A 57,208-nucleotide genomic window follows, 5' to 3' on the forward strand; every position below is an offset into this window, starting at 1 on the left:
TATGGATACGTGAAGGACCTGTGAGAACAGCTTAGTGCTTACGACACATCCGACGCCTTGATAACGCCAGACATCCCGCAGGCCGCCGCCCACATGTCCCTTCATCTAAATCAACAATGTCAAAGAATCGACAACAATACCCGGCACGCCAACTCCCTCCGTTTCCGGATCAAGCCAACATCCCGTCGCTGTCGAAACCGCCAAACCAACCTTCCAGCCAGCCCCTGCGGTGACACCCCTCTACGGCCATGACAGTTTGACGTCAACAGGGTTTTTCGGCGCCGCGATGAAAAAGTTCCGGCGGACGCCTTGCGCGACAACGCTTTTCCGAACGGCCCGGCGCGCGTAGGCGGACCCATGCAGTACGGCCATCGCCCATCATGACCGCCCGCTACGATGCGATCATCCTGGGTGCCGGCGCAGCCGGAATGATGTGCGCCGCCGTCGCCGGCCAGCGGGGGCGGCGTATCCTGCTGGTCGATCATGCCGCCGAGCCCGGCGCGAAGATCGTCATCTCGGGTGGCGGACGGTGCAACTTCACCAATACCGGCACCGCGCCCGATCGCTTCCTGTCTGCCAACCCTCATTTCGCGAAATCCGCGCTCGGCCGCTACACCCCCGCCGATTTCATCGAACTGGTCGAGCGGCATGGCATCGCCTGGCACGAGAAGACGCTGGGCCAGTTGTTCTGTGACGGATCGGCGCGCCAGATCGTCGCGATGCTGATGGGCGAATGCGAACTGGGCGGCGTGGAGCGCGCCTTCGGGCAACCGGCCATGGTCGAGCATGACGGCACCGGTTTCCGGGTCGCGATCGGCGGCCGCACCGTCACCGCCCCCGCCTTCGTCGTCGCGACCGGCGGCCCCTCGATCCCCAAGATCGGCGCCACCGATGTCTCCTACCGGCTCGCCAAGCAGTTCGGCCTGAAGCTGGTCGAGCCCCGCCCCGCGCTGGTGCCGCTGACGCTGGGGCCGGACGAGGCCTTGTTCCGCGAACTGGCCGGCGTTTCCGCCACCGTCGTCGCGCAGGCGGGCAAGGCCGCGTTCCGGGAAGCCGCGCTGTTCACCCATCGCGGCCTGTCCGGCCCCGCGATCCTGCAGGCGTCGTCCTATTGGCGGCACGGCGAGACGGTCGCGATCGACTTCACCCCCGATCGGGACGCCGACTGGCTGGTGGACCTGAAGCGCGCCCAGCCCCGCGCCTCGTTGCGCCGCGCCCTTGGCCTGCCCGACCGGCTGGCCGACGCGCTGGCGGGGCGGTTGCAGATCGCGGACCGGCTGGCCGATATCCCCGACAAGGCGCTGCGCGCCGCCAGCACGCGACTCGGCCATTGGCCGTTCCGCCCCGATGGTAGCGAGGGCTATGCCAAGGCGGAGGTGACGGTGGGGGGAATCAGCACCGCCGAACTATCGTCCCGCACGATGGAAGCACGCCGTGTTCCAGGGCTTTACGCGATCGGCGAGGCGGTCGACGTTACGGGCTGGCTGGGCGGTTACAATTTTCAATGGGCATGGGCGAGCGGATCGGCTACAGGCAACGCGCTTTAGGGCTATACGCCAACGACCACGATACGCGCTGGTCCGGCGGGCGAAAGCCCCCATATTGGAATTCGATGCTTCCCGATAATCTCCCCGCGTCTCTTGCCGAGGCGCTTTCCGCCCGTGGTTACGACCAGCTCACCCCCGTGCAGTCGTCCGTCATCGCCCCGGAGGCCAGCGGCCGCGATTTGCTCGTGTCCGCCCAGACCGGCTCCGGCAAGACTGTTGCCTTCGGCCTCGCCATGGCGACCGAATTGCTGGTCGAAGGCAGCTTCCCGCCTGCCGGCCCGCCGCTGGCGCTGGTGATCGCCCCGACGCGCGAACTGGCGTTGCAGGTCAGCCGCGAACTGGAATGGCTCTATGCCGGCGCGCGCATCGCCACCTGCGTCGGGGGCATGGACGCCAGCCGCGAACGCCGCGCGCTCAGCCATGGTACGCATGTCGTGGTCGGCACGCCCGGCCGCCTGCGCGACCATCTGGAACGCGGCGCGCTGCGCCTGTCCTCCCTGCGCGTCGCCGTGCTCGACGAGGCGGACGAGATGCTCGACATGGGCTTCCGCGAGGATCTGGAACAGATTCTCGACGCGACCCCGACCGAGCGTCGGACGATGATGTTCTCCGCCACGCTGCCGCGCCCGATCGTCGCGCTGGCCAAGACCTATCAGCGCGATGCCGTCCGCATCTCGACGGTGGGCGAGGATCGCGGCCACGGCGATATCGAGTATCAGGCGGTCGCGGTTGCGCCGTCCGATATCGAACATGCCGTCGTCAACCTGCTGCGCTTCCACGAGGCGGAGACGGCGATGCTGTTCTGCGCCACGCGCGACAATGTCCGCCACCTGCACGCCAGCCTGGTCGAGCGCGGGTTCGCGGCGGTCGCGCTGTCGGGCGAGCATTCGCAGAACGAGCGCAACGCCGCGCTTCAGGCGCTGCGCGACGGGCGAGCCCGCGTCTGCGTCGCCACCGACGTGGCGGCGCGCGGCATCGATCTGCCCGGCCTCAGCCTGGTCGTCCATGTCGAGCTGCCGCGCGATGCGGAGACGTTGCAGCACCGCTCGGGTCGCACCGGCCGCGCCGGGCGCAAGGGCACCGCGATGCTGATCGTCCCCTATCCGAAGCGCCGCCGCGTCGACATGATGTTGCGCGGCGCGCGGATCGCGGCCAACTGGGTGCCGGTCCCCTCCGCCGACGACATTCGCGGCGCCGATCGCGAGCGGTTGCTGACCAAGCTGGCCGAACCGGTCGAGCTGGACGACGAGGATCGCGCCCTCGGCCAGCGGCTGCTGGAGACGAAGTCGCCCGAGGACGTCGCCGCGATGCTGGTCCGCGCGCTGCGTGCCAGCATGCCCAACCCGGAAGAGATGGCGGATGGCGCCAACGAGCCGCAGCGGCGCGAGGACGGGCATCGCCCCGGCTTCGACGATACCGTCTGGTTCCGGCTCGACATCGGCCGCCGTCAGAATGCCGATCCGCGCTGGCTGCTGCCGCTGCTCTGCCGCCGCGGCCATGTGACGCGCGAGGAGATCGGCGCGATCCGGATCGGCCCGTCCGAGACGTTCGTGCAGATCCCCCGCCCGATCGCCACGCGCTTCGCCGCTGCCGCCGCCAAGTCGTCACATGGTGGCGACGACGAGAGCGGGATCGCGATCACCGCGTCGGACGGTCCGCCGTCGATGCCGCGTGGCGCCCCGCGCGGTCGTCCGTCCAATGCCGGCGGATCGAATGCGGGTGGCGGTCCGCGGGGCGGCGCCGGTGGCGGCGCCCGCTACCGCGCCAAGCCGACGCCGCCGCGTCGCTGACGACACCGGGCGGGGTGTCGCTGCCCCGCCCTTTGACCGGATTGACGCCCTCCGTTATCCTGATCTGACGATCCGGGGGGACGACGATATGGCGACGCTGGCACCGACCATCGACAGGCATCCGCTGGCCGCCGATGGTTATGAGCGGATATTATCGGCCGGCGCCGTCGTCCTGCTCGTCGCCGTCACGGCCGCACTGGTGTGTGGCGCGGCGGAATGGGACTGGGTGCCGTTGCTGATCTGGCTGCATCTGGCGACGATCGTCGTCGCACTGGCGCTGACCCCGGTGATCCTGTTGGGGAAGCGCGGCGATGCCCGCCATCGTGGGCTGGGCCGGCTATGGGCTGGGGCGATGATCGCGACGGCGCTTCTGTCGCTGGGTATTCGTACCGCCGGCGGGTTCGGCATCATCCATCTCCTGTCGCTGTTCACACTGGTGCAGGTGCCATTGATCTGGTGGTCCGCGCGGCGACGCCAGGTGATCCGGCATCGTCGCGCGGTGCGTGGCATGGTGACGGGGGCGCTGCTAATCGCGGGTTTCTTCACCTTTCCCTTCGATCGGCTGCTGGGGCACTGGCTGTTCGGCTGATACCCAAGCCGCCCCGTTCGCCTACCCCCGCGCCCCGGCCCCGGCCCCGGCCCCGGCGACATAGCGATCCACCACCCGTTCCAGCAGCGTCAGCGGCACGTTGCCGGTGCCGACCACGACATCGTCGAATGCCTTCAGATCATACCGCGCGCCCAGTGCCGCCTGCGCCTTCCCGCGCAGCCGGTTGATCTCGTTATGGCCCATCTTGTACCCGCAGGCCTGCCCCGGCATCGCGGCATAGCGTTGCAGTTCGGCGGTCAGTTGCACCGCCGGCATCCCCGTCGCCGCCTGGAACCAGGCCAGCGCCTGTTCGAAGGTCCAGCGCCTGGCGTGCATCCCGGTGTCCACCACCAGCCGGCACGCGCGGAAGTTCATCGACTGGAGATAGCCGATCCGGCCCAGCGGATCGTCATCATACACGCCCAGTTCGCTGGCCAGTTGCTCGGCATAGAGCGCCCACCCTTCCGAATAGGCGTTGAACGCCAGCAGCGACCGGATCAGCGGCAGGCGATAGCTGTACTCGCCCTGCCAGATATGGCCGGGCAGTCCCTCGTGATAGCATAGGGTCGGCAGCGAATAGCGCGGCCAGGTCGCCGTGGTCTTCAGGTTGATGTAGTAAAGGCCGGGCTGCGACCCGTCCATCGATCCCGGCCCGGCATAGCCGTTGGGCGCGCCGTCCTGGATCGCGGGCGGCACCCGCTTGATCAGCAGACTGCCCTTCACCGGGCTGCCGAACGCGCGCGGCAGGCGGGTACGGATATCGGCGATCCGGCCGTTGAGATAGGCGAGCAGCTTCGCGCGCCCCGCATCGTCGTTGCTGAAGACCAGGTCGGGCCGGGTCGACAGCGCCGACAGCCGCTCGCCCACCGTCCCCCTGGTCAGGCCCTGCGCCTTCAGCAGCGTGTCGATCTCCGCGTTGATCGCGCGGTTCTGCTCCAGCCCCAGCGCGTGGATCGCCTCCGGCGTCTCGTTGGTGGTGGTCGCAGCCTTCACCAGCCAGCGATACCAGCCGCCCCCGCCGGGCCGCTGCCACAGCCCGGGGACCGCGCTGGCCCCCGGCCGCATCGCCGCGAACGCCGCGATCTGCCGGTCGAGCGCCGGCGCGATCCGCGCCGCGCACAATCGCGCCGCTTGTTCGGCATGGCGCGGCGGCAGCCCCGCCTTCGTGCATTTGGCCGCGAACGTCGCCACGATCGCCCAATCCGCCACGGGTGTCGCGCGGATGCCCTGCAACTGGCCCATCGTCAGGTCGATCACCAGCACCGGCGGGACCGCGCCCGCGGCGGCATCGGCGCGGATACGCGCCGTCTCGCCGTCCAGCGCGCGGGCATATTGGTCCAGCCGCGCCAGATAGGCTTCGGCATCGGCGGCACCCGCCACCTCGTGCTTGTTCTCCAGCAGATCGGGCACATCGGCATAGGCGCCCCCCAGTTGCGACACGAGATAGGGCGAATTGCGGAAACTGGCGGACGGGTTCAGCACCGCGACCTCGCCGACCGGCATTGTCCGCCACCCCTCGTCGGCCAGCGCATGAGCCGCCTCGGTCGTGTCGACATCCATCGCCACGGCCGGCGACAGACCGCGCCGGTCGATCCGCTTCAACGCCGTCAGATGCGTGGCACAGCGCCCGGCCCGCGCCCGGTCCGCCGCGGCGCTGCGATCGGCGAGCCGGCCGCGCAACGCGATCCGCTCGCCCTTGTCGATCCCCAGCGACAGGGCCGCTTCCGGCCAGTCCGCCAGCAAGGCGTCGGCGATGCCCGCCAGTCCCGCCGACGCCGCACGATCGCCCGGCATCGGCGTGCCCGGCGCGCCGGGACCAACCTGTGCCTCCGCCCCGGTCGGCCATGCCGCCGCCGCCACGCCGACGGCACCCGCCCCCACGATCACTTCGCGCCTGCCAATATCCACGCCGCCACTTTCCCTGCTGCCATTCCGCTCGCAGCATAACCGCGCCCGGCACCCGCACCACCACTCAAATGCCCCGCAGCGAAATCGCGCGACCGGCCCCCGTTTTCGAAAAGCGGAACGCTTGTGCCGCCCCCGCCCTTCGGTTATGCGGCATCCACGACGACCGGCCGACCGATCACACGATGTCGGCACGCCAGCGATCGTTCCCGACGAAGGCCATGCGCCTCAAGGGGTTGGCGGGTGTAGCTCAATGGTAGAGCAGAAGCTTCCCAAGCTACATGAAATGGCGGAATTCTGAGGTTTTTGCTGTAAACCGCGCAAAATTGGCCATCGCAAAATCAATAGCTTAGCGGGGCCCCTGTAAACCGCTGAAAGCAGGTTCCCGCCTTACCGGTGCGCGTGGTCACCACGCCCCTGCGAGCAATTCGGCCTGCTGAATCACGGTCTGGACGGCTGCGTCCTGAAGGTCGGGTGGATAGCCGTATTTGCGCAGGATGCGCTTCACAAGCACACGCATCCTGGCCCGGGCACTCTCCCGGTGGGACCAGTCGACGGTGGCGTTGGCGCGCAGGTTGTTGACCAGTTCTGCGGCGATCACCTTCAGGCTGTCGTTGCCCATGATGTCGACGGCGCTCTCGTTGTCGGCGAGCGCGTCGTAAAAAGCGATCTCCTCCGGGGTCAGCCCTTCCGCCTCGCCGCGGGCCTGTTCGGCACGAATCTGCTTGGCGAGGTCGATCAGCGTCTGCAGCACCTCGACCGTGCTGACCGCGTTGGTGTGGTAGCGGGCGATGGCGTCGGTCAGGCGTTCGGAATAGCGGCGGCTTTCGACCGTGTTGGTGCGGCTGCGGGAGCGGATCTGGTCGCCCAGCAGCTTCTTCAGCGCCTCCAGCGCTAAGTTCGGGCGCTCCATCGCCTTCACCTCAGCAAGGAAATCGTCGGACAGGATCGAGATGTCGGGCGTGGTCAGGCCGGCCGCGCGTAAAATGTCGACGATCTCGGTCGACACCACCGACTTGTCGATCAACTGCTGGACGGCGAAGTCGCGGTCGCTCGTCGAGCCGCTGCCGCCACCCGTCTTAGCGAGCGCGGCGCGGATCGTCTGGTAGAAGGCAATGTCGTCGCGGATCTCGCGGGCCTCGTCGCTGGCAGCGGCCAGGGCGAAGGCCTTGGTCAGAGCCAACACTGCATCCTGAAAGCGGCGGTGAGCGGCCTTGCGGGCCTCGTCGGTCGTCTCCTTGATCGCGGCCTCATGCTGGCGGGCGAGGATGAACTCGATCGCTTCGGCCAGACACTTCAGCCGCGCGACCGGCGTGCCGGATATACCGGGCGTGCAGTCGAAGCCGTGAAACATCGCCTGCACCACGTCGAACTTCTCGAGCAGCACCGCGACCGCCTGGGCCTCGTCAATGCCGGTCTCGGCCGCGTCGGATGCGGAATATTGGCCGAGCGCCTTCTTCAGGTTCTGAGCGATGCCGATGTAATCGACTACCAGCCCCGCCGGCTTGTCGCGGAACACGCGGTTCACACGCGCGATCGCCTGCATCAGGCCATGACCGCGCATCGGCTTGTCGATGTACATGGTGTGCATCGACGGCGCGTCGAAGCCGGTTAGCCACATGTCCCGCACGATCACGAGGCGAAGCGAATCGGCCGGGTCCTTGGCCCGCTTGGCCAGCAGATCGCGCCGCGCCTTGTTGCCGATGTGCGGCTGCCACGCGGGCACGTCGGCAGCGGAGCCGGTCATCACGACCTTCACCGCGCCCGTCTTGTCGTCGTCGCTGTGCCATTCGGGCCGTAGCGCAACGATCTCGTCATAGAGCGCGACGCAGATGCGGCGGCTCATGCAGACAACCATTGCCTTGCCGTCCATCGCCGCGAGCCGATCCTCCAGATGCGCGACCAGATCGGCGGCGACCATCTCCAGTCGCTTCTTCGATCCGACCAGCTTCTCCACCGCGGACCAGCGCTGTTTCAGCCGTTCCTGCTCGCTGGTCGCCTCGTCCTCGGTCAGGCCGTCGATCTCGGCATCGATGACCGGCAGTTCCTCGGGCGGCAACTCGATACGGGCCAGCCGGCTCTCGTAATAGATCGGCACGGTGGCGCCGTCCTCGACCGCGCGGCTGATATCGTAGACGTCGACATAGTCGCCGAACACGGCGGGTGTGTTGACGTCGTCCTTCTCGATCGGCGTTCCGGTGAAGCCGATGAACGAGGCGTTGGGCAGTGCGTCGCGCAGATATTTGGCGAAGCCATAGGCCACCTCGCCGGTCTTGCGATCGATCCGCGCGCGGAAGCCATATTGCGAGCGGTGTGCCTCGTCGGCAATGACGATGACGTTGCGGCGGTCGCTGATCGCGGGATAGTCGCTGGTCCCCGGCGGCGGCGCGAACTTCTGCATCGTCGTGAAGATCACCCCCCCGGATGCGCGGTCGAGCCGGTCGGTTAGGTCTTCGCGGCTGTCGATCTGGATCGGCGTCTGGCGGATCAGGTCGGCGCACATCGCGAATGTGGCGAACAGCTGGTCGTCCAGATCGTTGCGGTCGGTGATCACGACGATCGTTGGGTTCTCCAGCGCGGGTTCGCGAACCAGCAGCCCGGCATAGAAGGCCATTAGAAAGCTCTTGCCGCTGCCTTGCGTGTGCCAGATCACGCCAATCCGGCGGTCGCCATCAGGATGCGCGGCGGCGTCGGGCAGGCCGTAGCGCAATGGGCTTTCCCGCATCGCGCTGTCTGCCGCGACACCCGGCACCGCGCGCAACGTCGCGGCAACGGCGCGTTGGGCAGCGTGGAACTGGTGGTAGCCGGCGATGATCTTCACGATACCGCGCCCGCCCTCGCCGAACACGGTGAAGTCGCGGATCAGCTTCAGCAGGCGCTGCCGATCCAGTACGCCGGCGATCATCACCTCAAGCTCGGGCAGCCCTTTGGGCGCGATGTCCTCGCCGTCAACGGTGCGCCACGGCATGAAGCGTTCTTGGTCCGCGGTGAGCGACCCGATCCGCGAGGTCATGCCGTCCGACGCAATTAGCAGCGCGTTGGTGCGGAAGAGCGATCCGATCTCGCGCTTGTATGTCTGAAGCTGGTTGTAGGCGCCGGTGAAAGTGGCGTTCTCGTCGCCGGGGTTCTTCAGCTCGATCACCGCGATCGGCAGGCCGTTGAGGAACAGCACGATGTCGGGCCGGCGGGTGTGGCCGCGCTCAATGACGGTGAACTGGTTAATCGCCAGCCAGTCGTTCACGTCGAGGCCTTCGCCTGATGCGGTGAAGTCGACCAGCCGCACGCGATCGCCACGGATCGTTCCGTCCGGCGCATGATATTCGACCGGTACGCCCTCGACGATTAGCCGATGGAGGCGGCGGTTTTCCTCCACTAAGGACGGCATTTCGACCGCCATCACCTTGCGGATCGCGTCGGCACGTGCGTCGGCGGGAATATGCGGGTTAAGGCGGTCGATCGCGGCGGCGAGGCGGGCAGGCAGGATTACGTCGCTATTGGTGCCGCGCTCAGGCGCCTTGCCGTCGGGCGAGGCGTCGATACCATAGGCGACCTGCCAACCGTGTTCCGCGAGCCAAGCGAGCGCGGCTTCCTCGACAATGGACTCGGTGAGTTTAGCCATGGTTCACGTCCACGATGTCGCTGTTCCTGGTGTCAGCATCTGCCTCGCGACTGGCGATCAGCGCCGCAACGTAAGCGTCGCGGTCAAACTCGAAAAGGAGGCGAGATGCTTCAATGGTCAGCGTGATTACGTCGTCGTTCGGCAGTGAAATGGTGATGTCCACCGCTGCATCAAATTCGGATTCGAGCGCGGCAACGCCCACATTGCGGTCGATGAGGGCGTTCATGCGGGCGAAGCGTTCATATGGCTCTCGCGTTCTGACCAACTCGGGCTCATGTTCCAGATATGCCTCATGCAGGAACATGATGATGGCGTCCGCAGCAAGGAGCGCCGCCCGCCGCTGATGCACGCTGAGCTTGAGAAGAAACCCGTCTCTGCCATGACTGACCGCTCCAGACGTGTTACGGAGATCGCCCAGAGATGTCGCAAGCTTATGATACTGCGAGATCAGTTTCCGGAATGACGCGTCTCTGACCTGGTCAAGATGTAGGACGCGCACTGCCGAACTGAGCCAAGCACCGAAGTCTGGGTTCTGCTCCGGTGGGGTCAGCGGAGATGTGGGATCGTCGAGGTTTGCCAATATCACCCGGCACGCACATTCGACGATCGCCTTGGCAGCATCGATGCAGGCGTCGTTATCGGATGCGAACTCCTGCTCCAAAGTCTCGAATGTCTGCTGAAGCATCGCGGCGTCTTTCCAGTAGGAACAGAACGCTTTTATTCCAGGATACCATGTCTCGCTCACAGTGACGTGCTAGCTTGCGACCGGACGTCCGCTACACGAATCTTTCCGGACATCATCTCGGGGAGGAGCGCGTCGCGCGTTCCGGCGAGGCTGCGGGATGCAATCCGGTTCGCCAGCATCTGCTCCATCATAGGTGATGCGAAGCGCTCGAAGGCCTCGAATATTGCCGGCGCTCCGGTCAATGCATTGACAGCTCGAAGCGCCGGTGGCGAAATGCGCTGATGGCTTTTCGATGTGCCAGTGACCATACCTTCCATGATCTGCCGGAAAGTCGCATCGCGGAACATCGCGAATAGCAGGCTTCGTCCAGCTGGTGCCCTCGGTACGAAGGTAAGGAACTCGGTTGAGGCGACCTGCTTCGCGTCCTTCGCCGATGTCGGCATCCATACGCGGGAAATCTCGGGATTGAGTTTCGAAAGCAGAACCGCGTTAGCCGGGAGCAATGTCTTATTGCTCTTGATCGTGTCGCCTCGATCTAGCGATGGTGATGCGCCGTTGTCGAAGGCCGGCAGGCTATAATGTTCGAACACTTCATCGCCGCTTCTCGCTGGATTGATCGATCCGGTGTGCTGATCAGCCAGATCACCAAGCGTGTATACGCTCCACCCTTCCGGCACGCCGTCAATGCCAAGTTGTCCGGGGAAGAGGGACCAGAGGTCGGGGGCGAGATAGGCGGGGCGGCCTTCGGCCTTGGCGCGGGTGGGGCCAAAATCAACGAACCAGTCCCGGAACAACGCTCGCGCGCTCGCCTCCAACGTCTCGTTCGTCTGCCGGTTGAGTTCGATCTTTTCGTCGATTGCGGAAATCACTGCGGCGATGTGCCGCTGCACCACGATTGGCGGTAGGTCGATTGTCATGCGCTTCAGATGCGATGGACCGTAATGTTGGATCACACTTCCTGATGCAACAGCGCTCGCCTGTAGCGAGAATGGTTGAGAGCCGAGAAACAGCTTTAGGTATCCCTCGTCCAGCCTCGGCGACGATGATCGAAACCTTATGATACCTGTGTAGAAAAGCGCGCCGACGGCCTCGTCACCGACGACCGCCGGTCTACCGAACGAAGCACTCGTTGAGATCAGGATATCGCCCTTGTTTAACCTGAAGTGCTTCCACTTTGTGGTGCCCTTTTCCTCGGATACGTAGTTGCAGCCATCCAATGTGACCTCGTATCCACCAAGACCGGAAAGTCGCACCAGCGGTATTCCGGTCTCATGAAAATCCTTTGCGAGGATGCCGGGTCCTTCCTGAAAGGTGACAACCTCTGGAAGAAGACATCGAGGCCAGTTTTCCATCATGCCGCCCCATCCACAAACAACGCCACGAGCCGCTGGTTCATATAATAGTTATTCCGTCCGATCCGCTGCTTGTCCAGAAAGCCCGCCGTCGCCAGCGTGTCGAGATACTTTGTCGCGGTCGGTCGGGACACGCCAAGTTCCTTCTCGACATACTCGATTCGCGTATAGGGGTGGCGGAACAGGTTGTTGAGCAGGTCCTGCGAATAGACCTTCGGATGGTCGGCGCGGATGCGCTGCTTGTAATCGGCCATCAGCATCCGCATCCCTTCGATCAGGGCCAGCGTGTCCTTGGCGGTCTGCGCGACGCCCCGGATCATGTAGAGCAGCCATGCTTCCCAAGCGTCAGCGGACCCGCGCGTGTCGCGCACGGCCTGCAACAGCCGGTAATAGTCGCCCTTGCGCCCGGTGATCCACCGGCTGAGATACAGTACCGGCACATCCAACAGCCCGCTGTGCGTCAGATACAGCATGTTGATGATCCGCCCGACGCGGCCGTTGCCATCGCTGAACGGGTGGATGCTTTCGAACTGGTGGTGGATGATGGCCATCTTCACTAGCGGGTCAAGGTCGCTGGCGTCATCCTCGTTGATGAATCGTTCCAGCGCGCCCATTTGCGCGCGCACCGCGTCGCCCTCCTGCGGGGGGACATAGACCATCTCACCGGTCTGGTCGTTCTTCAGTGCGGTGCCCGGCGTCGTGCGGAACGTCTCGTCGGTGCGTTTCAGCATCTGGAACATGGCGACGATCATGTTGTTCGTCAGCAGGCCGCCCAGCCGCCGCTGTTCCACGAAGCCCTCGCGCAACGCCTCCGCATAGCGCGCAACCTCCTTCGCATCGGCGGACGACGGGTTTTCGGGAAAGACGCTGGCGCGGAACAGTTCGTCTTGCGTGGTGACGATGTTCTCGATCTCCGAGCTGGCCTTGGCCTCCTGCAACGCCAGCGTGTCGATCAGGATGCCTTGGTTGGGGATCGCTGCGGCACGGCCCTTCAGTTCGGCCAGATGCCGGTGCGCCTGCGCCAGCGCCCGCAGTACCGCCGCCGTTTCCTGCACGCCCGGCGGCGGCAGGTCGGGGATGACATAGCTGGCTTTGAGCATCGACGGCCTCATGAAAGAAACGTGCGATTTCTTCGCACGTCCCACACGACGTGTAAAGGAAATGGGCTTTTCTTTACACGTCTTCGGAACGTGCCAAATCTGTTGCCACATCGTCCGACACGATCACGCTTGCGAGCCGCTGACGAATGACATCGGTCAATCGCGCGCTTTCGGCGAACTGCTCCTCCAGCGTCGCCTGTAGCGCGGCGAAGCGTTCGGCAAAGGGAACGGCGTCCGCCTCTATATCCTCGGCGCCGACATAGCGGCCGGGGGTGAGGACGTAGCCGTGGCCGGCGATGACGTCGTGACTGGCCGCGCTGGCGAAGCCGGGAACGTCGGCATAGCCCTCCCCCTCGCGCCACGCATGATAGGTGCCGGCGATCTTCGCGATGTCGTCGTCGCTGAACTCGCGGCGCGTGCGGTCGACCATGTGGCCGAGTTTGCGCCCGTCGATAAACAGGATCTCGCCGCGACGGTCGCGCAGCTTCTTGTCGCGGCCGATGCCGTTCGACTTGTCCTTGGCTAGGAACCAGATGCACACCGGGATCTGGGTCGAATAGAAGAGCTGGCCCGGCATCGCGATCATGCAGTCGATGACGTCGCCGTCCACCATCGCGCGGCGGATGTCACCCTCACCATTCTGGGTCGAGGACATCGACCCGTTGGCTAGGATCACGCCCGCGGTGCCGGTGGGCGCCAGATGGTGCAGGATGTGCTGGAGCCACGCGAAGTTCGCGTTGCCGGCGGGCGGCGGACCGAACTGCCAGCGCGCATCCTGCTTGATCCGGTCGCCGCCCCAGTCCGAAATGTTGAAGGGCGGGTTGGCGAGCACATAATCGGCGCGCAGGTCGGGCAGCTCGTCCTTGTGAAAGCTCCCCTCGCTGTTCCAGCGGATGTCGGCGTCGATGCCGCGCACCGCCAGATTCATCATCGCTAGCCGCCACGTCGTGTGGTTCGATTCCTGACCATAGATGGCGATGTCGCCGATGCGGCCGCCGTGGCTCTCTACGAACTTTTCCGACTGAACGAACATGCCGCCCGAGCCGCAGCACGGATCGTAGACGCGGCCCTTATAGGGCTCGAGCATCTCGACCATCGTCCGGACGACCGAACGCGGCGTGTAGAACTCGCCGCCGCGCTTGCCCTCGCTGCCGGCGAACTGGCCGAGGAAATACTCATAGACGCGGCCGAGCAGGTCACGTGATGCGTTGCCGGCGTCCTTGAAACCGATGCCGGAGATCAGGTCGATCAACTCGCCCAGCATCACGGCGTTCAGGCCCGGGCGGGCATAATCCTTGGGCAGCACGCCCTTAAGCCCTGGATTGACCTTCTCGATCTCTAGCATGGCATCATCAATGACCTTGCCGATGCCGGGCTGCTTCGCGCTCGCTTGCAGATGCGACCAGCGCGCGCCCTTGGGCACCCAGAAGATATTGTCGGCGCGGTATTCGTCCTCGTCCTCGGCACCCTCGGGATATTCGGCGAGCAGCTGCGCGTGCTTCGCCTCAAACCCCTCGGAGATGTGCTTGAGGAAGATCAGGCCGAGCGCGACATGCTTGTAGTCCGACGGCTCCATGTTGCCGCGCAGCTTGTCGGCGGCCCGGAAGAGCTCCGCCTCGAAACCCAGATCACCGCCTACCGCCGTCTTCTTCGCCGCTCTTGCCATCATCGTCCCAATGCTGCTCGCGCGAAGCGATACCCGGCCAGGGACTGTGCCGCCAGACCGCGTTGGATGTGGCGGAGGTTTTACCGGAGGATGAGGAAATTTAGGCGCAATTCCGCGTCGCTGGGGAAGCCCCGAGCGACTCTGGTGCGCGGCCCCGATTGCCGGGTCCGGATGGCGCCCGGCGGGCGCGTTCCTCCTCACCCGCGGGCGGGTGATCCGGAAGGTGACGGCTGCCGTCACGAGGGGGGTATGGCGGTCGGTGCCGATCCATTCCACACTGATGCCGTCACGCCGTGGGCACGGCGTGCCGGAGGCGCGGGATGGTCGGCGAGCGGGCGATCAGTCAGAGGATCAAAGCGGCGAATGGCAGGTTCGCCGGGCTGCTGCGCGCGCGCGAGGAAGACGAGCAGTTGCTCCTCATTGGGCGGGTCCGGATCAAGGAGCAAGCGAAGGAAGAGGCGGCGAACCGGCCCACCAGCGGCCGAAGCGCGTGGAAGATCGCTGCCGACTTCAGCGCACCGCTGCCCCGCCCGGGTCGTCCGCGGGCGGCGGATGGGATGACGAGCAGCTTCCACTTCCATTGCTGCAGCGTCACCCGGCCGTCGCGTGTCACGACAGCGGGCGCCGTGGCGGCAAATCATGCAGCCTATGTCGAGCGGTTCGAGGCTGTGGAGGCCGGATCAGCGCTCGATCACGCCGGCTATGTCGAGCGCGGCGATGCGGTCGAGGTTGCGGATCGACCGCTCGTCGTTAGCAACATATCAGACGATCCCGGCCGGCGCCGTGCCTATTGGGAGGCGGTCGACCGCTGCGAAAGGCTGGGCCATGAGGGGCTGAGCATCGACGCCAGCGCTATTGGCAGGTGGTTGAAAAGGGTAGCGGCCGACGACCTGCCTCCGGATTTCCTCGCCCATTGCCGTGCCGAGCGGAAGCGTCGGGTAGCCAACCGAAAAAGGCCGAAGTCGTTCAAGCCGAAGCGCTACCGCGCCGATGAGCCTGCCTGCGCGGCGATCCTCGACGTCTTACGGCGCGCGCCGGGTTGGCCGGACGAGGATCCGCCGGTCATCTTCACGCCTGGTTCCGCTGGCCGAACGCAGTATCGCTATGTCGCCGAGCTGCCGCATGAACTCGGCGCCGCCGATCGTGCCGCCATCGTTCGCAACTTTTGCGACCATCTCGGCTCGTTCGCCCGCGACGCGGAGGGCCGATCCACGGGCATGATGTATACCGCGGTGATCCACGCGCCGGGGCCGGACAACGACAAGCGGAACTTCCACCTCCACGTCATCGCACATGATCGCCCCGCCCAATGGATGCCCGGCCCGGGTAAGTGGGATTTCGAGATTGCCGAGGAGTTCAAGCGCAAGAGCGAGACCCGCGTCCGCTATCCGCACCGGCAGGAAAAGATCGTCGAGGTCAGCCGCAGCCTCGCGCCGGACAAGCGGCCGGAGCACTATAACGCCGCGATCGCCGGCAAAGCCTTCGTGCCACACCTGCGGGAACGCTTCGCCGGCATCTGCAACGACCGGCTTGCGCTGCGGGGCATCCAGCGCCGGATCGATGCGCGGTCGCACGAGGCGCTTGGGATCGAGAAAACGCCCGAGATCCACCTCGGCACCCGCGCCTCTGCGCTGGAGCGGGCGGGCGTGCCGACCGCGGTCGGCCGCTACAATGCGGCTGCCAGTTGGCAATACGCCGCGCTAGCCGAGCGACGCAGGACCGAGAGCTACTTCGCGCCCTGGCAGCAACAAGATGGTGTGCTGGCGAAGAGCGTCGCTGGGTTGTCCGAAGGCGTTGCCCTGATGGTAGAACGCCGCGCCGTGCTGCTTGCGCTTGCGGAGACACGGGATCTGGCGTGGGAAAACGATCGCCTCCGTCACCAGGCGCGGTCCCGTGCGCAGGCGACGCTCGACCATTGCGTCATGTCCCTTGCCCAGGTGAGTGGTAGCGTCGCGCACCGTAGGGCGATCGAAAAGCGCAAGCAGGAAGCGGAGGAGCATCTTGCCAAGGTCGAGGCCGCCATCGCGGCGGGTGAGGCCGACATCCAGGCGGCAGCTATAGCGATCGGTAAATTGCACCTGCGACACGTTGCCATCGACGCCCGCCTCACGGAAATCGCACGCGAAAGGAAGGCGCGCCTGAAGCTCATGGCTGGCCTCGATTTCGCTCCGCCCGTCGGAATGGTTTCTGAACAGCAGGCGCTGCAAGCCATCGGCGCGCTGGCTGGCGCCAGGTCGCTCGCGTCGGTGGGAGTGACCCGTGGCTGGCCTTGGGCGGCGCTGGCTGTCGTTGCCTGGGCCGTGCAGGTCGTGGTGGACCGGGTGACGATCCGGTCGATTGCGAGGGAACCGGGTGCGGCCGGCCGGATCGAAACATTGTAAGTCGGAAGCACTTTGCGGGACCGGGACCGAGGAAGGAATAGATATGTCGATCATCATCGCGACGCTGCTCTTGGCGACCGGCAACCCATGTGAAGGTTCGACTACGCCGGAGGTCGAGCAATGCCTCGCTGGGGACCTTGCCCGCGCCGATACCGAGCTCAACCGATATTACGCCACGGCGGTGGCGCGCCTCACTAAGGAACAAGACACGACCGCGCTGGCAAAGCTGCGCGTGTCCGAACGGGCGTGGATCGCCTATCGCGACGCCGAATGCGATGCCGTCTATAAATGGTGGAGCCAGGGCACGATCCGAGGTGCCATGGCGCTCGGCTGTCGGACGAGAATCACCAAAGCGCGCGCGATGGTCATCTGGCAGAACTGGCTTACCTATGCCGACAGCACGCCACCGCTGCTGCCGAAGCCTAAAAGCCCGGATTGATATGGGATCTGCAAAGACGCGGACGTGCGTTCATGGTGGATAGCGGCCCGTCCGCTTTCAGCGGCGAGCTCACGTAAATGGACGTTTGTTTATGGCCCGCTATCGCAGCTCGCGCCCTAATGTCGGTGATTAGACCTATAGCCCGCTCCTGAAAGCTATCGTTCGAATGCTCAAGCCTGCGCAGGCGCACAGCAATCGATGACAGTCCAGCCGCGCCCCGTGAGAATGTCGAGTTCTCCCGCGGCAAAGACATCCTTGCGCATCGCCAAGCATAGGAGATGGGTCGGTCGCGTCATCGCGACATAGTGCAGCCGCAGCCTAGCAAGCATCCGCGAACCTTCGGCGACCATATTGCCTCGGCCATTTAGACGCGACCCGCCCGCCTTCGCGCCAAGGAGCCAGGGTTTAAGCTCGCTCAGGTGATGCGCGAAGTAGAAGCTGTCGAGCACGAGTGTCGCAGTGTGGGTCTCGCCCTTGACCGAATGGATCGATCCCAGCCGAATTCGAACCTGCGGCACGTCCTCTGGATAGGCAAACAGATTGTCGGTTCGGCCGATAGCCGCCGCGCCGGCATGGAGCGCTGGCGCGCCCTGCGGCGATGCGAGGAATGCCGCCGCGTTGCCGAGCGCCTCGGCGCCGCTCAGCTGACGGACGACCGTCTCCGCGTGCGGACGCACCACCGCCTGCCAATCGGCGTCCGCAATCTCGCCACGGCCGGCGAGCATGCGCTCGATCAGGGCTAGATAAGCGGGATAGGCCTCGGTGCCGGTGAGGAGATCGACTACGCGGCGATGCGGCGATTTGCGCGCTATTCGCCCGTGCGTCCCGCCAGCCAGTTCGCTCGCTGCGAGCAGCGCCGATGCCGCAGCATTGACCAATTTGTCGCTGTTGCCGCTGCCTGCCATCGCGAACCGCGCGCGAGCCAGATATTGCGCGAAGCTGGCTGGCGCCGCTTCCTTACGCGCGCAGGCTGGATCATAGGCGGGGGCGTAATGGCCCATCGCGTGCGGTACCCGACCAGCTTCGTCGAGATCGTGCACGCCCGCCACCGCGGTGAACACGCCGCGGTCGAGAACATGAGCGTCGAAGGTCGCGACCAGATGCGCGCCATAGCGGGGCAGCACCGACCGCACACTGGCATCGTCGAACAGAAACAGTGTGGGCGCTTGGTGCGCGGTGCCGTGCTCGGGCGGCGGCCCCGCACCAATCAGATCCTGGGGCGCGACGCCGAGCGCCTTCACCTCATCGGCGAGCGGCTGCGCAAACCGGTAGCTGCGTGGTATTGCTTGGACCGCGGCGCCGGGAAAGGGATCGGTCGCAGCGCCCTCGACGCCTACGCGCGCATAGATCGCCTGGTTCGAGTCGCCGAAGCGCTGCCGGCGTGACGGAGCCTCACCCGCGCAAAAGATGCGGTGCAGGAGGGCAGACTGCTCCTCGCTATTGTCCTGCGCCTCGTCGACGAACACCAACGGGAAGCGCCGCCGTAAGTCCAGCGCGGCCTCGGGCCGCTTGTCGAGCAATTCGTTCGCCCAAACGAACATCTCATCGAAGCAGAAGTATCCCTGTTCGCTGCCCCTGCGGCGCGCTTCGAGGAGCGCCTGGTAGGTCGGCGTCTGCGGCCCGAACTTTCCGGTGCTGCCGCCCGCATAGTCGGGGCGGGTGTAGATCAGGCACCCTTCGCTAAGCCGGGCTTTTTGGATTGCCCAGCGTGTGTTTCCCGGCAGGAGCCCCCAGCGCTTGGCGAGTGCGATTTGCGTATCGATACATCGGACTTCGATACCCTTGGAGCGCAGCCAGGGCAGCGCAAGATACTCGTTTACAAACGCGTGGATCGTGCCGACGAAATGAGGGTAGCGGGTCAGCGAAATTCCCGCAGCCGAATTGCCGAGCTTGGCACCGATCTCGTTGCGCGCCGCATTGGTGTGCGAGAGTACGCAGATACCTTGGTCTCGCTGTGGCCAGCGCCTAGCCAACACGGCGAGCTTGGCGACGAGCAGCGTGGTCTTGCCGCTCCCGGGACAGGCCTCGAAATCGATCGTGTCGAGATTAAGCATGGCCCGGAGCCGGCTGTTGTCATCACCGACCGGCGCAAAGCCGTCCGGTCCCAGTCCCATGAGCGCCGCCGCCCAGGCGACGTCCTGCTCCCGGATGATATCGTTGAACATCGGCTTCAGGCCGCCGCCACCCGTGCCGCGGTGCCGGTCGGCTCGGGCGCTGGGAAGGGCGCGGTGACGTGCGCGATTGCCGCGACGACATAGGGCGGCAGGATCTGCCGCAAGCCTAGGGCGGTAAGCGTTCGAGCTTTCACCTCGTTCTCGAGCAATTCGGCGAGGTACTGGGCGGCAATCGCCTTTGATGCTCTCTCGGCTTCGAACAGCGCATAGATGTGAGAGCTGAGCGTCTCCCGATCATTACCGGCCTCGGCCAAAGCCTGATAAGCCGCATCGGCCGCTGCGATCACCTCGGCCTGTATTGCGCCGCCGGCGTTGAGTGCGTCGTCCGCCAGCGCCAGCGAAGCGGCGCGATAGACCTGCTTCCCGAGCCCGTGGAAGGCGAGGTCGTATTCAAGTGTCCATTCGTCAGAAACGAAGGTTTCGACCCGCTGGCCCGACGCCTTGGCGCGGCGTTCGGTACGGCGCTGGGCAAGTTGCTCGTCGGGAAAATCGGCCTTGATCCGCCATTGCCGCTGCGAGGGCGGTCGTGCCGGCACCGGCTGGCCTGGTTCGAGCTTGCCGACGATCCATGGCGCCATGTCGGGCATCACGTCCATGTCGGTCACGCAGGCGACCGGGATACCGATTTCGCCATCCCTTTCCGGGTTCTCGCGTAGGAAGATGCGCGCATAACGGCCAAGCCCGACGCCACCGACGTTGACCAGCGATACGCCGTACTCGTGAAAATCGCGCCCGAGCAGCTTGGCGACGACCGGCATCAGGATCGTCTCGGCATCGCCTTCGACGATCATCACCGCGCGCGCGAAGAACAGATTCGCCTTGGTCACGTCCAGGAAGCGCTCGAGAAACCGATAGTCGGAGGCGCTGAGCCGAGTCTTGCCGCGGCACAATGGAAATGCCCGCCCGCCGTCGATCAGCGCCAGATTGTCCAGCTGCAGGTCCGAAGCGAGGTTCGGGCTATGCGTCGTGACAATGATCTGAATCTTCTGGCCATCGACGCGGGGCTTGCTTGCCTGGGCCTGCAGGAACGACATGAGACGTAGCTGGCGCTGCGGATGTAGATGCGCCTCAGGCTCCTCGATCAGCAGTAGCGGAAAGCCGTCGCTTTCAGCCGCGAGAAGCAGCAGCTCGCAGGCCATGAACAGCAGATTATTCGACCCGAGGCCGCGGTTGTGTGGGCTGTCCGCATCGGCCGAAGCCGTAAGGGCCAGTTCTAGCTTCTCGAGAAGCTGGCGTAGCCTGAGATTGTCCTCCTGTGCTCCAGCGACGCCGATGCGGGCTAGAAGCAAATCATCAGCAAACGACAAGGGCGCGAGATATTCTTCGTTGAGCCGCTTGCGCGCCTGCTTGATGCCTTCGCTTTCGCCGAACAGGTAACTGGCATAGTCGCCGAGACCGAGCACACTGAGCTCTTTGGGCTCGACCGGCGGGTTGGCGTTACGATCGAAGCCGACGCCGGTGTTCCGAATTTCGGCGGTGTGCTGGAGGATTTGCGACAGCCGCGATCCGCGTCCGGCGCTCATCGCGCGCTCCGCATCGCGTAACGGGCGCAAATAGGTCGCGGTCAAAAGCGAGCGCGCGCCCAGGTCCAATAGGGGACCATCGCCATTGGCGCCGGTGCGCCATTCGGGCGGAAGCACCCGCCGCGAGCTGCCTTCCTTCGTGTTGCGTTTGGCGATCCAAGTGATGATCAGCGCGGTCTCGAGCTGTTCGCCGACGCTCTCATAGTTGAGGAACTCGGCAAAGGCGCCACGGTCGGCAACGGTCAGGCCGCGGAAGGTCAGGCGGATGGCGATCTGGTCGGCGCGTTCCGCACAGGCCGCGCTCTGGTGGAAATCGGCCGGATCGACCCGCAGCATATCTTGGTCGCGCGTACCGAGCACTAGCCGGACCGCATCAATGATCGCGGTCTTGCCCGCGTCATTCTCGCCGACTAGCGCCGTCAGCCCGGGATTGAGCGGAAGATGGAAGGCGCGGTCGGCCGATCCGAACAGACGGAAGTTCTCGATCCTGATCTCAGCAATATACACGCTAGTATCCCTCTAAGAGGGAAACTACCGCCAAGTAGGCAGTTCGCTTCTCGCGATTCTCAACCCGAAGCTGCCAGTCACCTTCCGGCCCATTTCCGGCCGTTCGGCGCACCGGATGCAAGGATGATAGCTCTTGGGCCGACTGCGGACTGGCGGCCTCTGCGTGGTGGAAGGGGGAAAGCCGACCTGCCTTCAACCGACAGCCTAAGCTGCCGCAATTATCTTCGTTCACGCGCGCGGCTTCCCGGCGCGAAGCTTTACGATTAGGTCGACTGGGAAGCTCTTGGTCCTCACCGCCAAGACGCCCTCTTCAAAGGCGTCGTCTGGACTGCGCTGAGCAGCTATGGCGTCATAGAAGCCGATTGCGAAGGCCACGGCGGCCTCATCGTCGATCTCGTCCATCATTCCCACCACGAGGGGGGCGAATGCCTCCTCGATGGCGCTCATGCTGTGGCACGCATTGAGGACAACGCACTGGACGTTCTTTTGTCGTCGGGTCAGCTCGGCCAGCGCTCCATAGCTCAACGTTACTTCGCTACCGGCCTCATCAAGAAGCGAGATGCCGTCGTGATCGGCATGACCGGCGAAGTGAATAATGTCGAACTGCTGATTGAGGAGCGCCCGCCGCAGGTCGTCGATCGTGGCCGCCGTAAGTGGCTCGACATGCACGTTGCCCGGCGTCCGGTTGAAGGCCCCTTTGATCGCACGGATCTCTTTGTCGATCCGTAAGGCCTTACCCGTTTCGCCGTCGGGGTTGGCTGTCACCACGAGTACGCGCTTCTCGAACAGATGCGTCAGTTCGTCCGTGCGGTCGTCCTCGGCGCGGATGCCGCGCTGAACGTCCGTCCGCGCTTCACCCCATGCTCGGCGAAGCAGCATCATCAGCGACGAGGCGTCGCCGTCGCGAGAAGCGGTCCCGCGCTCCGCACGGTCGATTGCTAGCGCCTCGTGGCGCAGCTGTCCGGCAAGACTTGAGTCCGTTTGCTCAAGAGCGTTCGCAAGCCGAAACGCCAGCTGAGTTAGCGCCGCGTTAAGGTCACCGCGATCAAAGGGAAGCCTGCGGGCCACGCGTGGGTCAAAGCCCGAACCTTCAAAGACCGCCTTCGCGGCCGCCTCTCCGTCGCGAGCGAACGCGTCGAACGAAACGATCCGGCGCCCCGTCATGTCGACGTTCAGCTCCTTTGCCATGCGCCCCACGGTCGCCTTGGGAACCGCGGGGCACATGCACGAGCGCGAGCCGCAGTTGATGCACAAACCGGGGTACCGTGCGACATATTCTGCCTGGAGATCGAGGTCCGCATCCTCGTCTAGAGTAAGTGCATATTCATTCGCGATCCCCATTATGTAGGAAAACACGTCGGCGGCCTCACCATAAAAGTAGTGCGGATACCTGTCGTACACCCGTATGGCTTCCGCGAGCTCGCCGAGCTCTTCGAAAAGGGCCACCGAGCTGAACCCGGTCGGAGCGTTAATGGATCGGGGATAAATGTCGGCGAACATGCGCCGCCAGCCATTCAGGTCGACAGGCATCAAGGCGCGGTTTTCGTCAACGAGCCTCAGTACATCGGCATGGGACACCGTAGCCTCCGCCCCCCGGACGAGTTTGCAGCGGGCGTCGTTGTGCGGTTTCTCGCGGCAATAGGGACAGGCGTAGGGGTATTTAAGGAAGACGAGCTCCTCGACGCTCGCGATACCCATCTTTGCGAGGAGCGGGAAATACCAGCCCAGCGCCTTGCAAATTGCCGAGGTCACGTCGACTTTGATGCGCTTCTTCTTACGGTCGAGCTGCGTCAGCATCCCGCAGACCTCGACAAAATGAAGGTACGTCGCCTCCTTACTGCGAATTGCGTTCGCGTCCTGGTAGATGAACGCGGTCATTTTGTAGAGATCGTCTAAGCGCATGACACGAACCTATAATAAATGGCGACCTAAGCTGAGTGTGGTTGGATCCCCATTACAGCGCGCTACAGAGAAGTCGGGTGTAAGACAGCGAGCTCATCGCTTCCGCGCATCACCACTACTCGTGTGACGTGATTGGCGATGTCCGAGACCGCATAGTCCACAGCCAGTTCGACCGCCCGCTCGGTAGCGCGTCTGCGCTCGCGCCAGTATGCATAGGGATAGTCGGTGACGCGGAGGAATGCCCGTTCGTCTCGAGGATGTGGGAAGGGCTTGGTGCAGCCACTGTTAATCGGACACAGCCAAATGCGCTCACGATAAGCGTCTAAAAGCGACTGGGTGTCGATCTCAAGCACGTCGTGCTCGGCATCGCGATATGTTTTAGCGCCCGTCAGCTTGAGCAGCCGCTCGCGCGAGAGCCAAAAGAATACCTTAGAGTTCAGCAGGGAATACCAGTCGCTCGGCTTCAATCTCTCCGGCAGCGCCTTTCTCAGTCCATCGTCGCTCATTGGAATCTGGTCGCGCACAACCGCACCTGGCAGCCCGTCGCTCCTGATGGGCACGCTGGCCGGCCTGTGCCGCCTTTCGATACGTTCGCGGTCGGGTTCCTCGATGTGGTAAAGGTCCAAAAGCGCGGAAGTGCTCAGAAGGCCAAATTGCCGGATCGATGGCCAAGAGCCACGCTCCGCCATGTGATAGAGTTTTGGGCAGTTTGCCACGAGCTCATCTAGTTCAGCGTCTGTCACCAGTTCCTCCTATCAATGACATTACGCCAGTTAAAGTCGGTCGAGAGCATTGAAACGGGCCGCCCAGACACCCGCTCCACCTCCTCCACGAACCTTATGGTCTCAGGCGTCAGCTGGTCGAATCGATAAGCCTCTCGGTTCTCGATGCCGAAGTAGTCGACGAACGTTAGCGCGATGTCCGTCGGCCCGTTGAGCTGAACGGAGTCCTTGAACTGCTCCCAATCGAACTCCGCGATGCGGCGCTCCTTGTTCGTGGTCGTAGTGCGCTCCGCCCTCTTCAGTGGGTCGAGGGGAATGCGGCTGCGTCGATGGATGTCTTCCATGCTTACCTCGAAAGCCATTGGCCCCGACGGCCCGCCGACGCGGATCGGAAATGTCCTGCACACCATGATGACGCGCCGGACGTTCGCGGGTGCGATGCCCGCGTCCGCGAGGCACCCCGCGACAGTGGTGTCACGCGTAGTCACATGCGGATACTGTCCGTGATGAAGACTGAGGGACGTGCCCTGCGTTCCCTCAAGCAGAATGCGACGCCTCTCCACGAATGCGTCTGCGAGAACCTTGCGAGCGCTACCGATGAACGGTCTCAGGTCATCGCAGTCTCGCGCCAGGAAGCGGCGGGCACCTGACTTGTAGTCGGAACGCCCAGTTAGTTTGCGCGCCGACGCAAGTCCCACTCCCTGCGCCGTCGAGCTGATGTTGGCGAACAGCTCACGTTCGCGCTCGAGATCCTCGTCCGTGATGATCATGGCCTGCTCGTCAATGACGAGGCGATCCCGATCAATCTCGTGCTTTGCTATTTCGTCCAGCAGCTTCTTGGGATTGATGACGGCGCCCGGTCCGAGCAGCAACTGCGCCTTCGGTGCCCGACGAGTGCCGGACGGCAGGTGGAAATACTTCTCGGGTTCCGGCTCGGCGAAGACCTGATGCCCTGCGTTCGGACCGCCGACCCGGACGAGGAGATCGTATTCGGGCGCTATGTGGCCAACAATGTTGCCCTTGCCCTCGCTTCCGAACTGACCACCGATCAGAACGTCGACGAGCTTCTCTGCCCCACGCGGATAGAGATCAAGCAGGGCCGTGGCTCGGACAAGGACGCCACCAGCCGAACATCGATCGGTATCCACCACGACATCTGCAACCTTGGCGAGCGACTCGATGTTTCTCTCGGTCCTGCTCTTTCTGAGGGCGTCATACTCGACAGCTGCATCCTCGGCTGCGGAACGCTCGACATAGCGTTGGCGCAGGACCGATTGAGCTGCCGTCAGATGTATGTGGAACACCTCCGGACCGTGAGCACGTCGGATGGCGTCAATCTGCCCGCCGAACCGAACGCAGTCGACGACATATAGCCCGGACGGAGTCGAGTTCCGCTGGGCCGCCTCGATAGCCCGTTGCAGCGCCTCCGAGACCCACTCGCCCCCGGTCTGCCGATCCAGACGGTCGCCCGCCCGCTGAAGCACCTCCCGGCTGCCCTTCGCCTTGGGCACCGTCGTCGCTATGAGATCGCGCGTGCGGACGACGGCTGCGCCGTGTCGGGTCCGAAGCTGGTCCACCAACGCCGACTTGCCGGAACAGACGGCGCCGGACACGAGGACGACTCGGAACGACGACCGGCTTCTCACCCGCCGAAAAGATCTAGTTGCTGCCGCCGCGGTGGCAGATCGTAGACCGTGACCTGGACGCCCTTCCTGACTAGCTCGTCCTCAACGATCTCCTCGACCACGCCCCAGTCCCCTCCGGCGGACCCTGACCCGATCTTGGGCATGTGCACACCCGCTCCCGCATTGAGAGCCGCCGCCGCGACCTCTGCCAATCCTTGCTGGAGCGCGCGATAGCGGATCCTCGGGAACAACGATGCACCGAAGCCTTCCTGAGCGACAATGCTCGCCAGGCGGACGCCGGCATCCAGATCGACGATGATGACCTTCCCGAGCCTATCGCGCGTGGGTACCGGCATCACGGCTTGGCTGAAAGCCTCCTCGGCCGCAGGGTGCAGACGGGCGAAGCGCTTAGCGATCCCGCCGCCCCACTTGATCGCCCGGTCGTTCACCAGCTGGCAGATGATCTTGACACCGTCACCGATCGGCTTCGTCACGTCGCCGTGCACGTATCTGATCGGGGTCTTGGCCTGGTCGATCGACGTGTGACGCACTAAGCCTGCGACACGGGGGTATCGCGCTCCGGGGTAACCGGAGATGCCGACGAACTCTATGCGGGCATCCGCCCCGGTGAACCAGTTCTCGACGGCATGATCTGTGTGGCCGATCGCAGTGCAAGAGTAGGCCGCGCTGGTCGGCGGCAGGACGATGCCTTGCGCGGCCGCACGGGGCGCGAGTGGCGATCCGACCACGTAGTCGATCCGATAGACACGACCGGTTTCCGGGTTGTCCAGCGGAGAGGCGAAGAAGACCGAGACGGGCTCGTCAGTCACTCTGGCGAAGCGGATCAGGAAGGCTTCGGCGGAGACGTCGTAGCGGCGGCGCTCCCTCATTAGTTCTTCGATGGACGCCGTCGTTAGTCCCTGGGGCAAACTTCCGATCGGCATGACGAACTCAGAGGCCGCGATATTGCACAGCATCTCGAGCTGCCAGTCGTCTGAAGAAGGAGTGCCTCCACGGTTCCGCACCTCGTCCGCCCAATCGGGGAACAGCATGTGAGCTACTTCGTGTGCGATCGAGAATCTCACGCGCTCGCGGGCCTGCTGTGGATTGTATTCGACTATCGCGCCGTGAGCCGACGTCAGAAGGCGCGCATCGGCGATGCTCGCATTCGCCGAAGTGGTCGCGCCAAGCATCTCCGCGATCTTAACTGGATTAAAAGGCGGCCCCTCCCATCCATGTTCGCGCGCCCTCAGCACGAGGGATCGCGCCGCCTCTTGAATCGCGGTTACCGGGTCGGCATCAGGCGCAAGCCCCAATGCCGATCTGTTCGTCCATCTGATCCCCGCATTTGTTCCCACTTATGTACGCTACCGATATTCAGCGCGGCCTGCCAGTCGAAAGGAATCGTATCAGAAGTAAGCTGGCCGGGTCATCCCGCGCGAAGGCACACCGACGAGCCGGACGGCCTCAGCATGAGCCACGCCCACATGGCGCCTGCCGCCCCAAGCAAAGCCAGCGTTAAGACGATGCGGAGCACCCATCGGTGTCAGGTGATCCGCTTCTCGAGGTCGGCGAACGTACCGATGAAGTCCTCCCCTGGCGGCGGCATAGTCACTCGCGAGCTTGGCCCTCTACCCTCCATGCGGCGCTGATGAGCATCGGCGAGAATGGACAGTGAAGAGAGACATTCAGTTCGAAGGGGGACCGAACCAGAATCTTCGTAAGCCTTGGGGGGCGGCCTGCTCTCGAATCCTCCGCACCACGGGGCTGCGGTGCTCAAAGCCGCTCAATGTTAGAAAACTGAATATCGGTTTTCGTGTTTAGCCACGGACCCGTCGAACGACAGATCTGGGGCGCATAGCGGCCGCGTGGGGTCGGGATGAACGAGCGTCCGCCTATGGAGAGCCGAAAGGCTGGCCCGAATGACTGAGTCTGGGTCGGCCCGGATAATAGCTGCCAGACTGCATCCGACCCGGAATGCGTCGTTCGCCGATCGCGCTTCGAACGGCAGCTTCCGCCAGAACCAGCCATTCGCTGCCTAGTATCGTCTGGCGGGAATGCGCTCCAATGTAGGTCATTCCCAGTCGAACGTCGTGATTCCCAAAGCGGACGTTCGAAGGATCGTTCAGTCGGGCGCGGCGCCCGCTGATGGTGTGTATCTTCGGTGGCCACTCTTCCCCCTGACTCTTGATGCAGGTCCTTTTCGGATTAGATGCATGAACGCCAGAAATCCGCAGGGGTATGCCTCAAAAGGGCAGATGCTCCATATGGATGCCCCAATAGTCGGCAGGATCGGAGTATTTGTCAATCGTGTCGCTCGAGCAGAATGCGACAAGCCCCGATGGGGGGCGGGCCGGCAGCCTGGCCGTCCACCACACAAACCACCACGGCGCCCGGTGCGCCTTTAGCGGACCCCGCATCGTCATCTCACGGCGGACGCCGAGCAACTCCTTGAGCAGTGCCTTATTGAACGGGCGATGCTTGGCTTCGACGCCGAGCAGGGTTTCGCTCGGCAAGGGGCGGCCACCGGTATTCGGGACGACGAGCACAATGTCGAGCTCATGGCATTTGCCGTAGAGCGGCCCGGGCTGGAGCTTGGCGGCCGGATCGGCGCTAATCGCGACGCACTCGATATCGACCCACAGTTCGCCGACGGTGCGACCGCGATCGTCGATGCGGATGTACGGCCAGCTAGTGCGGTCGATCGGACCGCCTTTCGCTCGGAACACCAAGGACGTGCCGTGCACCAGAGTAAAGGTCAGCGTTGGCCGCATCGCCTTGAGCTTTTCCATCACGGCGACCAGCGCACTGAGCTCGTACGCCTTGTCCTGGAGCGTCGCGCTCGCGAGCAGCTGCCCGGCGGTCAGCCGATCGACGCCGAGATGCGCGCGGAACGCGTCACGCAGCTTCTTTTTCATGCCCGAGGTAGTTGGTTTACGTGTCGCCATTGTCAGCGCCCCTCCGGGGCGTCAGGCTCGTCATCCCAGAAACCGGTGTCTTCGCCGTAGATCTCGCTGAGGAAGCGGGAAACCTGATCGACCATTGCGGTGATGTCGCCCGCGCGCGCATCGATCGGAGCGCGCTGATCATCGAATGAGACGAAAACGCCCTCAACCGGCGTGTCGTTTTCGGTCCGCAACAGGCGGGCAAGCCGTTCGCGGTTCTCGTCGAGTGACCAGCGTGCACCGCTTTTCAGGAAGGTCATGAACTGCCGGGTGTAGATGCGCAGCCGCTCGACGGGCAGGCCGTCGAAGACGACAGCCTCGCCGCCGATGTCAACGGCGACACGCCGGCCGTCCATACCCTCGAAATCATCGAGCGCCAGCGCCATTGCGGCATCCCAATCAGAAAAGCCCGCGCGTACAACAAGCAATCGGAACTCATCGAGCATGTCCCGCCATTCGTCGTGAGAAAAATCCTGCGTATCCATGAGCCCTTTTAGCTGGCTCGGCGCGCATAACCTATCTCCTACCGATTGTGTCTCGGCTTCGGACAAGAATGAGTGTCGCGCGCATAGCCGTGCCCGTGACGCCAGGTGTCGGCCCGATCCACTTCAAAATGGGTAGAGTCGCACGAGCAGAATAGCTTCGCCCACGCATCTACTCGCTGATGGGCATTACCTATTGCGTAATGAACGCTCAGGGATTACCTGATAGGTAACGATGGGCAGGGTGGATGGAACTCGAATTCGCCTCAGACGCGCTGCGCAAGCGGCTCGAAGACGATAAGGCGATGCTCAAGGCCTATGGGGAGCGAGCAAAGCCGTTGCGTCTGCGTCTCACGCTTCTGCGGCAGGCAGCGTGCCTGGCGGACGTGCCCCACACGCCGCCGCCACGCCGCCACAAGCTGTCGGGTACCCGCGAAGGCCAGTTCGCGGTCGACCTGAAACACCCCTGGCGCCTCATCTTCGAGCCGGCAAACGATCCGTTGCCGCGCCTGGACGACGGGAGCCTCGACCTGGCCGCGGTCACGAAGGTGAAAATCCTCGACGTGACCGACTATCACTGAGGATATTCGACGTGGCGCAGGACACACATTTTCAGCCCGATTGGGCGGTACATCCCGGCGAGATGCTGGAGGAATATCTGGAGACGCTCGGCTTGTCTCAGGCCGAATTTGCGCGCCGAGCCGACCTCACTCCCAAGCTTGTCAACACTATCATCAAGGGCCACAATCCGGTTGAGGCCGACACGGCGGTCGCGCTCGAACGCGTGACCGGCACCAAAGCCTATATCTGGACCGGTGTGCAAAAAGAGTGGGAGCTGTTCCGCTCGCGCGTCGCCGAGCGCAGCCAGCGCGATACGGCGGCGGTGCGGACCTGGCTGGCAAACTTTCCGGTGAAAGAACTGCAGCAGCGCGGCGTGCTGCCATCGTCGAGTGACCTGCACGCCGTGCGCGAAGGGCTATTATCGTTCTTCGGCGTTGCCAATGAACATGCGTTTGCCGGGCTCAATCAACGATGTGCGGTCCGCTACCGGGCTTCCAAAACCTATCCAAGCTCGCCGGAATGCGTCCATGTCTGGCTACAGCTGGCGACGAGGTCCGCCGAAAAGATGGAGGTAGCCGAGTTCAGCGATGCGCGTCTGTTGGAAGCGCTTGCCGAGATCAGGCCGTTGACCAACCTGCCACCTGAGGATTTTCAGCCAAGGGTAACGGCGCTATGCGCAGCGGCAGGGGTCGCGATCGTGCCTGTTCCACCGCTCAAGAAGACCAAACTCAATGGCGCCGCCTTCTGGTATGCCAGGAACAAGGCGGCGGTCGTCCTGTCTCTTCGCCACAAAACCAATGACCATTTCTGGTTCACGCTTTTTCACGAGCTTGGACATCTATGCCTTCACGGCCGCGATACCGCCTATGTCGATGACGAGCGGCCGGAAAGCGATGCTGAAGAAGCTGAGGCAGATGCCTGGGCGGAGGAGAAACTGGTCGGTCAGGCGAGATTGCGCGTCTTCATGGCCGGGCAACCTAGGGCGAAGTCCGACGTGCGTGATTTTGCCGCCTCGGTCGGAATCCATCCCGGCATCATCGTTGGTATGCTCCAGCATCACCGGGTACTCCCTTGGACGCACATGAATGATCTCAAGGATCATTTTGTCTTTGCAGGCGATGCGTAAGGAGGGGAAGAAGGCGATGCTTTTCACCGTTCGAGTGATCGGCTGCTGCCGCTTCGTGACGTTGTGGCGCGCCTGCCGCATAACGTGGTGCACGAACTTTAGGGGAGGTAACTGTGGGCCGGATTTCCATCGAGATTGAAAAGACGCAAGCTGACGAGGTTCAGGCGAATGCCGCTAGCGAAGGCGTCGACGCGGAGATCATCGAGATAAAGCGGTTCGATGGTGGGGCCGCTATCGTAGCGGTCGTGTTACCGCTTTTGACAGCGACCCTACCGTTCATCACGAAGATGGTGCTCGAGCAGATCCGGTCCAAACGCCACGTTGTGGTGAAGGTCGATGGCATCGAATTGCGCGGGCTTGATGCCGACAGTGCATCGAAGATCTTGGCGCAGGCGCTCGAGGCGAGAAATTAGCGATGGGACCAGCGGCTGCCTATCTCGCCGCGACGCGGCGAGAGATGCCGGCTTTTCTTGCTCGTGATCACTACCGCTCGATCTTCGATGGGCTGCAGACGAGCCTGAGTAGCTACGGAGCAACGCCCGAGTTTGACCTGACCTACAGTGCCGAGCGTACTTGCGAGACGATCCGCACTGGGGAACGCCAGATCGTCATCTACGACCAGTATCTCGGCCAGACGTTCAACCAGCTCAATCGACTGCATTTCAACACCACCGATCCGCGTGAAGCGCGGGTCTATGCTTATAAGATCGCGGCTGAATTCGCGCAGATCGACGGGCAGCCCCGATTGGGGGCAGTGCTTGCGATGGCGCATGTCGCCAGTCGCGACGGCACCATCGGTCATCGCAAGGACACCGATGTCGCGCATCGGATGCGAATCACGGCGCTCCAAGAAGCCTATGTGATGGCGCATGAAGCCTTTCATACCATTGTCGAGCGCCAGGTGGCATGGCGCGAGCAGATGCTTCGCGATGCGCGGGCGGACTTCCTCAAGAATTTCTATCTGAGCGCGATCATCCGGCTCGAGGAAGCCAACCATCCAGACCTCGACACGATCGCACCGATGTATCTGAAGCAAATGGAGTTGTTTGGTTCAGACGATGCGCTCGTCGAAGAATGCCTGTGCGACACTTTGTCAATGTCGGTGATCTGCCCTCATCCCGACCGCAACCCAAGCATCGGCCAAGTAGAAGAGGCGCGCGACGCAATCTTCTTTGCGCTGCGCCATCTCCGCCTGCTCGCATTGGTCCGTCACGCTGTCCACGAGCGACGCCCCGGGTTCGTCGCGAACGATGCTTGGCTCGATCCGTATCTTGTGCGTACCCAGTTCCTGCAGTGGGCGCTCGGTCAATTCCCGCCGCTTCTTGCCCTGCGTACCCCTGAAATAGTGACGCGATTCGAACTGACCCAAGAACGATATTCGAAGTTCGTCGAAGATCCGATCTTGTTCGAATTGCCGACTGCGATCGCTGAATATGCGAACAAGGTCTATCCCGAAGCTCATGAGCGCGAGCTCGGCGACGCGCTAACGGACACACTTCTGCAACACCCTGAGCAGGCGCAGCGAATGTCGCAACTTGGGGAAAAGTTTTTCATTACCGACCCGGAGTTAATGAGCCAGGAATTCTACGATACGCGCTTGCGCGCGCTGCAGGCGCGGATGTACGAAGAAAAGGACGCTAAGTCTACCGCCGATCGAGCTTCTCGTCCGTTATAGTGACGGCAGCAGGCGCAGCCGGGTGTACCCCGAGCTATCCGCCAGTAGCGCCTGCGAATGCGATCGGTGCCGAACCGGCGTCCCTGCGTCCCTGCACTTAACGGCCTCTTCCTCCTCGGGCCATCGGACTATGCAAATTACGTCGCGAGGGTGAGTCTGATGCAGCTCCGCGACAAGTCCAGCAGTGCCAGCGTCGATCCGAACGCCCCCGTGATTAACTTCGGTGAGGCAATCTGATCTGCTGCGCCCGAGACCTGCCCGACAGCTTACGGCCTAATCTCCGCCTCTCTGCCGTGCCGGTCGGACGAGCGCCGGACGTCGGCTTCTGGACAGGCCTGTCGTTCGGCACATCGCCACGGAACGGCCGAAAAGTCCCCAATATCGGCCGTTCCGAGCGGCTAACTAGGCTCGCCGAAGCGGTCGGTCCGCTTACATGAACGAGCGACAGGTTTCGGGCAGCGGAAAGGACTGTGTGAACGTCCACTTCTGGGTCCTTGCTGCCACGGATCTGCTGCATGGCGTCAATGGCGCCTTTCGGCAGAGTAGCGCGTCTCGGGAGTCTAGATGACGCGCATCGAGGGGGTGCCGCATGCGCGCCGACTGATCACGCGGCGTCGAACGCCGTGAGTATCGGACAGGGTCCCGCGCTGCCGCTGCCGCATTTATGAGCGAGGCGCCGAAGCGCAGCCCGGGCTCGATCCAGTTCGGCGATCTTCTCGTCCAGCGCTCTCAGCCGCTCGCCGGCAAGTTCGCGCGCTCGTGCCCGATCGTCCGTGGCGTCGAGCGCCAGAAGCTCGCCGATCTGGTCCAGCGTGAAGCCTGCCGCCTTTGCCGACCGGATGAAGCGCAGCTGCCGCACATCATCGTGGCCATACCGTCGGATTCCGCCTGCTGCCCCGGCACCCTGTGGTCTATCCGGCGTGTCGATTAGGCCGCGACGCTGGTAGAAGCGGATCGTCTCCACGCCGACACCGCCTTCCGCTGCGAGTTTCGCGATCGTCATGTCTGCCACGTCTTGACTCCGGACCATGGTACGGACCCCATATGGGACCCGATCGAGGATCGGAGAAGACGAGATGGCGACGAAGAAGGCGGTGCTCCACCGCATGGTGATGCCCACCCACACGTGCCCGTTCGGGCTGAAGGCGAAGGACTTGCTCCAGCGGCAGGGCTACGAGGTCGAGGACCATTGGCTGCGTACGCACGAAGAAACCAACGCGTTCAAGGCGGAGCATGGCGTGAAGACCACGCCGCAGACCTTCATCGGCGGCGAGCGGATCGGCGGCTACGACGACCTGCGTCGCTTCTTCGGCAAGTCCGTGCCCGGCTCCAAGGCCGTGACCTACCGCCCCGTGATCGTGGTCTTCGCGATGACGGCGCTGATGGCGCTCGCCGCCAGCCTGGCCGCCTTCGGCACGCCGCTAACCGTGCGCGCAGGCGAGTGGTTCATCGCGTTCTCAATGTGCGTGCTGGCGCTGTTGAAGCTCCAGAACGTCGAGAGGTTCGCGACAATGTTTCTCAACTACGACCTGCTGGCCAAGCGCTGGGTGCCGTATTCCTACGTCTATCCCTACGCCGAGGGGCTGGCGGGAGTGCTGATGGCGGCTGGCGTGCTGACTTGGCTGTCTGTTCCGATCGCGCTGGTGATCGGGGCGATCGGTGCGGCGTCGGTGATCAAGGCCGTCTACGTGGACAGGCGCGAACTGAAATGCGCCTGCGTCGGCGGTGACAGCAACGTACCGCTCGGGTTCCTGTCTCTCACGGAGAACGTGATGATGGTCGCGATGGCACTGTGGATGATCGCGGCACCGATGCTCTCGGCGGGGCATTGAACAGCGGCGTGTCGCACTGGCGTGCCTTCTGCGTTCGTCCTACAAGCGCATCATGAGCTTCGCCCGCATCTTCCGCGCCATCGCGCTGTCAGTGCTGGCGATGATGCTCGTGCTGCGTGTCGGCCCGGTTTGCGAAGCAGCTGCGAATGCAGCAGCGCCACCTGCCGTCGTGCATGATGCCATGATTGGATGCGAACTGCCTTCGGGCAAGCCGGCTGGGAAGTCTCCGGCCGCCGCGTGTGCGAGTGCATGTGTGGCGACCGATCCGCAGCGGATCGGCGACGCGACCCGCCCGATGCTTGCAGCGGTCCCTCCGATCGCCTCTGTCCGCCCCGACCTGGAGGGCCGCACCGGTGGCCCCGCACCGCCTCCTCCGCGAACCGCGCGATCGAACGACCATCTGAAGATCACGTGATTCGAGGAATGCACACATGAAGACGATCAGGTTCATCGGCGCGGCTGTCGCGCTCGCGCTCGTTCCCGCCACCGCGTTCGCGGCGGCCGACTGCTGCGCCGACAAGACGTGCTGCAAGGACAACGCCGACTGCTGCAAGGACGGCAAGGCCGATTGCTGCAAGGACATGAAGAAGGGCGGCGATCACGCCGGCCACGATATGTCCGGCATGAAGATGCCTACGAAGTGAAGCTGCCGGCGGGGGCCTGCGCCCCCGCCGCTCAGTCCTGACCGTCGGGGACGGCGCCGCCGTTGGTCCGCCATGGCCGGTTCCGCCCCGGCAGTCTCAGACGAAGCGTAGCCGCCCGTCCGCGGATGCCGTCGACGGTCCGGTTCATCGCCCGTGCGATATCGCCGATCTGCTGACGTGCGGCGATGCGTAGACGCAGATCGTCGTCGTCCTCGTCCGACCATCGCCGGGGTGGCCTTCGTGCCGGCGGCGCACCGTCAGGCATGGACCTCGTGCCCGTCTCCGCATGGTTCGCCCGGTGCTTCGGTCTGCACGGTGACGTGCGAGATGTCGAAGCGCTGGTCCAGCATGGCCGCGAGGCCGAGGCGGACGGGGGCCGGATCGCAGCCCTGTCCCAGCGTCACGTGCACGGTGCAGCTGACGTCGTCGTTCGACATCGACCAGACGTGGAGGTCGTGGAGCCCGGCGACGCCCGGCACGGCTGCGATGGCGGCGCGGACCTCGGTTAGCCGCAGGCTGGATGGAACACCCTCGAGCAGCACGTTGGTGGTGTCGCGAAGCAGGATCCACGTGCGCGGCAGCACCCACAGACCGATCGCCACCGCAACCACCGGATCGATCCAGGTCCAGCCGGTGAAGCGGATCGCCGCGGCGCCCGCGATGACGCCGATCGAGCCGACCATGTCGGCCCACACCTCGAGGTAGGCTCCCTTGACGTTGAAGCTCGCATCCTTGCCCGCGGTCAGCAGCCGCATGGATATGAGGTTCACGACCAGGCCGATCGCCGCGACGATCATCATGCCCCAGGACTGGATCTCCTGCGGCTCGGTGAACCGCCTGATCGCCTCCACGAAGACGTAGATCGCGATACCGAAAAGCAGCACCGCGTTGAAGGCGGCGGCGAGGATCTCGAAGCGTCGGTAGCCGAACGTCCGCTTCTCGTCCGGGGCCTTGCGTCCCAGCCGGATTGCCAACAGCGCAATCACCAGCGCCGCAACGTCGGTCATCATGTGGGCGGCGTCGGACAGCAGGGCAAGGCTGTTGAAGACGATGCCGCCGATCACCTCCGCCACGAGATAGGCGGAGGTCAGGGCGAGCGCCCAGCCGAGCATCTTGGCGTTAGCGCCTGCCGTGTGGTCGTGCGAGTGCCCGGCCGAGCCGTGGTCATGAGCCATGGTGCGCCTCCTCATGTGGGGCTGCGGGTGTGGTGTCGGCGGGTCGCCACCCGCCGAAGCGGGCGTAGAGCGTCGGCAGGACGAACAGGGTCAGCAGCGTCGCCGAGACGAGGCCGCCGATGACAACCGTCGCCAGCGGCTTCTGCACCTCCGCGCCTGCACCGTGGCCGAGCGCCATCGGCACGAAGCCGAGGCTGGCCACGAGCGCCGTCATCGCGACCGGCCGCAGGCGTGCGAGCGCGCCGTCATGGGCGGCCTGCACCCGGTCGATGCCGCGCGCCATGAGGTCGTGAATCGACGACACCATGACCAGCCCGTTGAGCACTGCGATACCCGACAACGCGATGAAGCCGACGGCGGCGGACACGGAGAACGGCATTCCCCGGAGGACCAGCGCCAGCACGCCACCGACGAGGGCCAGCGGCACGCCTGTGAAGACGATCACTGCGTCGCGCACCGAGCCGAGCGCCCCGTAGAGCAGCAGCATGATGACTGCGAAGCAGACGGGCACGACGAGCAGCAGCCGATCACGCGCCGAGGCGAGGTTCTCGAACTGCCCGCCCCATTCGACGTACGTCCCCGGCGGCACCTTCACCTGCGCGTCGATCGCGGCGCGGGCATCCGCCACCACGCCCGCCACGTCGCGGTCGCGGACGTTCGCCTGCACCACGACGCGGCGCTTGCCGTTCTCACGGCTGATCTGGTTCGGCCCGTCGACGACCGCGATGTCGGCCACCGTGGACAGCGGCACGAAGCCGCCGGCGGACGTCGGCACCGGCACCTGCGCCACTTCGGTCAGGTCCGACCGCGATGCTTCGGACAGGCGGATCACCACCGGGAAGCGGCGATCGCCTTCGAAGATCACGCCCGCCTCGCGACCACCGATCGCAGCGGCGACGGTGTCCTGCACGTCGCCGGCCGTGACGCCGATCCGAGACATCGCCATGCGGTTGGGGCGGATGTCGAGCATCGGCAGTCCTTCGGTCTGCTCGACCCGCACGTCCACGGCGCCGCGCGTCTTGCGCAGGATGTCGGCAATGCGGCCGGCAGCGTCGTTCATGCCGCCGAAGTCGTCGCCGAACACCTTCACCGCGATGTCGCCGCGGACGCCTGCGATCAGCTCGTTAAAGCGCATCTGGATCGGCTGGGTGATCTCGTAGGCGTTGCCGGGCAGCGTCGAGAGCCTCTTTTCCATCCGCTCCACCAGTTCCTCTTTGGCGAGGCCGGGGTCGGGCCATTCGGCGCGCGGCTTTAGGATGACGAAGGTGTCGGTGGCATTGGGCGGCATCGGGTCCGATGCGATCTCCGAGGTTCCCGTGCGCGAGAAGGCGAAGCGGACCTCGGGCTGACGCGCCAGCATCTTCTCGACCTGGAACTGCATCGTCTGGCTTTGGTCGACCGAGGTGCCGGGGATGCGGACCGCCTGCACAAGGATGTTGCCCTCGTCGAGCTGCGGCAGGAACTCCTGTCCGAGCGTCGTGAACGCGACACCGGCGAGTGCCAGCGCACCCATCGCGACGCCCAGCGTGACGCTCGGCCGCCCCATCGCCTTGCCGAGACCCGGCTCGTAGCGGCGACGCAGCCAGCCGACGATCCGGCTCTCCTTCTCGTCGACCGGTCGGCTGAGCCAGATGGCGATGGCAGCGGGCACGAAGGTCATCGACAGGATGAAGGCGAAGACGAGCGCGATGATGACCGTCAGCGCCATCGGCTCGAACATCTTGCCCTCCACACCGGTGAAGGTGAGCAACGGTGCGTAGACAAGGATGATGATCGCCTGACCGTAGACGGACGGGCGGATCATCTCACGGGCCGATGCCGCAACCAGATCGAGGCGTTGCCGGAGCGGCAGCGGCTCGGCTCGGCCGTGCTGCGCGTCGCCAAGCCGCCGCAGCGCGTTCTCGACGATGATGACGGCGCCGTCGACGATCAACCCAAAGTCGAGCGCGCCGAGGCTCATCAGATTGGCCGAGACGCCTGCGCGGAGCATGCCGACGCTGGTCAGCAGCATCGTGATCGGAATGACCAGCGCCGCGACCAGCGCCGCGCGGAAGTTGCCGAGCAGCGCGAACAGCACGATGATCACAAGCAGCGCTCCCTCCGCGAGGTTGCGGGCGACGGTGGCGATGGTCGAGTTGACCAGCTCGGTGCGGTTGAGCACCGGCTTGACCACGACGTCGACGGGCAGCGCGCGGCCGATCTCCTTCAACCGTTCGCCGACGCCGGTGGACACGGTGCGGCTGTTCTCGCCGATCCGCATGACGGCGGTGCCGACGACGACCTCGTGGCCGTTCTCGGAGGCGGAACCCATGCGCAGCGCCTGCCCGGTGCGGACGTTGGCGATCTGGCTCAGCAGGATGGGCACGCTCTCGCGTGTGGCGATCACGGTCCGCGCCAGTTCGTCGGCGTTGCGCACGCGTCCATCCGCGCGGACTGCGAGGCCTTCGCCGTTGCGGTTGACGACGCCAGCCCCGGCGCTGGTGTTGTTGCGCTCGAGCGCTGTCGCGAGATCCTGAAGCGTGATCTTCATCGCCGCCATGCGCTGGATGTCGGGGACGACCAGATACTGCTTGGTGTAGCCGCCCAGACTGTCGACGCCGGCGAGGCCGGCGCTGCTCTTCAGCTGCGGCGTGACGATCCAGTCCTGAACGGTGCGCAGGTAGGTCGCCTTGTCGGCGGCATCGACGAGGTGCTCGCCCTCCGGCGTGATGTAGCTGCCATCCTTCTGCAGGCCGGGCTCGCCGTTGCGGTGGTTGACCTGGTCGAGCTCGCGATACTCGACTGTCCACATGAAGATGTCGCCGAGGCCGGTGGCGATCGGCCCCATCTCCGGGTTCACACCTTCGGGCAGGCTCTCCTCCGCCGTGCGAAGCCGTTCGGCGACCTGCGCCCGCGCGAAGTAGATGTCGGTCTTCTCGTCGAACACCGCAGTGACCTGGGCGAAGCCGTTGCGGCTGAGCGACCGGGTGTATTCGAGGCCGGGGATGCCGGCGAGCGCGGTTTCGACGGTGAAGGCGACCTGTTTCTCGATCTGGTCGGGCGACAGTGCAGGCGCGACGACGTTGATCTGCACCTGGTTGTTGGTGATGTCGGGAACGGCGTCGATCGGCAGCCGCTGGATGGCAAGCACCCCAGCGAGTGCCGCGGCGACGGTCAGCAGCAGGACGAGCCAGCGCTTCTCGACGGCGAAGGTGACGATGCGGGCGAGCATGGCCTAGTCCTCGTCCTTCGCTTCGCCCTTGCCGAGCTCGGCCTTGAGCGTGAACGAGTTGGTCGATGCGATGCGCTCCTCGCCGGTCAGGCCGGCCGTGACGGTGACCGAGCCGCCGTTGGTGCGGCCGAGCGTCACCGGGATCGCCTTGAAGCCCAACGGGGTGCGCACGAAGACATGCGGCTTGTCGCCGATCATCTGCACGGCCGCCGACGGCACGGCGACGCTGCGATCGCCAGTGGCCGGGAGCAGCACCGACACGCTGACGTTCTCGCCGACGCGCCATGTGCCCCCGGCGTTGTCGATGCTGGCGATCACCGGCACCAGGCGGGTGGTCTCGTCGAGGATCGGCGAGACGAAGGTCACGCGGCCTTCCTGACGCCGTCCTGCCGACGTGACTTCGACACGCGCGCCGGGCGCGACGCGCCCGGCATCTGCCGGCACCAGCGACATCGTCACGGATACCTTGGCGAGGTTCGCGACCCGGAAGATCTCCGCGTCGGCGGCGATCTGCTGGCCGAGCGTCGCCGAGCGGGCGATCACCTGACCCGAGATGGGCGACCGCACGGTGATGCGGTTGAGGGCGCCACCGCCGCCACCGGTGGCCGACAGCTGTTGACGGGCGAGACGTAGCGCGATGTTCGCCTCGCTCGCGGCAGTGCGCGCGGCGACGAGGTCCTGCTCGGGCGATACGCGTTCCGCGTACAGGCGCTGCTCGCGGCGCAGGTTCGACTGCGCCAGCGCGGATCGGGCGCGCGCCGCTTCCACCTCGGCGTTGAGGCTTGCGGCCTCCCGGCTCTCGATGATGGCGAGCGTATCGCCGCGCCGGACCGGCTGGCCGAGATTGCGGGTTAACGAGACGAGGCGGCCCCCGATGGCGGCCGAGACCACCTGCACGCCCTGCGGATCCCCCTCGATGGTCGCGGGGAGCTCGATAGCGCCGGCGACTCCGCCGATGGTCGGGCGGGTCACCTCGATGCCTGCGTCGGCGATCTGCTGCGCAGAGAGCGTAGCGGTCATCGGATCGCCCGTAACGGCCTCTTTGGTCTCCCCGGCTTCGCCGGCGTTCTCCGTGGGCTCCGCCGAGCGGCCGCAGCCAGAGACGGCGAGCGCCAGGACGGCCGGTATCGCGGCCTTCATGATGCGGTTCATCGTTGATCGTCCTTGAGCAGCGGCGCGGCGGAGGTCAGCCGTTCCAGACGCGCGTGAGCATCGTGATGGGCGGCCAGCGCGTCGATCGCGGCCGTCCGGGTTTCGAGCAGCGTGCGTTCGGCATCGAGAAGATCGAGCTGCCCAAACTTGCCTTCGCGGTAGCCGATGCGGGCGATCCGGGCGGCTTCGGTGGCCGCTGCAAGCGCCGGTCCAGCGGCGTTGCGCGCCGTGGTTGCGGCGTTCTCGGCATCGGCCTGCGCCGTCGCCACGTCCTGCTCGGCGTCGAGCAGCGCGACCCGCTGCTGTGCATCCGACTGCTCGCGCTGCGCCTCCGCCACGGCGATGCTGGCGCGCCCGTTGTTGAAGACGTTGAGCGGGATCGAGACGCCGAACACCGCAGCGACGTCGTTGGTCTGCTCCAGCCGCCGTGCGCTGGCGCTGACCGTGAGGTCGGGTACCTGCTGGCTGCGCGCCAGACGCACCTGCGCGCTCGCCGTATCGAGGTCCGCGCGCGCCGCTACTACTGACAGGGTCCCGGAAGTCGCCATCGGTCGCATCGTGCCGGCCGAAGGCACCGCGTCGAACCAGCTGCGGTCGAGCTGTCCCACCGGCATTCCGAGCAGCCGCGCGAGATTTCCGGATGCAGCCTCGGCCGACCGTCGCGTCCGTTCGAGCGCCTCTTCCGCAGAAATGCGGGCGACGTCCGCGCGCTGCTCCTCGAGCGGCGATGCGCGACCTGCCTGCACCCGTATGCGAGCCGCGCGCAGCACCTCGGCGGCGATGCCAACCTGCTCCTCGGCAATGGTAACCCGACGCTGGGCGGCGGCGGCGGCGTTGTAGGTCTGCGTCACCCTCAGCCGCAGGTCGGCACGTGCAATCTCGGCCTGGAGACCGGCACGTCCGATCTGCGCCTCGGCGACGGCGATGCGGGCGCCGCGCTTACCGCCGAGCTCCAGCGGCAGCGCTAGGCCGAGCGTCGTCTCAGAAGAGCGCAGCCCCTGATAGATGCCGGTGCCCGCGACGTTCTCCGCCTCTCCGACGATGGACGGGTTGGGACGAAGGCCGGCGACGCGCCGCTGCGCTTCGGCGGCACGAATGCCGGCCGCCGCCGCATCCTGGAAGGGCGACGACGCGCCGGCGCGATTCAGCGCCTCGGCGAGCGTAAGGACCGGCGCCGGGGCGACGATCCGGTCGGTCTGGGCCTGCAGCGACGATGCGCAGGCTCCTGCGGCCAGGACGGCCGCGATGATGCGATGCATGGAATGCTCCTGACCGTAGTGCGTGGACGCGCATCCGCGCGCCCGAACGACGCGTCAGGCCTGCGGAGGTCGGAGAGCCGCTTCCGGGTCGTGCCCGCTCAGCGCGCGGCTGAGATCAGCTGGCGGCAAGGTCGATGCCGCGAGGATCGGGATCGCCGCCGTCTCGATGATCGGCGTGTTCACGTGGTGCTCGTGGCAGCTCGCGTGGTGGTGCGGGTAGCCCTTGTCGGCATCGGCCGGGACCTCGTCGCCGTCGCCGGGCGCGTGGGCGGCCATCTCGGTCCTGCTCATCTCGACGCCGCCTGCTTCGGCAGCATGCGCCATGCCGGCCCACGTCGTAAGGACCAACATCAGGCACGCCAGGAAGGGCACGAGCTTGCGCATGCCTTTTCCTATCATTCCGCCGCCACCGTGTAACCCCGTCCATTCGGGACGATCTCGGATCGCGCCTGCATGATGATCTGCACGCCGCCGCTGATGCCGAGCACGGCCATGATGCCCGCCACGATCAGGTCGGGCCAGGCGGTGCCGGTCCCGAACACGCCGGCTGCGGCGAGCACCACGGCGACATTGCCGATCGCGTCGTTGCGCGAGCAGATCCAGACCGACCGCATGTTCGCGTCGCCGGTGCGATAGCGATACAGCATCAGCGCGACACCGGCGTTCGCCACCAGCGCGATCACGCCGACCACGCCCATGATCCCGGCCTGCGGCGTCCCGCCGTGCCAGACAGCCCACAGTGCCGCTGCCAGGACGTAGATGCCGAGGATCGCGAGCGTCGCGCCCTTGAGCAGTGCCGCCCTCGCTCGCCAGGCCAGCGCCGTGCCGGCCACCCCGAGACTGATCGCGTAGTTGGCGCTGTCGCCGAGGAAGTCGAGCGCGTCCGCCTGCAGCGCCTCCGATCCGCCCGCCACGCCGGCGACGATCTCGGCGGCGAACATGGCGGCGTTCACGCCCAGCGCGATCCAGAGCGCCCGCCGCCACGTGGGATCGGCGGACGTCTCCTTGTTCGATGATGCGCAGCAGCTGCCGCAGGCCATGGTCGTCGCCCTTCGTCTTCCTCGTGCGACGCCCTATATGGACCCTGTAGCTGCTACAGGGTCAAGAGATGAATGCACTGACGATCGGCAAGCTGGCGGGAGCGACCGGCACCAAGGTGGAGACGGTGCGCTACTACGAGCGCGCGGGACTGATCGCCCCTCCGGCTCGGACGGCGGGCAACTACCGTTCGTATCGACCGGAGGATCTGGAGCGGCTGCGCTTCATCCGCCGCACGCGCGATCTCGGCTTCCCGCTGGACGAGGTGCGCGCGCTGCTCGACATGGCTGAGCAGCGCGATCGGGACTGCGGCACGGTGGACGCACTGGCCAACCGGCACCTGGAGGAGATCGACCGCAAGATCGCCGATCTAACGGCGCTTCGGCGCGAACTGGCGGGCGTCATTTCTAGCTGCGCTGGAGGCACCATGGCGGAGTGTCGCATTCTCGAGGCATTCGCCCCGGGAGCCCGTTGATGTAGGCGGAAGCCATGTACGTTCTGGATAGAGCCGCCTTCGGCAAGCTCGTATCGGCTGCGGAAGTCGTCTCCGTCGGGGCGAGCGGGATACCCAGCCCCACGCCGCAGCACTACTTCGCATGGTACTCTTCACCCGTCCGTTGGTGACGGCCAAGAGCTTCCAGGTGCTGACGCCAGCGCTCGGTCCGAACAAGCGCGGAAACCTGTCACATCGAGACGATGAACGGGTGTCCTAAGTTGTGACGCGGGAAAAGGGGCGTGAACGTCCGGCTGTGGGTCAAAATTGCTGCGACGTGACTCCATTGGCATGAGCAATTTGCCCGTGATGAATCTGGCACCAGCGGCACGGTCCAATCCTGAATAGTGGGCGGGCGCAAGGGCCCGCCTCACATTCATTAAGACAGCGGCGGTTGCCCGTTTGACGCGGTCAGCCCGCCATCGACTGGCAAGTTCACGCCCGTCACAAAATGCGCGTCCTCGCTCGCCAGGAACGCGATCGCGCCCGAAATGTCGGCGGGCTCGGCACCACGGCCCAATGGGATGCGCTCTTCGAACTTGGCAATCAGCTCAGGCTGTTCCTTCATCCCCGCAGTCAGCGCGGTGTAGGTCAGCGACGGATTGACCGCATTCACGCGGACGCCGTGCTTCGCCTCGTCCATCGCCAGCGCACGGGTGAAGTTGCTCACCGCCCCCTTCGCCGCGCAATAGAAGCTGTGGTTCCAGTCGCCGCCCAGCCCGGAAACCGACGAGACGTTGACAATGCAGCCTTTCGATTGGCGCAGATGGGGGATTGCCGCGCGGCTCATATGAACCACGCCGTACAGGTCGGTCTCGATCACCTTGGTGAATTCGGCAAAGTCGCCCTCGTCGACCTTGCCGAGATGATCGACGCCGGCGTCGTTGACCAGCACGTCGATCCGACTGAAGCGATCGATCGCAGCCTGGACGAGAGCTTCACATGCCGCGCGGTCCGACACGTCGATCTCGCGGGTTTCGACTGTGCCGTGCAGCTCGCCCGCCAGCTTGTCGAGCGCGGCCTTGTCGATGTCGCCTAACACCAGCGTTGCGCCTTCCTCAGCGAAGCGGCGCGCGGCGCCTTCACCGATCCCCGAGGCGGCACCGGTGATGACGATGACCTTGTTGGAAAAGCGCGCCATTACGCATTCTCCGCCTGAACGTCGTGCTTGCCTTCGAACTTCATGATTGTCCTTTCACTATCGTCAGCACTGGCGTTCAGCTTAGGCTGGAATGTCCCGGATGTCGGCGGTGTTCGCGGCGGCAATGCCGTTCTCTCGGTGGCGGAAGTCGCTGAGCGCCTGGTAGACCTGCATGCGCGCGCGCATCACGCCGCCGAGCGGGCGATGCACTTCCAGACTGTGGGCCGGGCGGAACGTCATCACCTCGTCGAAGTAGCGGACGCGGTCGGGACCATAGGCTGACTGCCGCGGCAGTCGGATCGTGGCGACGGTGCGATACGGGCTTTCGCTCGTCGGCCAGTCGACGGAGGTGTCCTCGATGGGCTGCGTCTCGGCATCGGTCCACAGCTGCGCCCGAAGCTCGAACACCGCATCGTTGCCCTCGAAGTAATCCACCGCGGCATGGCGGAAGCCATCCTCGTCCTGATGAGGGTCGAGCTGCCAATCGGCGAGTGCCTTTTGCTCGGCTGCAACGGGAAACGCCCCGATCTTGGCGACATGGTCGCCGAAGCGCACCGGGCATTGGCTGAAATATTCCTCGACCAGCGGGTGGCTGAAGGGATGGCCGTAGAAGTCCAGCGTCGGGCTTGGACCCGCGCCGACGGCGTTCAGCACCTTGTTGATGTTGCGAGCGACGGAAGCGGCCGCGCTTTTCACCCCCTCAGGCATCGGAACCGTCAGGCCGATCTTCTTGGCCTGGGAAAGGAAGCCGGCGGCGGTCCCCGCCGGAAAGGTCGTGCCGCTGGCAAGGACGAAGTCCTGCGTTGGCGCATCATGGCCGGGCAGCTTCGCGCCCTCGACGCCGAACACCTTGATAGACATGCCGCGATGGGTCGAGACGCGATCGCCGAGCTTCTCACCGGGTCCTTGCGCGAAGCGGACGGCGACATCGAACGTGCCAGGTTCCGCGAACAGGCCCTGTGCGAGCTCGGGCGGCAATCCGGGCGCGACGATGAGCTTGCCGATCACGCACGCCGTGCTCTTGGCGTGGCTCGCCCGCACCGCGTGCCCGTCGCGCTTCTCGACCGTCTGGCTCTCCTGGGTCATGCCCTGGATGATGCCGTCGGTGCTCTCCTGTTCGTCGGGCTCTCGTGTTTCGACATCGGGCGAATAGCGAAGATAGGTCATGGGATGTCCGATCACTTGGCGGGAGCGAAGGAGAACAGCTGCGTCTTGATCGACGGCGGTGCGCCGGGCGTGAACCAGTTGGTGTCCTGAATATGGCTGGCGGTGACGTACATCGTTCCGTCGCGTCCCTCTGAGAAGGTGTCGGGCCAGCGCAGCCGGCGGTCGGCCAGCACGGTCTCGACGGTCGCGCCGTTCAGCCGCTTGATGGCATAGTCGGTCGGTGACGTCAGGTAGAGCACGCCTGCCTTACTCATCCACAGACCATCAGCGACGTGGGTCTGCGCGACCGTCTTCACCGCTGCCGCCCTATCGGCCTCGCTGACGTCTGATCGCAGCTTCGCGGTGTCGATCGAATAGAGCGTTTTTCCGGTCAGCGCCTGATAGAAGAGCGTCTTGCCGTCCTTGGAGATGGCGATGCCATCGGCGGCGAAGGCGGGCTGCCGGCCATCGGGGCGGACCAACGGCTTGCCGTCGAGCGTAACCTTCACCGTCTTGTCGATCTGCGTCGAGGCGTGCCCATCGAGCGCGCGGTGGCTCTTGCCGCTTTCCAGGTCGACGACGATGATCGCGCCGCGCGTGCCGCTGTCGGTGATGTAGCCGGTCTTGCCGTCGGGCGAGAAGCGGATGTCATTGAGATACGTGCCCTGCAGCGCGACGTCGCCGGGAACCAGGATCGTCTTCGTCACCGTGTTCGACGCCAGATCGATGCGGACGAGCTTGGGCGCGCCTTCGAGGATCTTCTCGTTCCCCGGCGCGCCGGGATCGAGCACCCAGAGATTGCCGTGACCATCGGGCACGATCGACTGCACGCAGACGAAATATTCACCGACCGGCAGTTCGTTGGCGCGGGCGTTGCGCCAGCTGTTCCACTTGGCGTCGGGATAGGGGCGTAAGGATCCGTCCTTCATCACTTCGGCGACGGAGATAGGCGCGTCGTCGGTCCAGCGGGGGAAGTTGACGAAGCGCCGTCCATCCTCGGTCACCGCCACGCCGGTCGCCTGATGATCGAACTGCGCCACCTGCGTCAGCTGTGCGCTGCGTCCCTGGGCATGGGCAACGCCGGCTGCGGCAGCGGCGACCAGGCCGATGGCGGCAATCCCGGCGGCATAGGGGGCGGCTTTCTTCATGGACAGGTTCCTATCGGTGACATCGGTGAGCACGGCGGGATTGCCGGCGAAGAGGGTAAGGAGGTGGCGCACCACCGCTTGCGGGTTCTCCCGCTGCGGGAAGTGGCCGACCCCGGTCATGGTGATGCGCGCGAACGGCCCGGCGAATTTCGCTCGCACGTCCTTCGCGGTCGAGGGAGGGTTCACGCCGTCGGCATCGCCGTGGATGTAGAGCGTCGGCAGCGACAACGTCTTGGTCGCCTTGACCTTGTTCTCCAGCCAGGCGCTTCGTGGATCGGGTTCCGCTTCGCCCCAGCGTGCGCGATAGCTGTGGAGCGTCACGTCGACCCAGTCGGAATTGTCGAACGACCGGGCGACACGGTCGAACGTCGCCTCGTCGAACCATCCCGGTGGCGACCAGTTGACCCAATGCAGATGGGTGAACCCGCGCCAGTCCGCACGTACCGCCTCCGCCCCGCGCGCGGTTGCCATGAACCAGTGATACCATTGCCGCTGGGTCTGCTCGAACGGCGGCGTAGGCATGCCGCCGAGCCGGGGCGGGGTCGACAGCATGGCCATCCGCTCTACCCGATCGGGCCACCCGACGGCCAAGGCCTCGGCGGTGTTCGATCCCCAATCGTGCCCGGCGACCATGAAGCGGTCGATGCCGAGCGTGTCGAGCAGCGCGATCATATCGATCGCGAGCATCGCGCTGTTGCCGGTTCGCGAGGTATCGTCGTTGAGAAAACGCGTGGCGCCGAACCCACGCAACGTCGGGACGATGACGCGGAACCCTTCCGCGGCCAGTGTGGGCGCCACCTGATCCCACGTCGAAGCGTCATCCGGCCAGCCATGGAGGAGGAGCACCGGCTGTCCCTCCTCCGCGCCGTGAATCGACACCTCCATGTTGAGGTCGCCGGCGGTAATCATCGGCATTCGTCAGCCTCCTGGCGGTTCAAACCTTTGCGGACGTTTCGTCGACCCTGCCATTTCACCGTCGCTGCGAAACCAGCGGTTCAACGGCCTTCAGAACGGCCAAGTGCCCAATTCGCCTCCAAGCCGATCTGTCCACGGTCAGCGTCAAGGGACCGAACGCCACCTTCGCCGTTCAGGCGCGACCGCCAACAGGCTCGTGATAGGGGCAACCGTTTACGCGGGCGCGGAAGTCGGCGGAGTGGCGGTAGGTCCCGTTGCGTGCCCGATTGATGTTGCCGAGCGGCTGATGTGCGGCAAGACCGGTCCAGATCGAGAAGCGCATCTCCTCGTTGATCTTCTGAAACTTGTCCTCGGTCAGGCTGTCCTGCTTGGCCGCCCGAATGGTCGCCACGGTCTGGAAGGGCGCATCGTCCTGCTTCCACTCGACGGTCGGGTCCTCGACCGGTTGCTCCTCGAGGTCGCGACACAGTTGCACCCGTACCTCCCACTCCATCTCAAGCACCTGGGTTTCCGACCGGATCACGTCCCGCAAGGCGTCCGGCCGGCCAGTCGCGTCGATCGTGGTGTCGGTCTGATCGGTTAGGTCCTTGGACACGGGGAAGATCGCGAATTTGGCGATGTAGTCGCCGTAACGGAACGGCGTGACGCTGAAGTAGGTCTCACCGAGCGGATCCGAGTTGGGCGCCCCGCCGAGCGTCTGCACTTTCGGGCTTTCAATCCCGACCGCGCTGAGCACGGTGTTCACACCGCGCAACACCTTGGACATCGCTTCCTTGGTGCCCTCGAGCTTGTCGGTGGTGCCTGCCAGGAGCTTGAGGTTACCCAGGAACTGGTCGGCGGTCTTGTTCTGGAACACCGAGCCGTTGACCATGACGAAGTCCTGCGTCTGTCCATCGGCACCGGGCAGGCGTTCACCGTCGACGTCCATCACCTTCAGCGCCAGACCACGCGGCAGGCTGATGGTATCCGGCAGGATGTCGCCCGCGTTGGTCGAGAAGCGCATGACGACCTTGTGCTCGCCCGGGGTGGCAAACAGGCCTTGGGCCAGCTCGGGGGAAAGCCCGTCATGGACAATTAGCACCCCATCGAGGAAACCGTGCGCCTTGGCGTGGACCGAACGTACAGCGTGACCATAGTCCTCCGCTGTCGTCTCAAGGATCTTGTCGAACGTCTCGTTGAGCTTCGTGATCGTCTCGGCTTCGTCGGGTTTAACATCCTCGACGTCGGGAGAATAGCGGACGGGGGTCTGGGTCATGGTCATTGGTCCTCTCCGGCAAGGAGGCGGCGGCTCGACGCCGCCGCCGTCACGCTCAGCGGCGGGTTGCTGGCGCTTCGAACGCCGTCTTCAGCCGTGCGACTGCGAGATCATTCGCCTGCTTGGCGCCGTTCACGACCTTGGCCATGCCGAAGAACTCATGGGTCACGCCCGGGAAGGTCTTCTGCTCGACCTTGTCACCGGCCGCCCGCATCGCGGCCGCCAGCGTCTCTCCATCCGAGCGTAGCGGATCGATCTGCGCGTTGATGATCGTCGTCGGCGGCAGACCACGCAGGTTGGCGGCGACCAGGTTCAGGCGCGGATCCTGCGCATCCGCCTTGCTCGTCTGATAGTAGTAGCCGAACCACGGCAGCATCGCAGTGTTCAGCGGCTTGGCGTTCGCCGAATCCCGCCGCGAAGGCAGCGTCATACTGCTGTTCGCGATCGGATAGACCGAGACGATGTGGCGCGGCACCGTCAGGCCGTTGTCGCGCGCGTAGATCGCGGTCGCGACCGCAAGGTTGCCGCCGGCGCTCTCGCCGACTGTCGCGATCCGTGCGGGGTCGCCACCCCAGCTCGCCGCATTATACAGCGTCCAGCGATAGGCAGCAGCCGCATCATCATGCTGCGCCGGAAACTTGAACTCGGGTGAGTGGCGGTACTCGACCGAGACGACGATAGCGTTCAGCGCCTTCGACATGGCCCGCGGTGCGGCATCGTAGGTGTCGACGTCGGCAATGACCCAACCACCGCCGTGGTAGTAGACGATGACCGGCATCGGCTTGCCACCCGCAGGTGCGCCGGCCGGCTTGTAGATGCGCGCGAATTGCTTGGGGTCGCTGCCGTACGGCAGGTCCCGCGTCGTCACCGACGAATCAGGCGCGGTCGACATTCCCTTCTTCCGCATCGCCGCCTTGGCTCCGTCCGCGGCCGAGGGCTGCATGCGGGCTTCCGCAGGCGTGAGCGTTTCGATCGGCTTGCCGCCGAGCGACGCGAGCGCGTCCAAGACTGACTGCATGTCGGGTGCGGCTTTCGGGGGCTGCATGGATGTCGCGGGCGGCGGCGGCGGAGGAGGAGCGGCAATCGAGCGAGGTGACTGGGCCAGAGCTGGAATGCCTGCGATCGCGGTCGACGCGGCGATCAGCGTTAGAACGGTTTTGCGCAATGGTCCCTCCTGTAACTGTCTGTTTCCCAACCATTGGGCGAGCCTCAGCGTTTCGGTACGAAAGTAGACCCAAGCGTTTGAGCAGCGGGGTTCGGAAGTATGGACGGCGGCATGGATGATCAGGCTTTGAAGGTGGATGTGACCCCCAGTTCCAACGCGTTGCCGTGCGAGGCGAATGCGCTGCTACGTCTTTTGAATGACGCTGACCGCGCCGCCCTTGCGCCGCATCTGGAACTGGTGCCGTTCCGCAACGGTGACATGATCGCGCGCGCCGGCGATGCGGCAGACAGCATCTGCTTCCCGTTGACCGGGATCGCTGCGATACTCGACTCACTCGAGGGCGACCGCCGCTACGCGGTCGCGCTGGTCGGAAGCGAGGGGTTCATTGGTTGGCAGTTGCTACTTGGCAACAAGCGCTGGTCGCATGACGTGGTGATGCGGGCCGAACACGGCACGGCTATGAGGCTGTCGGCCACAGCATTGCACAGGATACTGGTCGAACGTCCAGAGATCCGAACCGTCCTGCTCCGCTTCGTCGACGTGGTCATGACCCAGATGTCCAGGACGATCGTCTCGTCGCTCGCGCATTCGATCGAGCGGCGGATGGCGCGATGGATCCTGCTCTATCACGACCGGGTACGCGAGGACGACATCTGCATGACGCACGAGGAGTTCAGGCTCATGCTCGGCGTCCGCCGCAGCAGCGTGACCGACGCACTCCACAAGCTCGAAGAGGATGAGGCTGTTCGCTCCGTGCGTGGGCGCGTCATCGTGCGTGACCGGGATCGGCTGCTGCGCCTAGCTGGTGACACCTACGGGTTCGCTGAGGCGGAATACCGACGCCTACTAAGCCTCTAATCAAATTGAATTTGATGACGTTCGCCCCCCGGGGGACCGTATATATAGCTTGAAACCACTCAAATTTCGCCGACCTGCCCCGACCGGTAAGATTGGACGCTCAATCAAAATGAACGAATGGCCGAAATTGGGGTAGGGTAGATACGTCGCGAATGTCCGGATGTGGGTCCGAGCTGCCGAAGTTCGGCTTAGCGCCGATGGCGTGACAGGAACGCCCACATGACCTCATTGTCGACGACTGACCAGCTGTGCTGACCACCGCGTGTCACACGCGTTGCAACAGTTGCGCCGTCTGGGCAGCGTGCATAGCCTTGCTCGTAAACCGTCGCGTTTAGGTTGCGAGCATAGGGTTCGGAGCAGCCGTTCAACACTGCCCAGCGCTGCAGGGCTGTGGCCTGCGCATATTGCCAGTAGGGCGCGCCGCCCCCGGTGATCGGGTTAGTAGTGTCAGCATCGCCGGCGAAGGCTAGAAGGGGCAGCGGCACTTTGGGGCGACATGTTGCGGGATCGGCTTGCGTTCGATCGGACGTGAGCGGGCGTCCAGCGCGCAGCCCGACCACCGGTGCGATCGCAGCGAAACGTCGTGCGACGACGCAGCCGAGCCAGGAGGCCATCCGTCCACCGCCTGATAAACCAGTAACGTAAACGCGCCTGCCGTCGACGCAGCCGGTTGCGACAAGCCGGTCAGCTAGGCCTGTCAGATAGGCCACATCGTCGCGTGCGTCCTTCGGCGGCATGGTGCCCGTGACAGTAGGGACGCCGGGGATATTCCAAACGAAGCCACGAGCCGCTGCAATACCGCCGTCAGGCGCTACGACCACAAAGCCATGCCGATCTGCCGTGTCAGCAAGATGGCTGTCGCGCAGCATCTCTGCCCCGGTGCCCGTGCTGCCGTGAAGCAGAATCACAAGCGGCATGGACTCACCTACATGCGCGGCGGGAAGGTGAACCAATGCCCGTTCGGGTAGAGCGTCAATGCGACCGAGACTGCACTCGGCACGAGCGACGCCAGCGACGAAGCAGAGGCTGAGGGGCATCAGAAGACGAAGAAGCAGCATTTTTCTAATCCCCGAAGTCAGCCCTTTGCTCTCAGAAGCGATTACAACACCGATGAATCAGTGTCCAAAGTTGGGCGGCAGGCGTCGCCGTCGTGACGACCGGATGTGGGTCGTCCTCTCTTTCATCAGGTTGACGCATAGCGTTACCAAGTTGATGTAGATCAGTGCGATGGGGGCTCTTCCCTCCCCGCCGATTCCGGGCCAGGCTGATTTGCGAAGCACGGCTGAGGCCGCGCTTCGGTGCGACGAGGCTCTCCGAAATACCGCTGGCAGGCCCTCGGTCAACGTCGTCACCTAGGCCGGGGGTCTGCCAGCGGCAGCTCGCGAGTGCGCTCCCGTGTTGGATCCTAAAGAACCCGCCGCACACCAGGCGTCAGCGCGCCGTGCGGAGGTGGACGAAACCCGGCCTGGTCCGACACCGTTCGTCCAACCGCTGCTCTCCTCGATAGAGGAGATGAACCCCATCGGGTTGGGGTTCGAATGCCTCGCGACGATCGCGGGCCGTTCGGATCAGAACACCCGTTCGATCCGCCCCTGCAGGGGTAAGGATGAGGCCAATTTCGAGACCACCGGTTCTCGAAAGGAAAATGGCGTGCGCGTATTGCGCAAGAAGAGCCCGATCAGCGCTGCGGCGGTTCGACGCGTTCTCGACGCGGCGAGCAAGGCGGGATTCACCGTCGCGCATGTCGAGGTGCAGCCGGACGGCACAATCCGTCTGTCGGCTGGGGGATCGCTTGAACCCGTCCCGCCAACCCCGAACGACATCTTCAGCGAATGGGAAGCCCGACTGTGATCGAGGGCGTCCACTTCGTTAGGAAACGCCTCGCCGGCGGTATCAGCCGCTGGTACGTCTATGCATGGCGCGGGGGGCCGGTCGTCATGTCGGCGGATGGGCGAAAGCCATCGTTGACGACGGAAGCGCTGGAAAGGATCGCGTCCGCTAGGAGGGATCGGGATGCAGCGCGCAAGCCCCGTCCCACGACGATCCAGACGCTGATCGACAAATGGCGCGACAGTTCGGAATGGTCTAACTTCACACCGAACACGCAGAAGACCTGGGGGTCAAGCATTCGCGCCATAGAAGTAAAGTGGGGCGAGGTCCCACTTGCTGTGTTCAATGATACTCGAATGATCGCGAAGGTAGTGGACTGGCGCGAGGATCGTAAAAAGACGCCGCGCGCGGCGGACAATGGTGTCACCGTGCTGCGCGCGTTGCTAAAATTCGGGGTGCAGCGGGGCGATCTCAGGATCAACGTGGCAGAGAAGATCGCCAAGATATACGTCAATGGGCAGCGCGCCGAAATCATCTGGACGAAGGATGACTTGGACTTTTTCGAAAAGGCCGCCGGTGAAAAGGACCGTGCCGTCTATGAGGCCGTTCTATTCTGTTCGGTGACCGGGTTGCGTCGGGAAGATCTTGCGCGAGTCACCTGGGCATCAGTAGGTGAGTTCGCCATAGTCAAGAAGGCGATGAAGAGCAGTCGAGGCAGGCGCCACTTCGCGACGGTTCCGCGGATCGCTCGATTGGACGCCGTGCTTGAGTTGCTCAAAGTTCGTTCACGTGTGTCAGGTGTCGATACGGTTCTCGTCAACCCACGAGGCAGACCTTGGCACCTTGATACGCTGAGCAAGGAGGTCGCACGCATCGCCAAGCTCGCCGGCATCGTTCACATCGACGTCGACGAAGAAGGCGGCCCACCGCGGCAGCGACGCAAGCACCTTCACGATGTCCGCGGCACCTTCGCCACCTATCTCATGACCGAGACCGACCTTGCCGATGCCGAGATCGCCAGTATCATGGGATGGTCTGTCGAGGAGGTAACGCGGATCCGTCGCATCTACGTTGATGACACCGCCCGCCAGATCGCGCTCGGCAAGCGCATCGCCCGCGGCCTGACGCCGCGGTGAATGCCACAAGATGCGGGCCATGCATGTTGACGGCGGACCGGGGCTCGTGGCATTGGCTGCCTCGCCACTGTAAACCGGAATTGTAAACCAGTGCGGCGCAGAGGGCCTTTTCGACGCTAAGTCGTTGAAATGCGGGTGTAGCTCAATGGTAGAGCAGAAGCTTCCCAAGCTTACGACGAGGGTTCGATTCCCTTCACCCGCTCCATAACAACCGGCTCTATAACAGACAGCCGTTCCCCCGATCCCGTGGCGCCGCGAACAGGATCGCGGATCGTGGCAGTGCCCGGTCACCCCTGACCGTACCCTGTCCATGGGTATCCGGGCGCGGCATCGGCAGACATGCCTCGGCGGACCGGCGATAGGTCCCCCGCCGGGCACCGGATCGTCGAAACGGTAATCCCCGATCTTGTGACGATACCGCCCGATGATATCGCGGCATCTCCCGTCCGTCGCCGAGTCGCTGTAAGGCGGCGGTTCCGTGGGTATGGCAGGACAGCGTGGGTAATGGACGACGAACGACGACGGCATCTGGAAGCCAAGCTTCTGGAGGCGCTTGCCCTGGCGGATGCGATCGAGGAATATGCCGTCGGCGCGATGCTGTCGGCCACCATCATGCATCTCCGCACCGATCGTCAGGATGCGTAACGTGAAGGTCCCGTCATGGCCGCCGATCCGGCGCTGATCGCGACGCTCTCACCCCAGCAGGTGGCGTGTCTGCGGCTGGTCGGCGAACTGCGCACCTCCAAGCAGATCGCGGAAATCCTCGGCATCTCGTCCCATACCGTCGATACGCACCTGTCGAACGCGGTCAGGAAACTGGCCGCCGCCAACCGGATGGAGGCGGCCCGCCTGCTCGGCGACGCCGGGGGCGCGTCTCCCCCGGGCCCTCCCCAGGGCCCTCCCCAGGGATTGACCGGTCAATCCCCGCCAGTGGCCACCAGCCCCGGGCCGGTCATAGATCATGCCGGTCAGCACGATGACGTCGCACCGGTCGGCAGGCAGGTCGCGCTATCACGCTGGCTCCGTCTGGCGATCATCGCCGGCGGTGCCGTCGCCTTGGTCTACGCCGTCGTGCTCGTCGTCGTGGGGGCCGAGGTCATCATGCGGATGACCGGCGAATATGGTCATTCGCGATCCGCTGGTGTGGCGTCCTCCCCGCCGGGAGCGTCACGGGGAATGTAGACATGCAGCATAGACGACAAGCCATCGCCCGCACGATCGCAGCGCCGCTGCTGGCCACCGAGCAGGCGATCGACGAGGCACTGGCGCAGGCCGGCGCCATGGCGACCGCCATGGCGAACGGGCGGACCGCCGCCAAACTGCCCGCGATGGTCGGCCAGGACGTGTTCGAAAGTCTGGGCGCCGCGATGACCGCGCTGTTCGAGGCGCGCCGCCGGATCGTGGAGGCCCATGCCGGGCTGGATCGCACCCGCGAATATCTGCGGATGCCGGAAACCAGCTATGGCGACATGTCGCCCAAGCCCCCGCTTCCCGCCGCGCACCTGACCGCGGTGGACCGCGAGGCGGCTTGACGCATGGCGGCGGCGGGCATGACGGTGCCGACATGACGACCAACGTGATCCTGTTCGCGCTGCTCCAGCTGGGCGTCTCCGGCTATGCCGCGTGGCGCGGGGGCAAGCCCGAACGGTTCGTCGCCATCGCGATGTTCGCCGCCGCCTTCGCGACGATGATCGCCTACGCCCCGCTGTCGCGGCGGTTCGCGGGGGCGGAATTCGGGGTGCTCGCGGTCGATGTCCTGCTGTTCGCGGGGCTGACCGTGATCGCGCTGAACGCCAACCGATACTGGCCGATGGCGGTGGCATCGCTGCAACTGGCCTCCCTGATCGTCCACCTGGGCAAGCTGCTGGATCTCACGATGGGCGGCTGGGCCTATGCCCTGCTGCTCAAGCTGTGGGCCTATCCCATGCTGCTGACGCTGCTGGTGGCGACGATGCGCCATCGCCGGCGGCTGGTCCGCTACGGTGTCGATCGACCTTGGACTTCATTCGATGCCAGATAGCATGAGATGCCGGGCCCGCCGGATGTACGACGATCGACAGCGCCGCCGGGATTTCGTCCCGGCGGAACTGCTGACCGATCCGGCATGGGACATCCTGCTATGGGTGTTCATCGAGACCGAACACGGCCGCCGCGTGACGTCGCTGGAGGCGGCCGTCGCCGCCGGCGTTACCAACGACATCGGCCTTCGCTGGATCAGCGCGCTGCGCAAGGCGGGGCTGGTCATGCCATGGTGGGCCGACGACGATTCCGATTCCTATGTGATGCTCAGCGACACCGGCTATCGCGGCATGCAGCGGTATCTGCAGGCCGACGCCTGATCCGCGACCGCGCGGTCAGCGCGCCGACCACAGGTCGCGGATGCCGAGCGCCCGGTCGCTGACCCCGAAGAACGAGGCGAGCCGGTGATGCTCGTCGGGTCGCAGCGCGCGGGGTACGCCGTCGTTGATGAAGCGGGACAGATAGCCGTCGGGACGGCCGATCATCCGCGACAGCGCCGCCCGGCTGCTGGCGCCCGCCGCGATCGTCGCGGCGAGCGACCGGCGCGGACATGCCTCGCCGCGGGAGGAGACGGAACGGCTATCGGGAGCATGGATCGGCATGCTCCCAAGATAGGAGTTCTGCCTATGTTCTCAATGCCCTGGCCGGGTTGCGGGGCCGGGTTGCCGGGAGCGATCCGGACGTCGGATGGCTCCCGGCAATCCCGTTCAGCCGGTCGGGCTGGCGGCGTTGACCTCGTTGGCGGGCGGCGACACGTAGCGCAGCGTCTGCACCTGTTCCTTGGGATCGATCCGGCGGGTGCGGGTGAAGGGGGGCAGCGTCTGCGGCTCGCCCGTCTCCAGCGCGCGCACGATCCCCTCGATCACGCGCAGGTCGGCCAGCCCTTCCTCGGCGTCCGGCTCGGGCTCGCGATCCTCCAGGATGCATGCGGAGAAATACTTCATCTCGCCGCCGAACTGGTCGGTCGCCTTGAAGCTTTCATGGCTCTTCTTCTCGCCGATCGTCACGTTCTGCTCGATCGGATCGCCGAAGCCGTAGGCCGGGCTCATCTGGATCGACCCTTCGGTGCCCGCGATGATGAGGCTGTTGACGTTGTTCATCGCGTACGAGACGGTGAACTGCGCCAGCCGGTTGCCCGGCATCCGCAGCGTGACGGCCAGCGTATCGTCGAAATTCGCGGCCTGCGCCGGCGAACGCCGTACCCCCACCGCCGACACGACCTCTACCGGTTCCGCCCCGAACAGGTAACGGATCGCGTTGATCGGATACGGCCCCATGTCGAACAGCGGCCCCGCCTCGATCCCGTTCTCGGTGCGGTGGTTGTCGGGATCGACCATCTGCCCGAAGCACGAGGTGAAGGCGACCAGATCGCCCAGCTGGCCGTCGCGGATCTTTCCGATCGCATCCAGCGTGCCGGGTTCGAAATGCAGCCGGTACGCGGTCATCAGTTTCGCGGACGAGGCCTGCGCCGCCGCC

General features: G+C 64.8%; 50 protein-coding genes and 1 tRNA gene (1 of these 51 cut by a window edge). 22 read left to right on the forward strand and 29 right to left on the reverse strand.

All coding sequences use genetic code 11. The features are described from left to right. Window positions 1-380: 380 nt before the first annotated feature. The 3 genes from ABD719_RS00005 (at window position 381) to ABD719_RS00015 (ending at window position 3,926) form a co-directional block, all read left to right on the forward strand. Window positions 381-1,547 (forward strand): BaiN/RdsA family NAD(P)/FAD-dependent oxidoreductase, encoded by a 1,167-nt coding sequence (locus ABD719_RS00005; RefSeq protein ID WP_344691046.1) that lies wholly within the window; start codon window positions 381-383, stop codon window positions 1,545-1,547. Between the two features lie 65 nt (window positions 1,548-1,612). Beyond that, complete coding sequence (locus tag ABD719_RS00010) at window positions 1,613-3,337, forward strand: DEAD/DEAH box helicase (protein ID WP_344691048.1); 1,725 nt, start codon at window positions 1,613-1,615, stop codon at window positions 3,335-3,337. Window positions 3,338-3,425: 88 nt separating this feature from the next. Further along, the gene (locus ABD719_RS00015) at window positions 3,426-3,926 is read left to right on the forward strand and encodes a DUF2306 domain-containing protein (RefSeq protein WP_344691050.1); all 501 of its coding nucleotides are present in this window, start codon (window positions 3,426-3,428) and stop codon (window positions 3,924-3,926) included. A gap of 21 nt (window positions 3,927-3,947) precedes the next feature. On the opposite strand, the gene ABD719_RS00020 is transcribed toward ABD719_RS00015, so the two are convergent. From ABD719_RS00020 to ABD719_RS00045, 6 genes are all read right to left on the reverse strand, one after another. Beyond that, complete coding sequence (locus tag ABD719_RS00020; RefSeq protein ID WP_344691052.1) at window positions 3,948-5,834, reverse strand: DUF885 domain-containing protein; 1,887 nt, start codon at window positions 5,832-5,834, stop codon at window positions 3,948-3,950. Window positions 5,835-6,237: 403 nt separating this feature from the next. Beyond that, window positions 6,238-9,450, reverse strand: coding sequence for a type I restriction endonuclease subunit R (locus ABD719_RS00025; RefSeq protein ID WP_344691054.1), 3,213 nt, complete (start codon window positions 9,448-9,450; stop codon window positions 6,238-6,240). Beyond that, on the reverse strand, window positions 9,443-10,135 hold the full coding sequence (locus ABD719_RS00030; RefSeq protein WP_344691056.1) for an abortive infection family protein: 693 nt from the start codon (window positions 10,133-10,135) through the stop codon (window positions 9,443-9,445). The genes ABD719_RS00025 and ABD719_RS00030 overlap by 8 nt, the downstream gene beginning before the upstream one ends. A gap of 56 nt (window positions 10,136-10,191) precedes the next feature. Next, on the reverse strand, window positions 10,192-11,490 hold the full coding sequence (locus tag ABD719_RS00035) for a restriction endonuclease subunit S (protein ID WP_344691058.1): 1,299 nt from the start codon (window positions 11,488-11,490) through the stop codon (window positions 10,192-10,194). After that, entirely contained in the window at window positions 11,487-12,587 is a 1,101-nt protein-coding gene (locus ABD719_RS00040; RefSeq protein WP_344691060.1) for a Fic family protein, read from the reverse strand. The genes ABD719_RS00035 and ABD719_RS00040 overlap by 4 nt, the downstream gene beginning before the upstream one ends. A gap of 73 nt (window positions 12,588-12,660) precedes the next feature. Continuing rightward, a complete protein-coding gene (locus tag ABD719_RS00045; protein WP_344691062.1) occupies window positions 12,661-14,529 on the reverse strand; it encodes a class I SAM-dependent DNA methyltransferase in 1,869 nt (622 codons plus the stop codon). Window positions 14,530-14,573: 44 nt separating this feature from the next. Here ABD719_RS00045 and ABD719_RS00050 point away from each other — a divergent pair, with 44 nt between their 5' ends. Together ABD719_RS00050 and ABD719_RS00055 are read left to right on the forward strand one after the other, a co-directional pair. Then, window positions 14,574-16,634 (forward strand): MobA/MobL family protein, encoded by a 2,061-nt coding sequence (locus ABD719_RS00050; RefSeq protein ID WP_344691064.1) that lies wholly within the window; start codon window positions 14,574-14,576, stop codon window positions 16,632-16,634. Between the two features lie 43 nt (window positions 16,635-16,677). Next, a complete protein-coding gene (locus ABD719_RS00055; protein ID WP_344691066.1) occupies window positions 16,678-17,073 on the forward strand; it encodes a lysozyme inhibitor LprI family protein in 396 nt (131 codons plus the stop codon). 170 nt (window positions 17,074-17,243) lie between these two features. Here ABD719_RS00055 and ABD719_RS00060 read toward each other — a convergent pair whose 3' ends face one another. The 8 genes from ABD719_RS00060 to ABD719_RS00095 all read right to left on the reverse strand — a co-directional run bounded on the left by ABD719_RS00060 (window position 17,244) and on the right by ABD719_RS00095 (window position 28,956). After that, entirely contained in the window at window positions 17,244-19,238 is a 1,995-nt protein-coding gene (locus ABD719_RS00060) for a UvrD-helicase domain-containing protein (RefSeq protein WP_344691068.1), read from the reverse strand. A 5-nt stretch (window positions 19,239-19,243) separates the two neighbouring features. Beyond that, window positions 19,244-21,277, reverse strand: coding sequence for an ATP-dependent nuclease (locus tag ABD719_RS00065; RefSeq protein WP_344691070.1), 2,034 nt, complete (start codon window positions 21,275-21,277; stop codon window positions 19,244-19,246). Between the two features lie 228 nt (window positions 21,278-21,505). Beyond that, window positions 21,506-23,155, reverse strand: a complete 1,650-nt coding sequence (locus ABD719_RS00070; protein WP_344691072.1) for a CHAT domain-containing protein — start codon at window positions 23,153-23,155, stop codon at window positions 21,506-21,508. An 86-nt stretch (window positions 23,156-23,241) separates the two neighbouring features. Next, window positions 23,242-23,922: a DUF7002 family protein gene (locus ABD719_RS00075; RefSeq protein WP_344691074.1), complete on the reverse strand. Its 681-nt coding sequence runs from the start codon at window positions 23,920-23,922 to the stop codon at window positions 23,242-23,244. Continuing rightward, complete coding sequence (locus ABD719_RS00080) at window positions 23,919-25,478, reverse strand: adenylosuccinate synthetase (protein WP_344691075.1); 1,560 nt, start codon at window positions 25,476-25,478, stop codon at window positions 23,919-23,921. The genes ABD719_RS00075 and ABD719_RS00080 overlap by 4 nt, the downstream gene beginning before the upstream one ends. A 65-nt stretch (window positions 25,479-25,543) precedes the next feature. Then, window positions 25,544-26,719 carry an ImmA/IrrE family metallo-endopeptidase gene (locus ABD719_RS00085; protein WP_344691077.1) on the reverse strand — a complete coding sequence of 392 codons (1,176 nt, stop codon included), beginning with the start codon at window positions 26,717-26,719 and terminating at the stop codon, window positions 25,544-25,546. Window positions 26,720-27,772: 1,053 nt separating this feature from the next. Beyond that, the gene (locus tag ABD719_RS00090) at window positions 27,773-28,444 is read right to left on the reverse strand and encodes a hypothetical protein (protein WP_344691079.1); all 672 of its coding nucleotides are present in this window, start codon (window positions 28,442-28,444) and stop codon (window positions 27,773-27,775) included. A gap of 32 nt (window positions 28,445-28,476) precedes the next feature. Then, complete coding sequence (locus ABD719_RS00095) at window positions 28,477-28,956, reverse strand: hypothetical protein (RefSeq protein ID WP_344691081.1); 480 nt, start codon at window positions 28,954-28,956, stop codon at window positions 28,477-28,479. A 245-nt stretch (window positions 28,957-29,201) separates the two neighbouring features. Here ABD719_RS00095 and ABD719_RS00100 point away from each other — a divergent pair, with 245 nt between their 5' ends. The 4 genes from ABD719_RS00100 (at window position 29,202) to ABD719_RS00115 (ending at window position 32,315) form a co-directional block, all read left to right on the forward strand. Next, window positions 29,202-29,534 carry a killer suppression protein HigA gene (locus ABD719_RS00100; protein ID WP_344691083.1) on the forward strand — a complete coding sequence of 111 codons (333 nt, stop codon included), beginning with the start codon at window positions 29,202-29,204 and terminating at the stop codon, window positions 29,532-29,534. Between the two features lie 11 nt (window positions 29,535-29,545). Then, window positions 29,546-30,640 carry a HigA family addiction module antitoxin gene (locus ABD719_RS00105; RefSeq protein WP_344691085.1) on the forward strand — a complete coding sequence of 365 codons (1,095 nt, stop codon included), beginning with the start codon at window positions 29,546-29,548 and terminating at the stop codon, window positions 30,638-30,640. Window positions 30,641-30,753: 113 nt separating this feature from the next. Continuing rightward, window positions 30,754-31,053 carry a hypothetical protein gene (locus ABD719_RS00110; protein WP_344691087.1) on the forward strand — a complete coding sequence of 100 codons (300 nt, stop codon included), beginning with the start codon at window positions 30,754-30,756 and terminating at the stop codon, window positions 31,051-31,053. A 2-nt stretch (window positions 31,054-31,055) separates the two neighbouring features. After that, window positions 31,056-32,315, forward strand: a complete 1,260-nt coding sequence (locus ABD719_RS00115) for a hypothetical protein (RefSeq protein WP_344691088.1) — start codon at window positions 31,056-31,058, stop codon at window positions 32,313-32,315. Between the two features lie 604 nt (window positions 32,316-32,919). Here ABD719_RS00115 and ABD719_RS00120 read toward each other — a convergent pair. Beyond that, on the reverse strand, window positions 32,920-33,318 hold the full coding sequence (locus tag ABD719_RS00120; RefSeq protein ID WP_344691089.1) for a MerR family DNA-binding protein: 399 nt from the start codon (window positions 33,316-33,318) through the stop codon (window positions 32,920-32,922). 73 nt (window positions 33,319-33,391) lie between these two features. Here ABD719_RS00120 and ABD719_RS00125 point away from each other — a divergent pair, with 73 nt between their 5' ends. From ABD719_RS00125 to ABD719_RS00135, 3 genes are read left to right on the forward strand one after another with little or no spacing between them, the layout of a single operon-like run. Next, on the forward strand, window positions 33,392-34,147 hold the full coding sequence (locus ABD719_RS00125; protein ID WP_344691091.1) for a MauE/DoxX family redox-associated membrane protein: 756 nt from the start codon (window positions 33,392-33,394) through the stop codon (window positions 34,145-34,147). A 52-nt stretch (window positions 34,148-34,199) separates the two neighbouring features. After that, a complete protein-coding gene (locus ABD719_RS00130) occupies window positions 34,200-34,562 on the forward strand; it encodes a hypothetical protein (RefSeq protein ID WP_344691093.1) in 363 nt (120 codons plus the stop codon). A 16-nt stretch (window positions 34,563-34,578) separates the two neighbouring features. Then, window positions 34,579-34,791, forward strand: coding sequence for a hypothetical protein (locus tag ABD719_RS00135; protein WP_344691095.1), 213 nt, complete (start codon window positions 34,579-34,581; stop codon window positions 34,789-34,791). Window positions 34,792-35,048: 257 nt separating this feature from the next. Here the strand turns inward: ABD719_RS00135 and ABD719_RS00140 are convergent, their stop codons facing one another. From ABD719_RS00140 to ABD719_RS00165, 6 genes are read right to left on the reverse strand one after another with little or no spacing between them, the layout of a single operon-like run. Next, window positions 35,049-35,966, reverse strand: a complete 918-nt coding sequence (locus tag ABD719_RS00140; protein ID WP_344691097.1) for a cation diffusion facilitator family transporter — start codon at window positions 35,964-35,966, stop codon at window positions 35,049-35,051. After that, on the reverse strand, window positions 35,956-39,177 hold the full coding sequence (locus tag ABD719_RS00145) for an efflux RND transporter permease subunit (protein WP_344691099.1): 3,222 nt from the start codon (window positions 39,175-39,177) through the stop codon (window positions 35,956-35,958). The genes ABD719_RS00140 and ABD719_RS00145 overlap by 11 nt, the downstream gene beginning before the upstream one ends. Window positions 39,178-39,180: 3 nt before the next feature. Beyond that, window positions 39,181-40,329 carry an efflux RND transporter periplasmic adaptor subunit gene (locus ABD719_RS00150; RefSeq protein WP_344691101.1) on the reverse strand — a complete coding sequence of 383 codons (1,149 nt, stop codon included), beginning with the start codon at window positions 40,327-40,329 and terminating at the stop codon, window positions 39,181-39,183. After that, window positions 40,326-41,588 carry a TolC family protein gene (locus ABD719_RS00155; RefSeq protein ID WP_344691103.1) on the reverse strand — a complete coding sequence of 421 codons (1,263 nt, stop codon included), beginning with the start codon at window positions 41,586-41,588 and terminating at the stop codon, window positions 40,326-40,328. Before ABD719_RS00155 ends, ABD719_RS00150 begins: the two co-directional genes overlap by 4 nt. A gap of 54 nt (window positions 41,589-41,642) precedes the next feature. Next, on the reverse strand, window positions 41,643-41,972 hold the full coding sequence (locus tag ABD719_RS00160; RefSeq protein WP_344691105.1) for a hypothetical protein: 330 nt from the start codon (window positions 41,970-41,972) through the stop codon (window positions 41,643-41,645). A gap of 11 nt (window positions 41,973-41,983) precedes the next feature. After that, window positions 41,984-42,628, reverse strand: coding sequence for a cation efflux transmembrane domain-containing protein (locus ABD719_RS00165; protein ID WP_344691107.1), 645 nt, complete (start codon window positions 42,626-42,628; stop codon window positions 41,984-41,986). A gap of 68 nt (window positions 42,629-42,696) precedes the next feature. Between ABD719_RS00165 and ABD719_RS00170 the strand changes: the two genes are divergently transcribed. Continuing rightward, window positions 42,697-43,101 (forward strand): MerR family transcriptional regulator, encoded by a 405-nt coding sequence (locus ABD719_RS00170; protein ID WP_344691109.1) that lies wholly within the window; start codon window positions 42,697-42,699, stop codon window positions 43,099-43,101. Window positions 43,102-43,498: 397 nt separating this feature from the next. Here ABD719_RS00170 and budC read toward each other — a convergent pair whose 3' ends face one another. The 5 genes from budC to ABD719_RS00195 form a co-directional block, all read right to left on the reverse strand. Further along, on the reverse strand, window positions 43,499-44,260 hold the full coding sequence (gene budC, locus ABD719_RS00175; RefSeq protein ID WP_344691111.1) for a meso-2,3-butanediol dehydrogenase: 762 nt from the start codon (window positions 44,258-44,260) through the stop codon (window positions 43,499-43,501). 81 nt (window positions 44,261-44,341) lie between these two features. Next, window positions 44,342-45,427: a catalase family protein gene (locus ABD719_RS00180; RefSeq protein ID WP_344691113.1), complete on the reverse strand. Its 1,086-nt coding sequence runs from the start codon at window positions 45,425-45,427 to the stop codon at window positions 44,342-44,344. Between the two features lie 11 nt (window positions 45,428-45,438). After that, window positions 45,439-47,469, reverse strand: coding sequence for an alpha/beta fold hydrolase (locus ABD719_RS00185; protein ID WP_344691115.1), 2,031 nt, complete (start codon window positions 47,467-47,469; stop codon window positions 45,439-45,441). Window positions 47,470-47,641: 172 nt separating this feature from the next. Beyond that, a complete protein-coding gene (locus ABD719_RS00190; RefSeq protein ID WP_344691117.1) occupies window positions 47,642-48,724 on the reverse strand; it encodes a catalase family protein in 1,083 nt (360 codons plus the stop codon). Between the two features lie 55 nt (window positions 48,725-48,779). Continuing rightward, the gene (locus tag ABD719_RS00195; protein WP_344691119.1) at window positions 48,780-49,889 is read right to left on the reverse strand and encodes an alpha/beta hydrolase; all 1,110 of its coding nucleotides are present in this window, start codon (window positions 49,887-49,889) and stop codon (window positions 48,780-48,782) included. A 111-nt stretch (window positions 49,890-50,000) separates the two neighbouring features. On the opposite strand from ABD719_RS00195, the gene ABD719_RS00200 reads away from it, so the two are divergent. Continuing rightward, window positions 50,001-50,747, forward strand: coding sequence for a Crp/Fnr family transcriptional regulator (locus ABD719_RS00200; RefSeq protein WP_344691121.1), 747 nt, complete (start codon window positions 50,001-50,003; stop codon window positions 50,745-50,747). 188 nt (window positions 50,748-50,935) lie between these two features. Here the strand turns inward: ABD719_RS00200 and ABD719_RS00205 are convergent, their stop codons facing one another. Then, complete coding sequence (locus tag ABD719_RS00205; protein WP_344691123.1) at window positions 50,936-51,805, reverse strand: CE1 family esterase; 870 nt, start codon at window positions 51,803-51,805, stop codon at window positions 50,936-50,938. 454 nt (window positions 51,806-52,259) lie between these two features. On the opposite strand from ABD719_RS00205, the gene ABD719_RS00210 reads away from it, so the two are divergent. The 8 genes from ABD719_RS00210 (at window position 52,260) to ABD719_RS00245 (ending at window position 56,052) form a co-directional block, all read left to right on the forward strand. Then, window positions 52,260-52,598 (forward strand): hypothetical protein, encoded by a 339-nt coding sequence (locus ABD719_RS00210; RefSeq protein ID WP_344691125.1) that lies wholly within the window; start codon window positions 52,260-52,262, stop codon window positions 52,596-52,598. After that, the gene (locus ABD719_RS00215) at window positions 52,595-53,713 is read left to right on the forward strand and encodes a tyrosine-type recombinase/integrase (protein WP_344691127.1); all 1,119 of its coding nucleotides are present in this window, start codon (window positions 52,595-52,597) and stop codon (window positions 53,711-53,713) included. The genes ABD719_RS00210 and ABD719_RS00215 overlap by 4 nt, the downstream gene beginning before the upstream one ends. 131 nt (window positions 53,714-53,844) lie before the next feature. Further along, a tRNA-Gly gene (locus tag ABD719_RS00220) sits at window positions 53,845-53,918 on the forward strand. Between the two features lie 299 nt (window positions 53,919-54,217). Continuing rightward, on the forward strand, window positions 54,218-54,358 hold the full coding sequence (locus tag ABD719_RS00225; protein ID WP_344691129.1) for a hypothetical protein: 141 nt from the start codon (window positions 54,218-54,220) through the stop codon (window positions 54,356-54,358). Window positions 54,359-54,373: 15 nt separating this feature from the next. Beyond that, window positions 54,374-54,895, forward strand: a complete 522-nt coding sequence (locus ABD719_RS00230; RefSeq protein WP_344691131.1) for a helix-turn-helix domain-containing protein — start codon at window positions 54,374-54,376, stop codon at window positions 54,893-54,895. Window positions 54,896-54,897: 2 nt separating this feature from the next. After that, a complete protein-coding gene (locus ABD719_RS00235; RefSeq protein ID WP_344691133.1) occupies window positions 54,898-55,245 on the forward strand; it encodes a hypothetical protein in 348 nt (115 codons plus the stop codon). 32 nt (window positions 55,246-55,277) lie between these two features. Continuing rightward, the gene (locus ABD719_RS00240; protein WP_207105778.1) at window positions 55,278-55,733 is read left to right on the forward strand and encodes a hypothetical protein; all 456 of its coding nucleotides are present in this window, start codon (window positions 55,278-55,280) and stop codon (window positions 55,731-55,733) included. 22 nt (window positions 55,734-55,755) lie between these two features. Next, window positions 55,756-56,052, forward strand: coding sequence for a hypothetical protein (locus tag ABD719_RS00245; RefSeq protein WP_344691135.1), 297 nt, complete (start codon window positions 55,756-55,758; stop codon window positions 56,050-56,052). A 15-nt stretch (window positions 56,053-56,067) separates the two neighbouring features. On the opposite strand, the gene ABD719_RS00250 is transcribed toward ABD719_RS00245, so the two are convergent. Further along, a complete protein-coding gene (locus ABD719_RS00250) occupies window positions 56,068-56,334 on the reverse strand; it encodes a hypothetical protein (protein WP_344691137.1) in 267 nt (88 codons plus the stop codon). A gap of 105 nt (window positions 56,335-56,439) precedes the next feature. After that, window positions 56,440-57,208, reverse strand: the 3' portion of a protein-coding gene (locus ABD719_RS00255) for a Gfo/Idh/MocA family protein (protein ID WP_344691138.1). Its footprint extends 365 nt past the window's final position; the window shows 769 of its 1,134 coding nt (coding positions 366-1,134); its start codon lies off the right edge, out of view; its stop codon occupies window positions 56,440-56,442.

The organism is Sphingomonas cynarae (assembly GCF_039537815.1).
GTDB lineage: Bacteria > Pseudomonadota > Alphaproteobacteria > Sphingomonadales > Sphingomonadaceae > Sphingomonas > Sphingomonas cynarae.

Excerpts from the sequence above, each read along its gene's own strand:
- ABD719_RS00070 (WP_344691072.1), bottom strand. The coding sequence starts at position 23,155 with ATGACCGCGTTCATCTACCAGGACGCGAACGCAATTCGCAGTAAGGAG.
- ABD719_RS00115 (WP_344691088.1), top strand. The coding sequence starts at position 31,056 with ATGGGACCAGCGGCTGCCTATCTCGCCGCGACGCGGCGAGAGATGCCG.
- ABD719_RS00180 (WP_344691113.1), bottom strand. The coding sequence starts at position 45,427 with ATGACCTATCTTCGCTATTCGCCCGATGTCGAAACACGAGAGCCCGAC.
- ABD719_RS00125 (WP_344691091.1), top strand. The coding sequence starts at position 33,392 with ATGGCGACGAAGAAGGCGGTGCTCCACCGCATGGTGATGCCCACCCAC.
- ABD719_RS00095 (WP_344691081.1), bottom strand. The coding sequence starts at position 28,956 with ATGGATACGCAGGATTTTTCTCACGACGAATGGCGGGACATGCTCGAT.
- ABD719_RS00025 (WP_344691054.1), bottom strand. The coding sequence starts at position 9,450 with ATGGCTAAACTCACCGAGTCCATTGTCGAGGAAGCCGCGCTCGCTTGG.
- ABD719_RS00035 (WP_344691058.1), bottom strand. The coding sequence starts at position 11,490 with ATGATGGAAAACTGGCCTCGATGTCTTCTTCCAGAGGTTGTCACCTTT.
- ABD719_RS00185 (WP_344691115.1), bottom strand. The coding sequence starts at position 47,469 with ATGCCGATGATTACCGCCGGCGACCTCAACATGGAGGTGTCGATTCAC.
- ABD719_RS00130 (WP_344691093.1), top strand. The coding sequence starts at position 34,200 with ATGAGCTTCGCCCGCATCTTCCGCGCCATCGCGCTGTCAGTGCTGGCG.
- ABD719_RS00050 (WP_344691064.1), top strand. The coding sequence starts at position 14,574 with ATGGTCGGCGAGCGGGCGATCAGTCAGAGGATCAAAGCGGCGAATGGC.
- ABD719_RS00210 (WP_344691125.1), top strand. The coding sequence starts at position 52,260 with ATGAACCCCATCGGGTTGGGGTTCGAATGCCTCGCGACGATCGCGGGC.
- ABD719_RS00225 (WP_344691129.1), top strand. The coding sequence starts at position 54,218 with ATGGACGACGAACGACGACGGCATCTGGAAGCCAAGCTTCTGGAGGCG.
- ABD719_RS00200 (WP_344691121.1), top strand. The coding sequence starts at position 50,001 with ATGGATGATCAGGCTTTGAAGGTGGATGTGACCCCCAGTTCCAACGCG.
- ABD719_RS00245 (WP_344691135.1), top strand. The coding sequence starts at position 55,756 with ATGTACGACGATCGACAGCGCCGCCGGGATTTCGTCCCGGCGGAACTG.
- ABD719_RS00140 (WP_344691097.1), bottom strand. The coding sequence starts at position 35,966 with ATGGCTCATGACCACGGCTCGGCCGGGCACTCGCACGACCACACGGCA.
- ABD719_RS00120 (WP_344691089.1), bottom strand. The coding sequence starts at position 33,318 with ATGACGATCGCGAAACTCGCAGCGGAAGGCGGTGTCGGCGTGGAGACG.
- ABD719_RS00015 (WP_344691050.1), top strand. The coding sequence starts at position 3,426 with ATGGCGACGCTGGCACCGACCATCGACAGGCATCCGCTGGCCGCCGAT.
- ABD719_RS00135 (WP_344691095.1), top strand. The coding sequence starts at position 34,579 with ATGAAGACGATCAGGTTCATCGGCGCGGCTGTCGCGCTCGCGCTCGTT.
- ABD719_RS00240 (WP_207105778.1), top strand. The coding sequence starts at position 55,278 with ATGACGACCAACGTGATCCTGTTCGCGCTGCTCCAGCTGGGCGTCTCC.
- ABD719_RS00190 (WP_344691117.1), bottom strand. The coding sequence starts at position 48,724 with ATGACCCAGACCCCCGTCCGCTATTCTCCCGACGTCGAGGATGTTAAA.
- ABD719_RS00055 (WP_344691066.1), top strand. The coding sequence starts at position 16,678 with ATGTCGATCATCATCGCGACGCTGCTCTTGGCGACCGGCAACCCATGT.
- ABD719_RS00005 (WP_344691046.1), top strand. The coding sequence starts at position 381 with ATGACCGCCCGCTACGATGCGATCATCCTGGGTGCCGGCGCAGCCGGA.
- ABD719_RS00230 (WP_344691131.1), top strand. The coding sequence starts at position 54,374 with ATGGCCGCCGATCCGGCGCTGATCGCGACGCTCTCACCCCAGCAGGTG.
- ABD719_RS00085 (WP_344691077.1), bottom strand. The coding sequence starts at position 26,719 with ATGCTTGGCGCGACCACTTCGGCGAATGCGAGCATCGCCGATGCGCGC.
- ABD719_RS00090 (WP_344691079.1), bottom strand. The coding sequence starts at position 28,444 with ATGAAAAAGAAGCTGCGTGACGCGTTCCGCGCGCATCTCGGCGTCGAT.
- ABD719_RS00040 (WP_344691060.1), bottom strand. The coding sequence starts at position 12,587 with ATGCTCAAAGCCAGCTATGTCATCCCCGACCTGCCGCCGCCGGGCGTG.
- ABD719_RS00165 (WP_344691107.1), bottom strand. The coding sequence starts at position 42,628 with ATGGCCTGCGGCAGCTGCTGCGCATCATCGAACAAGGAGACGTCCGCC.
- ABD719_RS00170 (WP_344691109.1), top strand. The coding sequence starts at position 42,697 with ATGAATGCACTGACGATCGGCAAGCTGGCGGGAGCGACCGGCACCAAG.
- ABD719_RS00155 (WP_344691103.1), bottom strand. The coding sequence starts at position 41,588 with ATGCATCGCATCATCGCGGCCGTCCTGGCCGCAGGAGCCTGCGCATCG.
- ABD719_RS00150 (WP_344691101.1), bottom strand. The coding sequence starts at position 40,329 with ATGAACCGCATCATGAAGGCCGCGATACCGGCCGTCCTGGCGCTCGCC.
- ABD719_RS00160 (WP_344691105.1), bottom strand. The coding sequence starts at position 41,972 with ATGCGCAAGCTCGTGCCCTTCCTGGCGTGCCTGATGTTGGTCCTTACG.
- ABD719_RS00100 (WP_344691083.1), top strand. The coding sequence starts at position 29,202 with ATGGAACTCGAATTCGCCTCAGACGCGCTGCGCAAGCGGCTCGAAGAC.
- ABD719_RS00205 (WP_344691123.1), bottom strand. The coding sequence starts at position 51,805 with ATGCTGCTTCTTCGTCTTCTGATGCCCCTCAGCCTCTGCTTCGTCGCT.
- budC (WP_344691111.1), bottom strand. The coding sequence starts at position 44,260 with ATGGCGCGCTTTTCCAACAAGGTCATCGTCATCACCGGTGCCGCCTCG.
- ABD719_RS00010 (WP_344691048.1), top strand. The coding sequence starts at position 1,613 with ATGCTTCCCGATAATCTCCCCGCGTCTCTTGCCGAGGCGCTTTCCGCC.
- ABD719_RS00235 (WP_344691133.1), top strand. The coding sequence starts at position 54,898 with ATGCAGCATAGACGACAAGCCATCGCCCGCACGATCGCAGCGCCGCTG.
- ABD719_RS00030 (WP_344691056.1), bottom strand. The coding sequence starts at position 10,135 with ATGCTTCAGCAGACATTCGAGACTTTGGAGCAGGAGTTCGCATCCGAT.
- ABD719_RS00145 (WP_344691099.1), bottom strand. The coding sequence starts at position 39,177 with ATGCTCGCCCGCATCGTCACCTTCGCCGTCGAGAAGCGCTGGCTCGTC.
- ABD719_RS00060 (WP_344691068.1), bottom strand. The coding sequence starts at position 19,238 with ATGTTCAACGATATCATCCGGGAGCAGGACGTCGCCTGGGCGGCGGCG.
- ABD719_RS00250 (WP_344691137.1), bottom strand. The coding sequence starts at position 56,334 with ATGCCGATCCATGCTCCCGATAGCCGTTCCGTCTCCTCCCGCGGCGAG.